The sequence below is a fragment of the Streptomyces sp. SX-6 genome (genome assembly GCF_059089585.1).
Genome location: NZ_JBTHHU010000028.1, coordinates 1 through 56,621 on the forward strand (window position 1 = coordinate 1; position 56,621 = coordinate 56,621).

The following is a 56,621-nucleotide window of genomic DNA, read 5'->3' on the forward strand; positions in this document are numbered from 1 at the left end:
GCCGAACACCTCGCCTGGCTCCGCGAGCGCCGCATCGTCCCGCGCATCGCACGCCCGGGCATCGAATCGAGCGAACGGCTCGGCCGCCACCGCTGGAAGATCGAGCGGTCCATCGCCTGGCTGTTCGACTACCGCCGCCTCACCGTCCGGTACGAACGCAAGGGCTCCCACTTCCTCGCCTTCCTCGGCCTCGCGGCCGCCCTCACCTGCTACAAGAAACTCGCCAAGATCACCACGTGAGACATCCTCTATGCCCCGGGGTGACCTCTTCTTATCGTGTGCAGCAGTGCGCGAAGTGAGCTGCGATTGGTCAGGATCACCTGCGCCGGTGAGTCGCTCTCGCGGAGGGCCGCGACGTCGCTGGCAAAGGCCACTTCGATGCAGTTGTTCCCGCCGCCTCCACAGAACGTCGAGCGCTGCCAGATGCGTTCGGTCAAGGTGCTAGTCCCCTCACAGATCGCGTGCGATGGACCGGATGAGTTTCTTCGACTCGTCGGGGTCGAGTGCTGAGCGTTCCATGAGGTCCAAGAGCGCACGGTAGTTGGCCAATGGCGTGGGAGCATCCACGAAATGGGCGCCGAAGGAGGTGTCCAGGTGGACTGTGTCCAGTTGGGGGACGGGGCCCTCGGCGTACAGGATGGACTGTCCCGCGCCGTGGAAGGATCCCGCGCTGAAGGGGATGACCAGGAACGTGACATTGTCCCGGTCCGCTGCGTCCGCTAGGTGTTCGAGCTGGTTCCTGGCTACGTCCCGTCCGCCGAACTGTAGGCGGAGTGCCGCCTCGTGGATGATGGCGAGGTAGGGCTTCGCGCTGTCGCCGGTGACAACGGCCTGGCGACTCATGCGGTGTGCAACCCGTAGTTCCACCTCCAAGCGAGGAAGCTTCGGCACTACAAGTTCGAAGATGGCCCTCGCGTGGTCTTCCGTCTGGAAGAGGCCGGGCACGTGCACGGTTTGCGCGGTGCGAATGCGGGTCGCGTAGTGCTCGACCTCGGAGACGTCGAGATGCCCGTCTGGAAGCTTTCCCCGGTACTCGTTCCACCAGGTGGCTGTTCGCCGGCTGCCCGCCATAGTGGCGAGCCCGTCGATCAGATCCTGGTCAGGACACTTGTAATAGCAGGCAAGTTGACGAACCCGTTCCTCACTGAGTCCGGTCCGGCCAGCCTCGATGTTGGAGATCATCGTGCGGTCCGCGCCGAGCGTCGCAGCCGCCTCCTGAATGGAGATTCCGGCCTGCTCGCGCAGTCGGCGCATCTCGATTGCCAGGCGTCTCTGGCGACCAGTGGGGGCGTTCCGTGGAGCCATGGATCCTCTCTCGTGGTGCGCGGAACAGTCTGGCAGTGCTGGTGGGCGCGGTCCAGTGAGTCCGTCAACTGCTCACTCATTCGTGGAAGTCGACTCACGTGTGAGTCGATGGTGCTCTAGCGTGTGAGGCACGCCACTCGCTCGGCGAGGCTGTGCCGACAGGCGTGCCCCCACCCCGAACCCGTAGGAGGCGCCCGCATGCCCGCGTATCCGACCCCGAAACCCGCGCTCCCCAACCCCCTCCCGTTCACCGCCCCTTGGGAGTACGAACTCGCCTTCCCCCGCGACCCTCGCGGCCCCAGCATCGCCAGGGCGACGCTGCGTGCGGTCCTCACCGCGCATGAACTGCATGAACTGGCCGCCCGTGCCGAGGCGTTGACCTCGGAGCTGGTCACCAATGCCATCCGCTACTCCGGCGGTCCCGCGACGATCCGGCTCTGCTGGTCGCACCCCGTGCTGCGGATCAGCGTCGCCGACGATGGCGGCATGGACGGCCTGCTGTTGCCGCCCGTACCACCCGCGCCAGACGCGATCCGTGGGCGTGGCCTGCTGATCCTCGATCTCATCGCGAACCGCTGGGGCGGCTTCCCGCTCGGGGGCGGCGGCAAGGTGGTCTGGTTCGAGCTGAGGCTGGACGGGGGGCCGCCACCTCTGGCGGCGGTGTCGGTGCTGGCGGCGTGACCGCCGGTGGGTGGGGGCGGCATCGATGGCCGGTTTACGTGGCGGGTGCTTGGCCGTCCGTCCGTATCGTCGTTGTGCACGTGGAAAGGCGGCTTCCCATGGGGGAGCGGGAGCCGGTCGGGCTCGCCGGTCTCTGTGGGGTATCCAGCACCAGGCGCCGCACCCGTTCCCGTTTCAGAGGGTTGCTGGCGAGTCGGGTACGGGTTTCCTCACGGGAACTGCCCTCAGCCGTAAGGAAACCCGTACCGGACTCGCCTTCCGGCCTCCGCACGCCGCGCGACGCGATGCGCTTCCGAAGGGAGCGACTGCATGGACGACCAGACGACGGTGACCGTCGTACAGAAGACCCACTCGGCCGAACTGGCCTTCCGCGGTCCCCACCCCCTGCTGGCCGACCATGTGCTGGGGTACACGGGGCAGAACTTCATGCTCCCCCAGCCACAGGTGCGACTGGTGACGGCGCTGGCAACGGTGATGCTCGCCATCGACTTCGAACCGCCGGTCCGGCATCTCGTCACCGGCACCCGGGGGCTACCACAGTGTTCCCTGCTCTCTCCGGTGTCCGGGCTGAGCGATGGCCCCTTCACCATCCGGCAGTCCGGACGGGAGTACGGCATGGTGGCGCTCCTCACGCCCCTGGGGGCCCGCGCGCTGTTCGGCTTCCCCTTGCGGGAACTGGCCTGCAGGAGCGTGCACCTCACTGATCTCCTGGGCGCGGACGGCAGGCGGCTCACCGAACAGCTCGCCGAGGCCCCGGACTGGTCCACCCGGTTCCGGATCACCGACGGCTTCCTGCTGGCCCGCATCGGCGCGGGGCCGGAACTGCCACCCCAGGTCGACCGGGTCTGGAGACGGCTGACAGATACCGCGACCGCGCCGATCAGTGCTCTGGCGGACGAAGTGGGCTGGTCCCGGCAGCACTTGCACGCCCGATTCCGCCAGGAGGTCGGGCTGTCCCCCAAGACCGTGGCACGCATCGCCCGATTGCAGCGCGTCATGGCCCTCATGCGCAGCACCCGCCCGCCCTCCTGGGCCGAAGCCGCCGCGACGTGCGGTTACACCGACCAGTCCCACCTCAACCGCGACTTCCGCCTGCTGACCGGCTGCACCCCTGCCGGTTTCCGCGCCCTTGACGACTGGTCCAGTGTCTACTGCGGCGATCCGCGCGTGTACGCGCTCCACTGACGCGTGACCTTCCTGGCCGTTGGGCCGGCCGATAGGTTCGCCCCATGGGATCACCACAGGCGGACGTACATCATTCGGCTTCGTCCTGGCAGCAGCCCTGCCCTCCGGCGGCCTCCGTCGAACGCAGTGTGCTGGTCGACAAGATCGCCAAGCGCATTCTGGCTCTCGGTCAAGGGCGGCTGCTCGTGGGGATCGACGGCTTCACCGCTACCGGGAAGACGAGCTTCGGGCATGAACTGGCCGAACGGATCAGTGCTGTGGGACGGCCGGTGCTGCGGGCGACTCTTGACGACTTCAAGAGGCCGTGGAGGGACCGGCACCTCTATGACCGGGAGTCCGGTGAGGGCTACTACCGCAACGCCTATGACTACGAGGCGGTCAAGCGCCTGCTGCTGGACCCCTGCCGGTCATCGGGAGCGACATCCTGCGTGCTGTGCAGCATCGACCCGCTGACCCAGCAGGATCACTCATCGGATGCGACGCCGCTCGGGGCGGACGCGGTGCTGATCGTGGATGGTGTCTTCGCGTTCCGGCCCGAGATCAATGAGTACTGGGACTTCCGGATCTGGTTGCAGGCGGATGCGGAGCTGTCCGTTCAGCGGGGTGCCGAGCGTGACGAGGACTGGGCAGGAGCCGAAGCGGAGTTGATCCACCGCAACAGGTATCCGGTGGCCGAGCGTATCTATCTTCAGGAAGTCGACCCGTTGCCGATGATGGACGTTGTCATCGACAACTCGGTGTTCGCGCGTCCGCAGGTCGTGACACCGTGACTGTGGCCGTCAGCTGTCAGTAGGTGTACAGAGCCGTGGTGTCGAGGACAGTGTTGATCGGGTCCCCGACCGGCACCGGATCGCCGAATTTGCTTTCCACCCGTGCGCGGTAGCGGTCACCGCTGGGGAGGGAGTAGAGGAGACACTGGCCCTCGACGGGGTTGACGATGAGGTAGTAGGGGATGCCTGCCTGGGCGTACTTGGTCGCTTTCCGGTGGGTGTCGTTCTCCGGGTTCGACTCGGAAGCGACCTCGACCACGAGGATGACTTCGTCCGCGGGGAACTTCTTGAGTTGCGTGCCGCGGTAGGACGGGTCGGCGACGGACAGGTCCGGGCGCACAAGCGTCTTGCCGTGCCAGCCCTCGTAAACGGTGTCCACTTCCTTCATGACGCACCATTTCGCACCGAGCTGGAGCGCGATGGCGATCACCATTTGGCCGTGAGCGCTGGTAACCACGGTGTCGAAACGCACCTCTCCGTCGATCATCTCGGCGTGGTAGTCCGGGTGCATCTCGTCGAATTCCTCGAACTTCCGCATTTCCTCAGTCGTCACCGGGCACTCCAACTGTGTTGTCATAGCGTGCCCTCCCCTCTGGTACTGGTCCTCGCCAGGGTAGCGACGTGCGAGCGATCCTCCCTCGGCATCGGGCCGTCCGCACACGTTTCGTACTCAACGCCCCCGAACGGGCGAACGCCTCACGCCCCCACACGCACCCGTTCCCCCGTCGTCGCCGCGCGCTCGATGCCGGCGAGGAGGCGCTGGTGGCGGGCCGCGTGGGCGAAGTCCGGTACCAGGGACGTGCCTTGGGTCAGGTCGGCGTGGATGCGGGCGTACTGCGCGCCGACGTTGTACACCGGCTGGTCGTGCAGGTCGGCGAGGGCGGGGACGTCGTAGTAGCGGGCCGGGACCGGGAGTTCGGAGAGGTCGGTGGCCGTGCCGTGCGCGCCGCGTATCGTGAGCGCGGCCTGTTGCAGGTGGCCCGAGTCGCCCGTGATGACCAGGTCGCCGTCCGTTCCGTTGATCTCCCAGTGGAAGTTCGTGCCCCGCGACAGTCCGCCGCGGAAGTGCACCGACGCCACCGCACCCGAACCCAGCGTGCCGGTCACCGCGATCTGGTCCTCGACCGTCATGGTCGCCGCACGACCGGTGCCCTCCTCGTGCACCACGGGCCGCCGCGTCGCCATCGTCGCGGAGACCTCGGTGAACTCGCCCAGCACCATGGACACCGCGTCCAGGGTGTGCCCGAAGGGGATGGTGAGCATGGTGCCGCCGTTGGTGCGGTCGAGGAGGTAGGCGCCGCTCGGCTCGAAGGCCGGGCCCCAGCGTCGGCCCGAGGCGACCAGGCTGGTCGAGAGGACCTCGCCCACGTAGCCGTCGGCGATCAGGTCGCGTACGTAGCGGATCGCGGGGGCGTTGCGGGCCTGCAGGCCCGCGAAGGTGCGGACGTTCGACGCCGCGCCCGCCTTGGCCAACTCATCCGCCTCCGCTGTCCCGTTGCCGAGGGGCCACTCGGAGAGCACCGACTTGCCCGCGTCCAGGGCGGCCAGCACCACCTCGCGGTGCAGCGGTACCCGCACGCTCACCACAACGAGGTCGACGTCGTCGCTGCGGACCAGCTCCTCGGTGCTGCCGAAGGCCGCCGGGATGCCGTACTTCGCACCCGCCTCCCGGGCGGAAGCGTCGCTTCCGGCGGACAGGGCGCGTACGTCGAAGCCGTCCAGCCGTGTCAGTACGGGCAGATGGGCCTGGGCGGCCCAGCCGCCGCGCGCGGAGAGACCGACGATGCCGACGCGGACCGGTGCGGTGGTGGTGTCGTGTGTGTCGTGGAAGTTCATGGCTCGGACAGTAGGAGAACCAGGGTGATTACCCGCAAGGGGTGTTGGTATCTTCTGGAAACCATGGCCCATGACATCTATGCATTGATGTGCCCCGGCAGAGCCGTCTTCGAGCTGCTCGCCAACAAGTGGACGGGGCTCGCGATCACCGCCCTCGAGGACGGCCCGCGTCGGTTCGGCGAGCTGCGCCGCAAGCTCGAGGGGATCAGCCCGAAGGTGCTGACCCAGACACTGCGGCGGCTCGAGGACAACGGCCTCGTCCAGCGGACCGTGTACCCCGAAGTCCCGCCGCGCGTCGAGTACGAGCTCACCGCGCTGGGGCGCGGCGCGCTCGAGCCGCTGGCGCAGCTGCGTCGCTGGGTGCGTGCGAATACCGGGAATTTCGCGATCGCGGAGGAAGCCCGGGCCTGAAATGTGATCTCCGTTGCGCCGCAGGGGAGTTACGATCACCGCGTTTCCGACCGTATCTGCCCAGGAGCGTGCCATGCCTTGGATTCGCCTGCCCGACGGCCCCGATGCGTATCTCGTCGAACCGGAGCCGAAACGCACTCCCACAGCCACTGTGGTCGTGGGTGCGGAGCTGTTCGGTGTCACGCCGTGGGTGGAGGGCGTGTGCGAGCGGTTGGCCCGGGCCGGGTATGTGGCCGTGGCGCCGGACTACTACTGGCGGGAGGCCCGCCGCGCGGCGCTCGGGTACGACGACGCGGGCCGTGCGGAGGGGTTCCGGCTGCTGGGCACGCTCACCCGGGACGGCGTGGCGGCGGACACCGCAGCCGCGCTGGCGGCCGGGGCCGGGGGAGTGCGGGCGTTCGCCGGGTTCTCGGTCGGCGGGCATCTGGGGGTGCTCGCCGCCACCCGGGTGCAACTCGACGTCGTCGTCAGCTGTTACGGGGGCTGGACCCTGGACGGCGGGATTCCGCTCGCCGAGCCGGAGCCGCCGCTCTCCCCGGCCGGAGCCGCCGCCATCGCGGCGCACGGCACGTTCCTGCTGGGGCTGGTGGGGGAGCGGGACTTCCTCGTGACCGCCGATGAGCGGGAGCGGATGGGGGAGCGGCTCCAAGATGCTGGCGTACGGCATGAGTTGGTGACGTATCCGGACGCGGCGCACGGGTTCCTGTGCGAGGACCGGCCGGATACGTACCACGCACGAGCGGCGGAGGCCGCGTGGGAGAGGATCGTGCACGCCCTGGGTCAGGGTCCTAACCTGACCCCATGAACATCACCGTCTTCTGCTCCGCCGCCGACCTCGACGACCGCTACACCGCCCCCGCCCGTGAATTCGCCGAGCTGATCGGCAAGGGCGGGCACACCATGGTCTGGGGCGGTTCGGAGTCCGGGCTGATGAAGGTGATGGCCGACAACGTGCAGCAGCACGGCGGGCGTCTGGTCGGGATCTCCGTGGAGTTCCTCGCGGAGAAGGCCCGCGCGAACGCGGACGAGATGGTGATCGCCAAGGACCTCGCCGAGCGGAAGGCGGGGCTGATCGGGCGCGGCGATGCCGTCGTCGTCATGGTCGGCGGCACGGGGACGCTCGACGAGGCGACGGAGATCCTGGAGCTGAAGAAGCACGGGTTGCACGACAAGCCCGTGGTGGTGCTGAACACCGCCGGGTTCTACGACGGGCTGAAGGAGCAGTTCCGGCGGATGGAGGCGGAGGGTTTCCTGCCGCTGCCCGTTGCGGAGTTGGTGTTCTTCGCCGAGGACGGGCCGAGCGCGATGACGTACCTCGAGGGGCTCGAGGGGTCTGCCAGGGCGCGGTAGGGCAAACTGGCGCGCATGCCAACACATGTGATCACCGGGGCAGGGTCGGGCATCGGAGAGGCCGTCGCCGAGCGGCTGCTCGCACGCGGGGACGAGCTGTACCTGTTCGCGCGGGACGCGGGGCGGGCCAAGGAGCTGGCCGAGCGGTTCCCGGGTGCCAAGACCCTCGTCGCCGACCTGGCCAACCCCGACCGGCTGTCCTGGGCGCTGAGCCACCAGACGCTGCCCGACCGCATCGACTCGCTGCTGCACGTCGCGGGCGTGGTCGACCTCGGATCGGTCGGTGATCTGACGACGAAGACCTGGAACGGCACGCTCGCGGTCAACCTCATCGCGCCGGCCGAGCTCACCCGGCTGCTGCTGCCGCAACTGCGCGTCTCCAAGGGGCACGTCGTCTTCGTCAACTCGGGGGCCGGGCTCAACGCGGGCCCGGGGTGGAGCGCGTACGCCGCGAGCAAGCACGGGCTCAAGGCGCTCGCCGACTCGCTGCGGGCGGAGGAGCACGGGCACGGGGTGCGGGTCACCAGCGTCTACCCGGGGCGCACGGCCACCGCGATGCAGGAGAAGGTGCATCAGCAGGAGGGCAAGGATTACCAGGCGGGCAAGTGGATCGACCCGCAGTCGGTCGCGACCACGATGCTGCTGGCCCTCGACCTGCCCCGGGACGCCGAGATCAACGACATGACGGTCCGCCCGGGCCGCTGAGCGGCGCACTCCGCGTCTCGTACCCTTCCCGGGTGAGCGAGAAGAGCGTGCTGAAGTGGGGCCCCGGTACCGCCACCGGGGTCGGGTCGATGCCCGGGACGGACGCCCGGGAGGCGGCGAAGACCGTCACCGGGTCCCTGGAGACCCTGCCGTACCTGCCGGAGCTGCCCGCCCGCGGGCCCGGCGCGGACATGATCGGCCGTACGGCGGGGCTGCTCGTCGACGTGTTCGCGCACGTCGAGCCGAGCGGGTGGCGGATCAGCGACCGCCCCGGGCGGGACACCCGGCGCGGCCGGTCCTGGCTGGGCGAGGACCTGGACGCGCTCGAGGAGTTCACCCAGGGGTACGAGGGCGCGCTGAAGGTCTCCGCGGTCGGCCCGTGGACGCTGGCCGCCGCGCTCGAACTGCGCGGCGGCGAGGCCGCGCTGAGCGACGCGGGGGCCTGCCGGGACCTGGCCGCCTCGCTCGCGGAAGGGCTGCGCAACCACCTCGCCGAGGTACGGCGCCGGGTGCCCGGAGCACAGGTCGTGCTGCAACTCGACGAACCCTCGCTGACCGCGGTGCTGAGCGGCCGGATCCGTACGGCCAGCGGCTACCGCACCCACCGGGCGGTCGACCGGAGCGTTGTCGAGGGCGCGCTGCGGGATGTGGGGGAGGTCGCCGAGGGCACGCTGGTCGTCCACTGCTGCGCGCCCGGGGTGCCCTTCGGGCTGCTGCGGCGGGCCGGGGCGGCGGGCATCTCGTTCGATTTCTCGTTGATCACCGAACGTGAGGACGACGCCCTCGGCGAGGCCGTGGAGGCGGGCACCAGGCTCTTCGCGGGCGTGGTGCCCGGCGTGGACGGCCCATTGTCCGACCCTGCCGGTAGCGTCATGGGGGTCAGGACGTTGTGGCGCAAGCTGGGGTTGTCGCCGGGGGCTCTCGCGGAGTCCGTGGCGGTCACCCCGTCGTGCGGGCTCGCGGGCGCTTCGCCCGCATATGCCCGTGCGGCCCTCGCCCACTGCGTCCGGGCGGCCAGATCACTCGCGGACAACCCAGAGTGATGGCGCTGAGAGAACAACGGAGGGACGAGACGGTGGCGGTCGAACAGCGGGGCAACGCGGGCGGCACGCCGGCCGAGGCGCGGGAACGGCACGCGCTGCTGGCCGAGCAGATCGAGGAGCACCGCTTCCGGTATTACGTGAAGGACGCGCCGGTCATCACCGACGCCGAGTTCGACCGGCTGATGCGCGCGCTCGAGGCCCTGGAGGGGGAGCATCCCGAGCTGCGCACGCCCGACTCGCCCACCCAGAAGGTCGCCGGGGCGTACGAGACGGAGTTCACCTCCGTCGAGCACCGCGAGCGGATGCTGTCGCTGGACAACGCCTTCACCGACGAGGAGCTGGCCGCCTGGGCCGACCGCGTCGCCAAGGACATCGGCGAGGGCGCGCTCTACCACTTCCTGTGCGAGCTGAAGGTCGACGGCCTCGCCGTCAACCTCACCTACGAGCACGGGCGGCTCACCCGCGCCGCCACCCGTGGCGACGGCCGCACGGGCGAGGACATCACGCCCAACGTCCGCACCATCGCCGAGGTCCCCGACCGCCTCCAGGGCGATCGCGTCCCGGCCCTCGTCGAGGTGCGCGGCGAGGTCTACTTCCCGATGGCGGAGTTCGAGAAGCTGAACGCCCGTCTGGTGGAGGCGGGCAAGGCCCCGTTCGCCAACCCCCGCAACGCGGCGGCCGGTTCGCTGCGCCAGAAGGACCCGCGGGTCACCGCGACCCGGCCCCTGCACATGGTGGTGCACGGCGTCGGCGCGCGCGAGGGCTTCGACATCGACTGCCAGTCGCACGCCTACGAGCTGCTGCGCGAATGGGGCCTGCCCACCGCCGCGCACGCCAAGGTCGTCAACTCCCTCGACGACGTACGGAAGTTCATCGCCCACTACGGGCAGCCCAAGACCCGGCACTCGATGGAGCACGAGATCGACGGCGTGGTCGTCAAGCTCGACGAGATCCCCCTCCAGGGACGGCTCGGCTCCACGGCCCGCGCCCCGCGCTGGGCCATCGCCTGGAAGTACCCGCCGGAGGAGGTCAACACCAAGCTCATCGACATCCGCGTCGGTGTCGGCCGCACCGGGCGCGTGACCCCGCAGGCGGTCTTCGAGCCGGTCACGGTGGCCGGCTCCGAGGTCGAGTTCGCCACCCTGCACAACCAGGACGTCGTCAAGGCCAAGGGCGTCCTCATCGGCGACACCGTCGTCATCCGCAAGGCCGGCGATGTGATCCCCGAGGTCCTCGGCCCCGTCGTGGAGCTGCGGGACGGCACCGAGCGGGAGTTCGTCATGCCCGCCGAGTGCCCGGAGTGCGGAGCCGGACTGCGCCCGATGAAGGAGGGCGACATCGACCTGAGGTGCCCCAACGCCCAGGCATGTCCCGGCCAGATCCGTGAGCGCGTCTACTACCTGGCGGGCCGTGAGTGCCTCGACATCGAGAACTTCGGCTATGTGGCGGCCTCCGCCCTCACCCAGCCCCTGGAACCGGCCACTCCGCCGATGAAGAACGAGGGTGACCTCTTCGACCTGACGATCGAAGAGCTCCTGCCCATCAAGTCGTACGTGCGCGACCAGGACAGCGGCCTGCCCAAGCACGACCCCAAGACGGGCGAGGAGAAGGTCGTCACCTTCTTCGCCAACCAGAAGGGCGAGCCGAAGAAGAACGCCCTGGCCATGCTGGAGAACATCCAGGCCGCCAAGCAGCGCCCGCTCGCCCGCGTCATCAACGGACTGTCCATCCGTCACGTCGGCCCCGTCGCCGCCGCGGCGCTGGCCCGCGAGTTCCGTTCGATCGACCGGATCGCCGAGGCGACCGAGGAGGAACTCGCCGCTGTCGACGGCGTTTCCGTCATCATCGCCGCCGCCGTGAAGGAGTGGTTCGCCGAGGAATGGCACCGCGAGATCGTGGAGAAGTGGCAGGCCGCCGGCGTCCGCATGGAAGAGGAGGCCGGCGAGGACGAAGGGCCGAGGCCCCTGGCCGGGCTGACCGTCGTCGTCACCGGAACCCTCGCTTCCCACACCCGTGACGGGGCCAAGGAGGCACTCCAGAGCAGGGGAGCGAAGGTGACCGGATCGGTCTCCAAGAAGACCGACTTCGTCGTCGTCGGCGACAATCCCGGTTCCAAGTACGACAAGGCGATGCAGCTGAAGGTGCCCGTGCTCGAAGAGGACGGCTTCGCCGTGCTGCTCGAGGAAGGCCCCGAGGCCGCCCGCGCCGCAGCCGTGCCCCAGGAGGCCACCCCGTCGGAGTAATGCCCGCATAGGCAGTGGGCATTACCCCTACAGCGCATACCAGATGGCTGCTTCAGGCCGGATCCGGTTCGGGCAACCGCTGCCGATCGCTGCCCGTCGTAGCCTTCTGCGGCCTACTGTTGAGATGTGCGCCTGCCGTGGCGCGGCACCGGGCACCGCCGGCTGTGAGAGGGACGGGCATGAAACCCACCACCGACAGCGCCGAACCGGTATCGCGGCTGCGCCGGGATCCACCGAACGCGCTTCCGGTGGTCTGTGTCCCTCTCGCGGCGCTGGTGCTCACTGCCGGCATCCTGCGCGTCCTCGACTCCGGCCGGGCCCTGTTCCCCGGCCACACCGTCGGCTGGTCGCTGGCCACGCTCACGGCGCTCATCGTCGCCCATCTCGTCGCCCTCGGCCGCGACCGCTGGTGGGGCGGCACCGGTTCCGGTGCCGCCCTCACCCTGGCCGTGCTGCTGCTCTTCGGCTGGCTCCCCGCCGCCCTCATCGGCATTGCCGTCGTCACCTTCGTCGCGATAGCCCGCCGGCACCGATGGCGGCAGGCCCTGCTGCACTGCGCCGTCGACGTCCTGGGCGTCGCGGCCGGCGGCCTCGTCCTCACCGCCTGGCACACCCGCGTCACCGTCGAGCACCCCTGGCTGCCCGACACCTGGCGGCCCGCGGACGTCCCCGAGATCGCCCTGACCGCCTTCGTCTACCTCGCCGTCACCCGCGCCCTGCTCTGGCGCTATCTCGCCCCGAGGACGGGGTTGACCACAGGCATCGCCCGCGCCGCCCTCATCCGGCAGGCGCTCGTCGGCGGAGCCCTGCTCGGCATCGCCCCGCTCATCGCCGTGGTCGCCGACCACGCGCCCCTGCTCCTCCCGCTCTTCGCGGTCCCGCTCATCGCCCTCGACTCCACCCTGTGGATCGCCCACGCCCGCGCCGAGGAGCAATTGCGCGACCCCCTCACCGGGCTGCCCAACCGCCAGTGGCTGCTCGACCGCACCTGGGCCGCCCTCGACGAGGCCGAACAGGCCGCGGACCGCACCGCGCTCGTCCTCATCGACCTCGACCGCTTCCGGTCCGTCAACGACACGCTCGGCCACACCGCCGGCGACCGGCTGCTGCTCCAGATCGCCGCACGGCTGCGCCTGGCCCTGCCGCGCGACGCGGAGGCCGCCCGGCTGGGCGGAGACGAGTTCGCGGTGCTGCTGCCCGTCACCGACTCCCTCACCAGCGCCCAGCGCGTCGCCCGCTCGCTGGTCGCCGCCCTCGGCTCGCCGCTCGACCTCGACGGGCTCACGCTCGTCCTCGAGGCCAGCGCCGGCGTCGCCGTCTACCCCGACCACGCGCTCGACGCCGAGGGCCTGCTGCGCCGTGCCGACGTGGCGATGTACCAGGCCAAGCGGGACCGCAGCGGCGTCGAGGTGTACGAGGCCCGCCGCGACGGCAACACCCCCGACCGGCTCGGGCTGTTGGGCGATCTGCGCCGTGCCCTGGACGCGGGCGAGGTGGAGCTCCACTACCAGCCGAAGGTCGGCTTCGACGGGCACGTCGAGGGGCTCGAGGCCCTGGTCCGCTGGGTCCACCCCGAGCGCGGGCGGGTCTCCCCGGACGAGTTCATCGCCATCGCCGAGTCCTCCGGACTGATGCCGCGGCTGACCGAGTACGTCCTGGAGACCGCGCTGGCCCAGGTGGCCCAGTGGCGGGCGATGGGCATCGAGGTGCCGGTCGCCGTCAACGTCTCGCCGCGCGACGTCCACACCCCCGGCTTCGCGGGCTCGGTCGCCGCCCGGCTCGCCCGGCACGGGGTCCCTCCGGGGGCGCTCCAGCTGGAAATAACCGAGCATGTCCTGCTCGAGGACCCGCAGCGCGCCGCGGACACACTGGCCGGGCTCACCGGCCACGGCGTGAAGATGTCCCTCGACGACTTCGGCACCGGCTACTCCTCCCTGGTGCACCTGCGGCGGCTTCCGGTGAGCGAGCTCAAGATCGACCGCTCGTTCGTCGCCCGGCTCGCGATCGACAACGAGGACGCGGAGATCGTGCGGTGCACGCTGGATCTGGCGCATTCCCTGGGGCTGCTCGTCGTCGCCGAGGGCGTCGAGGACGACGAGACGTGGGAGCGTCTGCGGGATCTGGGATGCGACGCGGTGCAGGGGTGGCTGGTGGCGGCCGCCATGCCGCCGGACGAGACGACGGCCTGGCTGCGCCTGCGCAGTGAGGGCGGTGCGCACAGGGAAGGCACGCCGGTGCCGCGGGTGGTTTCGGCTGCCGCCGAGGAGGATGCGGTCACGTAGCCGGGGGCGGTTCAGAACCGGCGCGGCGAATCCATTTCGCGGCTGAGGTGTGCCCGGCCATAGGATTGGGCCGAAACCAACACACTCACCCTGAGGATCGCTGCATGCCTGGCATCACGCGCGAGGAGGTCGCCCACCTCGCCCGGCTGGCGCGCCTGGAGCTGAAGGACGAAGAGCTCGATCACTTCGCCACTCAGCTCGACGACATCATCGGCGCGGTCGCCCGCGTCGCCGAGGTCGCCGAACAGGACGTCCCGCCGACCTCCCACCCGCTGCCGCTGACCAACGTCATGCGCCCGGACGTCGTCCGTGCGTCGCTGACCCCGCAGGAGGCGCTGTCCGGCGCTCCCGCGCAGGAGCAGCAGCGTTTCAAGGTGCCGCAGATCCTGGGGGAGGAGTAATCGCATGACGGAGATCGTCAAGCTCACAGCTGCCGAGATCGCCGGGAAGATCGCCTCCGGCGAGCTCACGGCCGTCGAGGTCACCGAGGCCCATCTGGCCCGTATCGAGGCCGTCGACGAGAAGGTGCACGCCTTCCTGCACGTCGACCGCGAGGGTGCCCTCGCGCAGGCCCGCGCCGTGGACGCCAAGCGCGCCCGCGGCGAGAAGCTCGGCCCGCTGGCCGGCGTACCGCTCGCGCTCAAGGACATCTTCACTACCAAGGGGATCCCGACCACGGTCGGTTCCAAGATCCTCGAGGGCTGGATCCCGCCGTACGACGCGACGCTCACCCAGCGCCTGAAGGACGCCGACGTCGTCATCCTCGGCAAGACCAACATGGACGAGTTCGCCATGGGGTCCTCCACCGAGAACAGCGCGTACGGCCCGACCGGCAACCCCTGGGACCTGACCAAGATCCCCGGCGGTTCCGGCGGCGGCTCCTCCGCGGCGCTCGCCGCGTACGAGGCGCCCCTCGCGATCGGCACGGACACCGGCGGTTCCATCCGTCAGCCCGCTTCCGTCACCGGCACCGTCGGCGTCAAGCCGACCTACGGCGCCGTCTCCCGCTACGGCATGGTCGCCTTCTCGTCCTCGCTGGACCAGGGCGGTCCCTGTGCCCGTACGGTCCTGGACGCGGCGCTGCTGCACGAGGTCATCGCCGGCCACGACCCGCTCGACTCCACCTCCATCGACGCCCCGGTCCCGCCGGTCGTCGAGGCGGCGCGGAACGGCTCGGTCGAGGGGATGCGCGTCGGCGTCGTCAAGCAGTTCCGCGGCGAGGGCTACCAGGCCGGTGTCCTGCAGCGCTTCGACGAGTCCGTCGAGCTGCTGAAGGAGCTGGGCGCCGAGATCGTCGAGCTGGACTGCCCGTCCTTCGACCTCGCGCTGGCCGCGTACTACCTGATCGCGCCCTCCGAGTGCTCCTCGAACCTGGCCCGCTTCGACGGCCTGCGCTACGGCCTGCGGGCCGGCGACGACGGCACCCGCTCCGCCGAGGACGTCACCGCGCTGACCCGCGAGACCGGCTTCGGCCCCGAGGTCAAGCGCCGTGTGATGCTCGGTACGTACGCGCTCAGCTCCGGCTACTACGACGCGTACTACGGCTCCGCGCAGAAGGTGCGCACGCTCATCACCCGTGATTTCGAGCGGGCCTTCGAGCAGGTCGACGTGATCGTTTCGCCGACCACGCCGACCACCGCCTTCGCGATCGGCGAGCGTGCCGACGACCCGATGGCGATGTACCTCGCGGACCTGTGCACCATCCCGACCAACCTGGCGGGCAACGCGGCCATGTCGCTGCCGTGCGGCCTCGCCCCGGAGGACGGGCTCCCCGTGGGGCTCCAGATCATCGCCCCGGCCATGAAGGACGAGCGGCTCTACAAGGTCGGTGCCGCGGTCGAGGCCGCGTTCACCGGGCGCTGGGGCCATCCGCTGCTGGAGGAGGCACCTTCACTGTGAGTGCGATCAAGAAGGCCAAGGGCTTCAAGAAGTCCAGGGCAGGCACGTATCTGTCCATCGGCACCACGCTGTTCGGCGCGGTGAGCGTGGCCAAGCAGGCGAAGAAGGCGCGCACCGAGCAGGATGCGCTCCAGCTGGTCGACGCGGTCGTCTCCGCGGCCGCCATCGTCACCGGCGTCGCCCTGCTCGTCCGCGAGCTGCGCCGTATGACCAGCGACGACGTCCTCGCGGACTGAGCCGGGACTGAGAGGTTAGTTTCACGTGACCGTCACCGAACTGGTGTCGTACGAGGACGCGCTGGCGTCCTACGACCCCGTCATGGGCCTGGAGGTCCATGTCGAGCTCGGCACCAAGACCAAGATGTTCTGCGGGTGCTCCACCGAGCTGGGCGCCGAGCCCAACTCGCAGACCTGCCCCACCTGCCTCGGCCTGCCCGGCTCGCTCCCGGTCGTCAACGCCGGCGGCGTCGAGTCCGCGATCAAGATCGGTCTCGCGCTGAACTGCGAGATCGCCGAGTGGTGCCGCTTTGCCCGGAAGAACTACTTCTATCCGGACATGCCGAAGAACTTCCAGACCTCCCAGTACGACGAGCCCATCGCCTTCAACGGCTACCTCGACGTGCAGCTGGAGGACGGCGAGGTCTTCCGCGTGGAGATCGAGCGCGCCCACATGGAGGAGGACACCGGCAAGTCCACGCACGTGGGCGGTGCCACCGGCCGGATCCACGGCGCCCGTCACTCGCTGCTCGACTACAACCGGGCCGGCATCCCGCTGATCGAGATCGTCACCAAGCCGATCGAGGGCGCGGGCGAGCGGGCTCCCGAGGTCGCCAAGGCGTACGTGGCCGAACTCCGCGAGCTCATCAAGGCGCTGGGCGTCTCCGAGGCCCGCATGGAGATGGGCCAGATGCGCTGCGACGTCAACCTGTCGCTGCGCCCCCACGGCACCGAGAAGTTCGGCACCCGCAGCGAGACGAAGAACGTCAACTCGCTGCGTTCCGTCGAGCGGTCCGTCCGCTTCGAGGTCCAGCGGCACGCGGCCGTGCTGTCCTCCGGCGGCACGATCGTGCAGGAGACCCGTCACTTCCACGAGGAGGACGGCTCCACCACCTCCGGCCGGATCAAGGAAGAGGCCGAGGACTACCGCTACTTCCCCGAGCCGGACCTGGTGCCGGTGGCCCCCTCCCGCGAGTGGGTCGAGGAACTGCGGGCCACCCTGCCCGAGTTGCCGCGCGTGCGCCGCAACCGGCTGCGCGAGGAGTGGGGCATCTCGGAGCACGAGATGCAGTCGCTGCTCAACGCGGGCGCCATCGACCTCATCCTCACCACGATCGACGCGGGCGCGGACGCCGCCTCCGCCCGCAAGTGGTGGATGGGCGAGCTGGCCCGCCGTTCCAACGAGGACGGCGTCGAGCTGAGCGCCCTGCCGATCACCCCGGAGCAGGTGGCCCGGGTCGCCGCGCTCGTCGCCGAGGGTTCCCTCAACGACAAGCTGGCCCGCCAGGTCATCGAGGGCGTGCTCGCGGGCGAGGGCGGCCCGGACGAGGTCGTCGAGAAGCGCGGCCTGAAGGTCGTCTCGGACGACAGCGCCCTGGGCGCGGCCGTGGACGAGGCGATCGAGGCCAACGCGGGCATCGCCGACAAGATCCGCAGCGGCAAGGTCGCGGCGGCCGGTGCGCTCGTCGGCGCGGTCATGAAGGCCACGCGCGGCCAGGCGGACGCGGCGCGTGTGCGCGAGCTGATCCTGGAGAAGCTCGGCGTCGAGGGCTGACGCTCCTGGCTGGATCACGGCCCCTTCCCCCGTTGCGGGGGAAGGGGCCGTAGCCATAGCCGTAGTCATATAGGCGATCAGTCGCAATTGGCGGGAATTGTTCGCTACATACCCCATGGGCGGAAACGGTCCGGCATGATCCGGTGCGTGGAGCGGGCCGGTCCGCGTGCCCGCACTCGAGGCTGGGGGTAGCAATGCGACGGTTGACCACAGCAGTGGCCGCGTTCCTGCTGGCGGGTGCCGGACTGGCGGTCTCCGCGGGGGCGGTCGCGGCCGAGGCGCCCGCCGAAGCCGCGCAGTCCTGCCAGATCGGCTGGGGGAGCCGGACCAAGGCCAGGACGGACGGCGAGACCAAACCGCTGACGGACATCAGAGCCGGGCGGCACCGCTGCTTCGACCGCATGGTCTTCGACGTCCACACCCCGCACGACCGTCCGATCGGCTACCGCGTGGGGTACGTCGACAAGCTGTATCAGGACGGTTCCGGGGACGACATCCCGGTGGAGGGGGGAGCGATCCTGGAGGTCCGGGTGGCCGCCCCGAGCTATGACATGGAGGCGGAGGGCCCCCGCTACCCCGGCCACGTCGGCAAGCCGCTGCCGGGCGTGGACCTCACCGGGTACCGGACGTTCCGCGACGCCCGGTTCGCCGGTAGCTTCGAGGGCGAGACCCAGGTCGGCATGGGCGTCCGCGCCCGGCTGCCGTTCCGTGTGTTCCAGATGGGCAACCACCTCGTCGTGGACGTCGCCCACAGCTGGCGGTCCCTGCGCTGAGCCCGGCCCTGTGGTGTCCTGTGGGGCCCCGTGGGGCTCTGTGGGGAAAACCACAAAAAGGGCAAACGATCTCTTTCGGCTGTCATGGTGGGTGACCAACCAGCTCATGCGGTCGGAGGGCGCACCACGGGGCCCGCTCCCGGCGACCACGACGCGATCCCGGGAACCAGCGAATGACCTCACTCGCCCGGTGGTGCCTGCGCCACCGCCTCGCCACCGTCCTGATATGGCTGGTCGCGCTCGCGGGCACCACGGCGGCGGCCACGCTGAGCGGCTCCGCCTACTCCGACGACTACCGCGTCCCCGGCACCGAGTCCGCCCGGGCGACCGCCCTGCTGGAGCGGGAGTTCCCCGGCCTCGGCGGCGACGACACCATCGTCTGGCACACCGACCACGGCACCGTGCGCTCCGCCGACGTCAAGAAGCGCATGACCACGGTGCTGCACGAGGTCGCCGGCCTGCCGGGCGTCGTCTCCGTCGACGGCCCGTACGGCCGGGACGGCAAGGCCCGCGTCAGCCCCGACGGGCACACGGCGTACGCATCCCTGACCTTCGCGGCCCCCGGCGGCGGCGACCCGGACAAGGCCCAGGTCCAGCGCGTCGTCGACACCGCCCGCGAGGCGGCCGGCCCGGGCCTTGCGGTCGCGCTCGGCGGCAGCTCCATCGGGACGACCGAGAGCTCGAGCGGCCACCTGAGCGAGGTCGTCGGCGTGGTCGTCGCGGCCGTCGTGCTGTTCGTCGTCTTCGGCTCGCTCGCCGCCAGCCTGCTGCCCATCGCCACGGCCCTCGTCGGCGTGGGCACCGCCGCCATGGGCACCGTCCTGCTCGGCCACCTCATGCCAGTCGCCGGTTTCGCCCCCATGCTGGGCACCCTCATCGGGCTCGGGGTGGGCATCGACTACGCCCTGTTCATCGTGACCCGGCATCGGAAGGGCCTGCGCCAGGGGCTGCCGGTCGCGGTGGCCGCGGAGCGGGCCATCGCCACCACCGGGCGTGCCGTGGTCTTCGCCGGGGGCACCGTGTGCGTCGCCCTGCTCGGCATGCTCATCCTGCGGCTCGGCTTCCTCACCGGCGTCGCCCTGGCCGCCTCGCTCACGGTCGTCCTCACCGTCGCCGCGTCCGTCACCCTGCTGCCCGCCCTGCTCGGCGTCATCGGGGAGCGGGCCCTCAGCCGCCGCGAACGGCGCCGCCTCGCGCACTCGGGCCCCTGGCCGGAGAGCCCCACCGGGCTCGCCGCCCGCTGGTCGGCGTTCGTCGAACGCAGGCCCAAGCTCCTCGGCGCGGTCGCCGTCGTCGTCATGCTGGTTCTCGCCCTGCCGGTGGGAGCCCTCCGGCTGGGCACCTCCGACCAGGGCAACAACCCGGCGTCCAGCACCACCCGCCAGGCGTACGACATGCTCGCGAAGGGCTTCGGCCCCGGCGTCAACGGCCCGCTGACGCTCGTCGCCGAGATCGACGGCGCCGCCGACCGGCTCGCCTTCGACAAGCTCCCCGACCGGCTCCGGCACACCGAGGGCGTCGCCGCCGTCGGCCCCGCCGACCTGAGCGGCAGCCGGTCCACGGGCGTCATCACGGTGGTCCCCGCCACGTCGCCCCAGTCCCATGCCACCAGCGAACTCGTCGACCGGCTGCGCTCCGAGGTCCTGCCCAAGGCCACCGACGGCACCACCCTCGAGGTGCGGGTCGGCGGGGTGACCGCGAGCTACGACGACTTCGCCGGCGTCATCCTCGGCAAGCTGCCGCTCTTCGTCGGCACGGTCGTCGGACTGGGCTGTCTGCTGCTGCTCCTCGCCTTCCGCAGCATCGGTGTGCCCCTGAAGGCCGCGGTGATGAACATCGCCGCCGTGACCTCGTCGTTCGGACTGATCGTCGCGATCTTCCAGTGGGGCTGGGGCAGCGAGCGCCTCGGCCTCGGCAGCGCCGGGCCCATCGAACCGTTCCTTCCGGTGGTCATGGTCTCGGTGCTCTTCGGGCTCTCCATGGACTACCAGGTGTTCCTGGTCAGCAGGATGTACGAGGAGTGGCTCGCCACCCGCGACAACCGCCGCGCGGTACGGGTGGGGCTGACGGAGACCAGCCGGGTCATCAACTCGGCGGCCGTCATCATGATTTCGGTCTTCCTCGCGTTCGTCCTCAGCGGCGACCGGGTCATCGCCATGTTCGGCATCGGCCTCGCCGCCGCCGTCGCGCTGGACGCGTTCGTGCTGCGCACGCTGCTGGTGCCGGCGCTCATGCACATGCTGGGCGGTGCGAACTGGTGGCTGCCGGCCTGGCTGGAACGGTGGCTGCCGCGCCTCAGCATCGAGCCGCCGGACGACCCCGAAGCGCCGTCGCCCACGGCCCCCGAGCCGGTGCGGGCCGGCGCCTAAGGACCCTCAGGTGCCGTCTAAGGACCGTGAATCGGGCAGTCACCCGATGTGAGCGGCCCCCCTCAGGGACGAGTCTGTGTGCAGACCGCTTCACCGTCCCAGCACAAGGGGAACTGCCATGATCGACTACCTGGTTCACGTGTTCCGCGCCCTGGACCTCTCCCGCGAAGCCGCCGAGCACCGGCTCGCCGAGGAGGCCCGCGCCGCCGCCCGTGGGGAGCGGGAGGAATCGTCGAAGCGTGCCGCCGGCAAGCGAGTTCGCGACGCCTACCACCGCGCCGCCTGAGCAGGCGGCTGTGACCGATTCGGCCGTGATCGATTCGGCGGCGGCGATGTCAGAGGGCTGTGCGATGCTCGGCGATGTGCAGAAGAACTCCGCCAGCCCGGTATTCGTCGGACGTGCCGAAGAACTCGACACGCTCACCGGCGCGCTCGCCCTCGCCGCCGAGGGCGAGCCGCAGGCCCTGCTGATAGGCGGGGAGGCGGGCGTCGGCAAGACCCGGCTCGTCGAGGAGTTCCTGGCCGCGGCCTCGGCCTCCGGCGCCGTCACCGCGCTCGGCGGCTGCGTGGAGATCGGCTGGGAGGGCCTGCCCTTCGCGCCCGTCTCCACCGCCCTGCGCGCCCTGCACCGGCAGTTGGGGGAGGAGCTCACCCTGGCCGCCGCCGGACAGGAGGGCGAACTCGCCCGGCTCCTGCCCGAACTGGGCGAAACCGCCCGGGAGTCCCACGACGAGGACGGCCGCGCCCGCCTCTTCGAGCTCACCGCCCGCATGCTCGAGCGGCTCACCGCCGACCGCACGCTCGTCCTCGCCATCGAGGACCTGCACTGGGCCGACCGCTCGACCCGCGAGCTGCTCGCCTACCTCTTCCGCTCCCTGCACACCGCACGCGTCGTCATCGTCGCCACCTACCGGTCCGACGACATCCACCGCCGCCACCCCCTGCGCTCCTTCCTCGCCGAGCGCCGGATGCGCACCCTGCACCGCATCGAGCTGCCCCGCTTCACCCGCGCCGAAGTCCGGGCCCAGCTCGCCGGGATCAGCGGCACCCAGCCCGACCTGGACACCCTCAACGACATCTTCGAACGCTCCGACGGCAACGCCTTCTTCGTCGAGGAACTCGCCGCCGCCCGCACCGCGGGCTGCCGCACCGCCCTCAGCGACTCCCTGCGCGACCTCCTGCTCGTCCGCGTCGAGGCGCTGGACGAGAGCGCCCAGCGCGTGGTGCGCATCGCCGCCGAGGGCGGCTCCGCCGTGGGGTACGAACTGCTTTGTGCCGTCACCGGCCTCGGCGAGGACGACCTCATCGACGCCCTCCGGGGCGCCGTCGGCGCCGGCATCCTCCGCCCCACCGCCGACGGCGACGGCTACTGCTTCCGGCACGCGCTCGTCCGCGAAGCCGTCACCGACGACCTCCTGCCCGGCGAGCGCTCCCGCCTCAACCGGCGTTACGCCCAGGCCCTGGAGACCGACCCCGCCCTCCTGCGGGCCGACGAACTCCCCGCCCGCCTGGCCACCTACTGGTACCACGCGCACGACCCCGCCAAGGCGCTGCCCGCCGTGCTCGCCGCCTCCGTCCACGCCCGGCGGCGCTATGCGCACGCCGAGCAACTGAGCCTGCTCGAGCGGGCGCTGGAGCTGTGGGAGGACGTCCCGAAGGACGTCCTCGAGCAGCAGCGCCCCTTCGACGCCGCCGACGTGTATCCCGCGTGCGGCTGTGCCGACGAAGCACTGCACCTGGTCGACCTGCTGGCCGAGACCGTGGTCGCCGCGTCCATGGCGGGCGACCGCGAGCGCGCCCTGGCCGTCTGCAAACAGGCGCTGCGCACCCTCGACGAGACCCGCGACCCCCTGCGCGCCGCCTGGTTCTGGACCCAGCGCAGCAAGCTCATGGAGGCCCTGGTGCGCACCGACGGCTCGGCCGAGCTCGCCCGCGCCCAGGAGCTGGTGCGCGGCCTGCCGCCGTCCCCCGTGCACGCCGAGGTCGTGGCACAAGCCGCCGCCTGGAGCGCGATCCACACCCCCGGCCCGGAGAGCTATGCCATCGCCGAGCGCGCGGTCGAACTGGCGCGTCTGGTCGGCGCCGAGGGCACGGAGCTCAACGCCCGGCTGACGCTCGCCGGCCTCAAGATCGAGTCCGGTGAGGTGGAGACCGGCCTCGCGGAGCTGCGGGACATCGGCGCGCAGGTCACCGAGCTGGGCCACGTCCAGGTCATCGGGCGCAGCATCATCAACCTCTCCTCCGCCCTGGAGGGCGTGGGTCGGCCCGAGCAGGCCGTCGAGGTGGTGGACCGGGGCGCCGCCCTGCTGGACCGCCTCCACCTGCGCGACGTCAAGGCGTGGACCCTGGCCAACAAGTCGAAGTCGCTGTACGCGCTTGGGTGTTGGGAGGAGGCGGAGCGGACGGTCGAGGAGGTCCTGCGCCTGGCCCAGGGGGCCAAGCCGGGCGCCTACGCCACCCACTGCCTGGCCCTGCTGGCGCTCGCGCGCGGCGACTGGGGCGCGGCGGAGCGGCACCTGGCGGCCACCCTCGCCCGCTACGGCATCCACGACCCGCAGCCGCAGCACACCGTCTCCTGTGCTCACACGACCCTGGAACTCGCCGCCGTCCGCGGCCGGCTGGCCGATGCCCGCGCCGCACTCCACGGCGTCCTGGACGCCGGCCTGCCCGTCGCCACCCAGCGCTACGCCTGGCCCCTGCTCGTCACCGCCGCCGCCGTGGAGGCCGATGCCCGCGGGCTGCCGGCCGCCGAGGCCGGCCGTGCCGAGGTCCTCGCCCGGATCCGGGCGGCGGCCCGGCACCTGCCCCGGATCGTGCCCGCCTGGCAGGCGTACGGGCTCTTCCTGGACGCCGAACTCCTGCGCGCCGAGGGCCGGGAGGACGCGGACATCTGGGCCGAGGCCGTGGCCGCCTTCGAGCGTGTCGACCGGCCGTACGACCTGGCGCGCGTGCGCCGCCGCTGGGCCGAGGCCCTGCTGGCGGCGGGCGGCGCCGGCACGGAGCGTGCCGCCGAACTGCTGCCCCTCGTGCACACCACCGCCGTCCGCCTCGGCGCCCACCCCCTGCGCGAGGCCGTCGAACTGCTCGCCCGCCGGGCCCGGTTGCCGCTCGTCGTGGAGGAGGCCCCGAAGGCCGACGGCTCCGGTGCCGCCTCGCTCGGCCTCACCCCGCGCGAGCGCGACGTCCTGCGGCTGGTGGCGCAGGGCCGCAGCAACCGCCAGATAGCCGAGGAGCTGTTCATCTCACCGAAGACGGCGAGCGTCCATGTCTCCAACATCCTGGCCAAGCTGGGCGCTTCGGGCCGGGGCGAGGCCGCCGCGACGGCCCACCGACTGCGGCTGTTCAGCCCTTCCGGGGGCGTATGAGGACGCTTCCCGAGTCGAGGTCCACCGGCCCCTTGCCGGGGTCGCCGTCGCCGATGTCGTCGATGCACATCTCGCGGCGGTCGCGCTCTTCCTGGGTGTGCTTCCGGCCCGGCTGGAACAGCTCCTCCAGTGCGGTGAACATGGCAATCCCCCTTCTTCCGACGGAGATTCCCAGTCTAGGGGACACCTGTCTGGTTTCTGTACCTACTGGTATGTACACTGCTCCTCGTGAGCACATCGGAGCGCTTGATCGAAAGCACCCGGGCTCTCCTGTGGGAGCGCGGCTATGTCGGCACCAGCCCCAAGGCCATCCAGCAGCACGCGGGGGCCGGGCAGGGCAGCATGTACCACCACTTCAACGGCAAACCGGACCTCGCGCTCGCCGCGATCCGCCGCACGGCGGAGGAGATGCGGGCGAAGGCGGAGGCGCAGTTCGCCGTGCCCGGCACGGCAGTTGAGCGCATCTCCGCGTATCTGCTGCGCGAGCGCGACGTCCTGAAGGGCTGCCCTGTCGGGCGCCTGACCCAGGACCCGGACATCGTCGCCGATCCCGTGCTGCGGCAGCCCGTGGACGAGACGTTCGACTGGATGCGCGGCCGTCTCGCGGACGTCCTCGCGGAGGGCCGCGACCGCGGCGAACTGACCGCGTCGCTCGACCCGGTCGCGACGGCCTCGACGATCGTCGCCGTGCTGCAGGGCGGGTACGTCCTCGCGCGGGCGGCGGATTCGGACGAGCCGTACCGGCAGGCGATCCGGGGCGTACTGGATCTACTGAAGACGCAGGCCCGGTAGGGGGTTGCGCCCCGGTCCCGCCCTCTCCCCGTCTCCTGGGGCTCCGCCCCAGACCCCGCTTATCGCGGCTTCGCCCCCGGAGGAAACGGTGAAAGGGCGGGGCAGGGGCAACTTCCACCCCACCCCCAACAGGCAGCCGAACAGACGGAGTCACCCATGTACGCAATGCAGTACGAAATCACCCTCCCCGCCGACTACGACATGGACACCATCCGCACCCGCGTGGCCGCCAGCGGACACATGCTCGACGACCGCCCCGGCCTCGGGCTCAAGGCGTATGTCATCCGCGAGCACGGCGTCGACGGCTCGCCGGTGAACCAGTACGCCCCCTTCTACCTCTGGGACGACATCGGCGGCATGGGCAACTTCCTCGTCGGCGGCGGCGGTTTCCAGCGCATCATCGGCTCCTTCGGCCGCCCGGCCGTCCAGCACTGGACCGGCGTGGCCCGCGAGACGGGCCCCGCCCGCAGCGCTGCGCCGCGCGCCGCTGCCCGTCGGGTCACCCCGATCCCGGCCGACGGCGAACCCGGCGACCTGGCTGCCCTGTTCGAGCAGGAGACAGCCGAACTCGGCGCCCTGGCACGGCGCGAGGGCGTGCACACCGCCGCTCTCGCCTTCGACCCCCGCCACTGGCAGCTGATGCGCTTCACGCTCTGGGAGAGCACGGTCCCGGAGGACCACGACGCGACCGAGCGCTACGAGGTGCTTCACCTCTCCTCCCCGCACCTGGACGAGCTTCCCGAGGGCCGCCACTGGTAAGCATGCGGGAGTCAAGTGCCACAGAAGAAGCGGGAGATCACATGCGCATCGGGGAGATGGTCCGGCGCACGGGGGTGAGCGAGCGGCTGCTGCGCTACTACGAGGACCAGGGCCTGCTGCACCCGGACCGGCTGCCCAGCGGCTACCGGGTCTACCGCGAGGAGGACGTGGTCACGGTCCGCCGCATCCGCTCACTGCTCGCCGCGGGGCTGACGACCTGCGTGATCGCCCGCGTCCTGCCGTGCGTGCGCGACGAGGGCCCCCGCCTGGTGCCGGTCTGCTCCGACCTCGTCGCCCAACTGCGCGACGAGCGCGGCCGGATCACCTCGGCGATCGACGAACTCCAGGCGTCGCGCGGCATGCTGGACGCGGTCATCGCCGCGGGCGTGGCAGACGAGGCGGGCGACCCGCAAGCCCTCAGTACCACGACCCCCGCGCCTTCGGCAGCGCCGCTATCTCCGCCAAGTCCCCTTCGGTGAGCCGGAGCCGGGCGGCGGCCGCGTTCTGCACCGCCCACTCGGCCTTCTTCGTGCCCGGCACCGGAATCACATGCCGCCCCTGGGCCAGCACCCAGGCCAGGGCGACCTGCGCGACGGGCACGTCGTGACGGGCGGCGACACGGCGCAGCCCGGCCACGATCGGCTGGTTCGCGGCCATCATCTCGGCCGTGAAGCGCGGGTGCCGGGCCCGGATGTCCTCCGGCTCGAAGCCCTGGCCCGGGGTGAGCGTGCCACTGAGGAAACCGTTCCCCAGGGGCATCGCCGCCAGCAGGCCCACACCGCGCGAGGCGCACCACGGCACCAGCGCGTCGAGCGCCTCCCGTGACCAGACGGACAGTTCGGCCTGGACGGAGCTGACGGGGAAGACCTGCTGCACCCGTTCCAGCTGCCGGATCGTCGCGTCGTACATCCCCGCCCCGCTCCGGCGGCGGGCCCGCGCACCGATCGCACACCACCCCAGCGCCCGTACCTTGCCGGCGGCCACCAGCTCCGCCATGGCGCCCCAGGTCTCCTCGACGGGCACCTCGGGGTCGGGCCGGTGCAGCTGGTAGAGGTCGATCACGTCGGTCTGGAGCCGCCGCAGCGAGGCGTCGCAGGCACGTTTCACATAGCCGGGCCGCCCGTTGGCGACGACGTGCTGTTCGCCCACGAGCAGGCCGCACTTGGTCGATATGAAGGCGTCCGCACGCCGCTCCCGCAGCACGCGCCCCACCAGCAGCTCATTGGTGAACGGCCCGTACATGTCGGCGGTGTCCAGCAGATTCGTTCCGGCGTCCAGCGCCGCGTGGACGGTGCGCAGCGCGCCCTCGCCGCTCTGCTGGGAGGCGGTGTACGCCCAGTGCATGGGCATGCACCCGAGGCCGATCGCACCCACTTCGAGCGCCGTCGCACCGATTGTCCTGCGCTCCACGCGGTGTATCCCTCCCGTTCCTCGCCACCAAATTAGCCGTTGGAAGTGACGTTGCTTCACATAGCCTCCAGGTATGACCGCAGATCACAGCCGTACCGCCCGCCCCCTGGTCTGGCTGCCCTTCCGGCCGGAGGAGATCGGAGGGCTCCCGGAGAACCTCGAATACGCCTGCTGGAGCGGCGAAGAGGACTTCCCGACCGACCCCGCCCGGTGCGCCTTCTACTGCGTCCCCTACGAGAGGAACGGCGCACTGGCCCGCCCCGAACTGTGTGCGCGCCCGGTGCCGCGGATGCGCAACCTGAGGGTGATGCAGGCGCTCACCGCCGGGATCAACCACCTCGAGCAGGCCATCGCGCAACTGCCGCCCGGCGCGCAGGTGTGCAACGCCCGCGGTCTGCACGACACGAGCACCGCCGAGCTGGCCCTCGCCCTCACCCTGGCCTCCCTCCGGGGCATCCCCGGTTTCGTCCGGGCGCAGGACGCGCAGGAATGGCGCCAGGACTTCCGGCCGGCGCTCGCCGACAAGTCCGTCCTCATCGTGGGGTACGGCTCGATCGGCAGTGCCATTGAGGACCGGCTCGTTCCGTTTGAGTGCGCGCGGGTGGTGCGCGTCGCGCGCTCGGCCCGTGAGTCGGCACGCGGTGCCGTGCATCCGGTCGCCGCCCTGCCCCGTCTGCTGCCCGACGCGGACGTGGTGATCCTGGTGACCCCGCTCACCGGGGAGACCCGAGGGCTGATGGGTGCGGACAACCTCGCCCGTATGAAGGACGGCGCCCTGCTGGTGAACGTCGCGCGCGGCGGGATCGTCGACACCGACGCCCTCCTCGCTGAGCTGAAGAGCGGCCGCCTGCGTGCGGCACTGGACGTCACCGACCCCGAGCCGCTGCCCGCCGGTCACCCGCTGTGGAGTGCCCCCGGAGTCCTCGTCACCCCCCATGTGGGTGGGCCGTCTTCGGCCTTTTTCCCGCGGGCGAAGGCGCTGCTGCGCGGCCAACTGGCCAGATTCGCACTGGACGAGCCTCTGCAGAACGTCGTAGCCACTGCCGCTTGAAGCCACGTAGAGATACCGTTCGGCTGCACTGCGTATCCATAATCCCGTAGCTAGTTACGCTATGTATATGAGCTATGTCCCTGAGTGACCAGTCTGGTGTATCGTCCGGACCGGGGGCTGCGCCGCGCACCGTACGGCCGCAGCGAAGTACCGGCACTCAAGGGGGGCGACGGGCGATGCACGGCCAATGGACGATCAACCCGACGCGGCTCAGGCACCGGCCACTCGTGCACCGGCGGCGAATGCACTGCACGGCAACCCTGCTCCTGTGGCTCCCATGGGTCGCCTGGCTCAGGACGGCGGCGCGGTGAGCGCCCCCGGAGCGGCCCTGCCCCGGCGGCGCACGGCGGCCGGGGGTCCGGTCGGCGCCTCGGGTGTGCTCTCCCAGCTCCTTCTCGCCCTCGTCTGCGGGGGCTACGCGACGGGTGCCGTCTTCGGCTGGGGCTCGTCCGATCTCGCGCTCACCATGGGCGACTTCGGCCTCAGCGGCGCCGCGGGCCTCGCCGCCGCCTCCTGTTTCTGGTACGCGCGCACCCGCACCACCCGGTTTCGGCCCGCCTGGATGCTGTTCGCCGCCTCCTCAGGGATGGCCGGCTGCGGCAATGCCGTCTGGGGGTGGTACGAGGTCGTCATGGGCCGGCACGTACCCAGCCCGTCGCCGGCCGACTTCTGCTTCCTGCTCTTCGCGCCGCCCGCCATCATCGGCCTGCTGGTCCTCGCCCGGCGCCCGGTCACCCGGGCCGGCTGGGTCTGCCTCGGGCTCGACTCCTGGCTGATCGGCGGCTCGCTGCTGACGCTCTCCTGGAGCCTCGCCCTCGCGCACACCGCGCACTTCGAGGGCGAGACCGTGGCGCACGCCGCGCTCAACCTCGCCTATCCGCTGCTGGACATCGTGCTCGTGTCCATGGTGCTGGCGCTGCACTTCCGCCGCTCGTCCGCCAACCGCTCCGCGATCAACACCGCCATCGCCGCGCTCGCCCTCACCGTGCTGTGCGACGCGCTGTTCACCTCGCCCCTGCTGCGCGAGAACTACCGCTCCGGGCAGATCCTCGACGCCGGCTGGTTCGCCGGTTACATGCTGATGGCGTACGCGCCCTGGGTGGCCCGCGAGGAGGGCGAGTCCCCGCGCGGCAGCGGCCGTTCCGTCCCGCAGCCCAGCCGGCCCATCGCCGGCTCGCTCGCCGCCCTCACCCCGTACCTCGCCGCCGCCGTCTGCACCCTGGGCATCCTCTACAACGTCCTCGACGGCCACCGCGTCGACCGGGTCGTGCTCTTCACCGGCTGTACGGTCGTCCTGGCGCTCGTCGTCCGCCAGGGCATCATGCTCCTCGACAACATCTCCCTCACCCAGGAACTGGCGCAGAAGGAGAACCACTTCCGCTCCCTGGTGCAGGGCTCCAGCGATGTCATCATGATCGCCGCCCCCACCGGCATCCTGCGCTACGTCAGCCCCGCCGCGGCCGGCGTCTACGGTCGCGAGGCCGAGGAACTCGTCGGCTCCGAACTCGCCTCGCTCATCCACCCCGAGGACCTCGGCCGGGTCGTCCACGAGGTGCGCCGCTTCCTCGCGGCACCGCCCGCCGAGGAGCCCACCACCCGCATCGAGTGCCGCTTCCGCTCCGGCGACGGCGAGTGGCTCAACGTCGAATCCACCGTCAACCGCCATCACGGCGGCCTCATCTTCAACAGCCGTGATGTGACCGAACGGGTGCGCCTCCAGGCCCAGTTGCAGCACACGGCCGAGCACGACACGCTCACCGACCTGCCCAACCGCGCCCTGTTCACCCGGCGCGTCCAGCAGGCCCTCACCGGCCGGAGAGTGACCGACGCGGGCACGGCCGTGCTCTTCATCGACCTCGACGGGTTCAAGGCGGTCAACGACACCGTGGGTCACCAGGCAGGCGACGAACTGCTCGTCCAGGCGGCCCGCCGCCTCCAGGACTCCGTGCGCGCGGGCGACAGCACGGCCCGGTTCGGGGGCGACGAGTTCGCCGCGCTCATCCTCGGCGACGGCACCCGCGACCCCGCCGCGCGCGAGTACCGCATCCTCGAGATCGCCGACCGGCTGCGGGTCACCCTCTCCCAGCCGTACGCGGTCGAGAGCGGAACCGAGGTCCGGGTCGCCGCCAGCATCGGCGTCGCCTTCGCCGAGCCCGGCATCACCCCCGGCACCCTCATGCGCAACGCGGACCTCGCGATGTACCGCGCGAAGCAGGCCGGCAAGGGGCGCGTCGAGCTGTACGCGCCGCAGATGCAGGCCGAGGTCGTCCGCCGCGCCGAGCTGGCCACCCGGCTCCGCACGGCGCTGCACGACGGCGAGTTCGCGGTGCTGCACCAGCCCGTCGTCGAGCTGGCCACCGGCCGGATCACGGCCGCCGCCGCACAGGCCCGGTGGCGTTCGCCCCAGGGCATCCTCTTCACCCCGGCCGAATTCCTGCGCGTGGCCGACATCGAGCGCGGCGAGGAGAGCGCCCGCACCGCCGAACTCGGCCGGTGGACCATGGAAAAGGCCATCGAGCTGGCGGCCCTGCGCCGCCGCGCGGGCCTGGGCGTCCCGGTGTACGTACGGATGCCGGCCGCCCGGCTGCTCGACAAGTCCCTGCCGCCCAAGCACCTCGAGGCGCTGCTCCTGCGCCACGGCATGCCCTCCGGCGGGCTCGTCCTCGAACTGTCCGGCAGCGACCCCCGCGTCCCCCTCGACGACCTCGAGCGCCGGCTCGTCTCCCTGCGCCGGTTCGGCGCACGCGTCGCCCTGGACGGCTTCGGCGGCGGATACGCCGCGATGAGCGCGCTGCGGCGGCTCCCCGTCGACGTACTCAAGCTCGACCGCACCCTCGTCGACGGGGTCGTCGAGTCCGCCCGGCTGCACAAGATCACCGCCGGGCTGCTGAGGATCGCCACGGACCTCGGCCTGCCGTCCGTGGCCGACGGGGTGGACGAGCCCGAGCAGGCGCGCGTCCTGCGCGCCATGGGCTGCACCCACGGCCAGGGCCTGGCCTTCTCCGGCGCGCTCGACGAGCACCGGCTGCGCCACGCCCTCGGCCGGGGCTGCTACCCGGTGCCGGGGGAGGCCGGGGGCGGTGCGGAACGCGTGCTCGTCGGGGGTGCGCTGCCCGTGCGCTCGGCCGCGGTCGGCGGGGCCGGGGCGCTGGCACATGCTCCATTGCGCTCAAATAATGAGACGCCCGTCCCACCCACTTGACACCCCGCATGCACCGGGGGGAGGGTCAGTCCCATGCGCACCCGAATTCTCGTACTTGGAAAGCGCGTCGGCTGAAGCAGGCCACCGTCCCCGCCTGCTGATCGCACCGGCGCGCTCCCCTCGCTTGCCTCATGGCACGAGGGGTTTTTTGTTGCACTGACAGCTCGCAGACCACCGCAAACCCACTTCCCCCGAGAAGAGAATGCCGATGACCGAGCAGGCCACCGGGGCCCATCATCCGCAGCCGCGCGCACGCGGCGGCGCGGCGCAGCAGCCCTCCATCGTCGAACACGTCACGGGCGCGCAGTCACTCATCCGCTCGCTGGAAGAGGTCGGGGCCGACACCGTGTTCGGCATCCCCGGCGGTGCGATCCTCCCCGCCTACGACCCGATGATGGACTCCTCGAAGGTCCGCCACATCCTGGTGCGGCACGAGCAGGGCGCGGGCCACGCGGCCACTGGATACGCCCAGGCCACCGGCAAGGTGGGCGTGTGCATGGCCACTTCGGGCCCGGGTGCCACCAACCTCGTCACGCCCATCGCCGACGCCCACATGGACTCCGTCCCGCTGGTGGCCATCACCGGCCAGGTGTCGTCCAAGTCGATCGGCACGGACGCCTTCCAAGAAGCGGACATCTGCGGCATCACCATGCCGATCACCAAGCACAACTGGCTGGTCACCGACCCGGCGGAGATCCCCAGGACCATCGCCGAGGCGTTCCACGTCGCCTCCACCGGGCGCCCGGGCCCGGTGCTCGTCGACATCGCCAAGGACGCGCTCCAGGCGCAGACCACCTTCGTCTGGCCGCCCCACACCGACCTGCCCGGCTACCGGCCCGTCACCAAGCCGCACGCCAAGCAGATCCGCGAGGCCGCCAAGCTGATCACCCAGGCCGCGCGCCCGGTGCTCTACGTCGGCGGCGGTGTCCTCAAGGCCCGGGCCACCGCCGAGCTCAAGGTCTTCGCCGAGCTGGCCGGCGCCCCGGTGACCACCACGCTGATGGCGCTCGGCGCCTTCCCCGACACCCACCCGCAGCACCTCGGCATGCCCGGCATGCACGGTTCGGTCGCCGCCGTCACCTCCCTGCAGCAGGCCGACCTGATCGTGGCCCTCGGCGCCCGCTTCGACGACCGCGTCACCGGGAAACTCGACTCGTTCGCCCCCCACGCCAAGATCGTCCACGCGGACATCGACCCCGCCGAGATCGGCAAGAACCGTGTGGCGGACGTGCCGATCGTCGGCGACGCCCGTGAGGTCCTGGCCGACCTGATCGTCGCCGTCCAGGCCGAGCACGCGGAGGGCCACGTCGGCGACCACACCCTGTGGTGGGACGAACTCAACCGCTGGCGCAAGGCCTATCCGCTCGGCTACGACCTGCCCGACGACGGCAGCCTCTCCCCGCAGCAGGTCATCCAGCGCATCGGACAACTCGCGCCCAAGGACACGATCTACACCGCGGGTGTCGGCCAGCACCAGATGTGGGCCGCCCACTTCATCGACTACGAACAGCCCGCCACCTGGCTCAACTCCGGCGGCGCGGGCACGATGGGCTATGCCGTGCCGGCCGCGATGGGGGCGAAGGCCGGTATGCCGGACCACACGGTGTGGGCCATCGACGGCGACGGATGCTTCCAGATGACCAATCAGGAACTGGTCACCTGCGCGCTGAACAACATCCCCGTCAAGGTCGCCATCATCAACAACGGTGCGCTGGGCATGGTCCGCCAGTGGCAGACGCTCTTCTACAACGAGCGCTACTCCAACACCGTGCTGCACTCGGGTCCCGAAGCGAACGGCAAGGAGCCCTGCACCGGCACCCGCATCCCGGACTTCGTCAAGCTCGCCGAGGCCATGGGCTGTGTCGGCATCCGCTGCGAGGACCCGGCGGAGCTCGATGCGGTGATCGAGCGGGCGAACGCCATCAACGACCGCCCCGTCGTGGTGGACTTCATCGTGCACCAGGACGCCATGGTCTGGCCGATGGTCGCCGCGGGCACCTCCAACGACGAGATCCTGGCCACCCGCGGCGTCCGCCCGGACTTCACCGACGTCGACGACGACTGAGACGGAGAGAGACGACACCATGACCAAGCACACGCTCTCCGTCCTGGTGGAGAACACCCCGGGCATCCTCGCCCGGATCGCCGCCCTGTTCTCCCGCCGCGGCTTCAACATCGACTCGCTCGCCGTCGGCGTCACCGAACACCCCGACATCTCCCGCATCACGATCGTCGTCAACGTCGAGTCGCTGCCGCTGGAACAGGTCACCAAGCAGCTCAACAAGCTCGTCAACGTGCTGAAGATCGTCGAACTCGAGGACGCCACGGCCGTCCAGCGCGAACTCGTGCTGGTGAAGGTCCGCGCCGACAACGAGACCCGCTCGCAGATCGTCGAGATCGTCCAGCTCTTCCGCGCCAAGACCGTCGACGTCTCCCCGGAGGCGGTCACCATCGAGGCCACCGGAGGCAGCGACAAGCTCGGTGCCATGCTCAAGATGCTGGAGCCGTTCGGCATCAAGGAGCTGGTGCAGTCCGGCACCATCGCGATCGGCCGCGGCGCCCGGTCCATCACGGACCGCAGCCTGCGGGCGCTGGAGCGATCCGCCTAGGCCCGATCGATAGACCTGATCACTTCCCCCCGCCCACCCGTCATACGGTGGGACGCACATCCGCACACAAGGAGACACCACACGTGGCTGCCGAGCTCTTCTACGACAACGACGCCGACCTGTCCATCATCCAGCGCCGCAAGGTGGCGGTTCTCGGCTACGGCAGCCAGGGCCACGCCCACGCGCTGTCCCTGCGCGACTCGGGCGTCGACGTCCGGGTCGGTCTGCTCGAGGGCTCGTCGTCCCGGCAGAAGGCCGAGGAGCAGGGGCTGCGCGTCGTCACTCCCGCCGAGGCGGCGGCCGAGGCCGACGTCATCATGATCCTGGTCCCGGACCCGATCCAGGCCAAGGTCTACGAGGAGTCCGTCAAGGAGCACCTCAAGGACGGCGACGCGCTGTTCTTCGGCCACGGCTTCAACATCCGCTTCGGGTTCATCAAGCCCCCGGCCGGCGTGGACGTCTGCATGGTCGCCCCCAAGGGCCCGGGCCACCTGGTGCGCCGCCAGTACGAGGAGGGCCGCGGCGTTCCGTGCATCGCGGCCGTCGAACAGGACGCCTCCGGCGGCGCGTTCGCGCTGGCGTTGTCGTACGCCAAGGCGATCGGCGGCACCCGGGCCGGTGTCATCAAGACCACCTTCACCGAGGAGACCGAGACCGACCTGTTCGGTGAGCAGGCCGTGCTGTGCGGCGGCGCGTCGGCCCTGGTGAAGGCGGGCTTCGAGACGCTGGTGGAGGCCGGCTACCAGCCGGAGATCGCCTACTTCGAGTGCCTGCACGAGCTCAAGCTCATCGTGGACCTGATGTACGAGGGTGGCCTCGAGAAGATGCGCTGGTCGGTCTCCGAGACCGCCGAGTGGGGCGACTACGTCACCGGCCCGCGGATCGTCACCGAGCAGACCAAGGCCGAGATGAAGAAGGTCCTCGGCGAGATCCAGGACGGCACCTTCGCCAAGAACTGGATGAAGGAGTACCAGGACGGCCTGCCCAAGTACAACGAGTACAAGAAGGCCGACCAGGACCACCTGCTCGAGACCACCGGCAAGAAGCTCCGCAAGCTGATGAGCTGGGTCGACAACAACGAGTGAGGCACCGGGAGCGGGCCACGGCACTGCCGTGGCCCGCTCTTTTGGATTCGCCGGGAGACAGACGGCCGTCCGCCGATACACTTCTCCGCAACACAGCGCGTCAGGCTCACAGTGTCGTGCGTCTCCACGCGGCAGCCACCCTTCACCGCCTGCGGCCGTCGGGACGGCCGTTGACATGGACCAGTGAGGACTGAGAGACCACGTGAGTACTGCTTCGACCCGTAAACCCGTCGTACTCATCGCCGAGGAGCTTTCCCCCGCCACGGTCGACGCGCTCGGCCCGGACTTCGAGATCCGGCAGTGCAACGGAGCGGACCGTGCCGAGCTGCTGCCCGCCGTCGCCGACGTCGACGCGATCCTGGTGCGCTCCGCCACCAAGATCGACGCAGAGGCCATCGCCGCCGCCAAGCGCCTGCGCGTCGTGGCCCGTGCGGGCGTCGGACTCGACAACGTCGACGTCTCCGCCGCCACCAAGGCCGGTGTCATGGTGGTGAACGCGCCGACCTCCAACATCGTCACCGCCGCCGAACTCGCCTGCGGCCTGCTCATCGCCACCGCCCGCAACATCCCACAGGCCAACTCCGCGCTGAAGAACGGCGAGTGGAAGCGCTCGAAGTACACCGGCGTGGAGCTGTCCGAGAAGACGCTCGGCGTCGTCGGCCTCGGCCGCATCGGTGTGCTCGTCGCCCAGCGCATGTCGGCCTTCGGTATGAAGGTCGTGGCCTACGACCCGTATGTGCAGCCCGCGCGCGCCGCACAGATGGGCGTACGGCTCCTCACGCTCGACGAGCTGCTGGAGACCTCCGACTTCATCACCGTCCACCTGCCCAAGACCCCCGAGACCCTCGGCCTGATCGGCGACGAGGCGCTGCACAAGGTCAAGCCGACCGTCCGCATCGTCAACGCCGCGCGCGGCGGCATCGTCGACGAGGAGGCCCTCGCCTCGGCGCTGAAGGAGGGCCGGGTCGCGGGTGCGGGACTGGACGTCTACGCCTCCGAGCCCTGCACCGACTCCCCTCTCTTCGAGTTCGACAGCGTCGTCGCCACCCCGCACCTCGGGGCCTCCACGGGCGAGGCCCAGGAGAAGGCGGGCATCGCCGTCGCCCGGTCCGTGCGCCTCGCCCTCGCGGGCGAGCTGGTGCCGGACGCGGTCAACGTCCAGGGCGGCGTGATCGCCGAGGACGTCAAGCCCGCGCTGCCGCTGGCAGAGAAGCTCGGCCGGATCTTCACCGCGCTGGCCGGCGAGGTCGCGGTCCGGCTCGACGTCGAGGTCTACGGCGACCTCACCCAGCACGACGTCAAGGTGCTCGAACTCTCCGCGCTCAAGGGCGTGTTCGAGGACATCGTCGACGAGACCGTCTCCTATGTGAACGCCCCCCTCTTCGCCCAGGAGCGCGGCGTCGAGGTCCGTCTCACCACGGGGTCGGAGTCCCCGGAGCACCGCAACGTGGTCACCGTGCGCGGCACGCTGGCGGACGGTTCCGAGGTGTCCATCTCCGGCACCATGGCCGGACCCAAGCACCTCCAGAAGATCGTCGCCGTCGGCGACAAGGACGTCGACCTCGCACTGGCCGATCACATGGCCTTCTTCCGCTACGTCGACCGCCCGGGCGTCGTCGGCACGCTCGGCCGCATCCTCGGCGAGGCGGGCATCAACATCGCCGGGATGCAGGTCTCGCGCGCGACCGAGGGCGGGGAGGCGCTCGTCGCCCTCACGATCGACGAGTCGATCCCGCTGCCGGTGCTCACCGAGATCGCCGAGGAGATCGGTGCGGTGTCGGCCCGCGCGGTGAACCTCACGGACTGACAGCCGCTACGGGCCGGGGCCCGGTCCACCACGGGGTGGGCCGGGCCCTTCGCCGTGGTCACCTTGGTGTGCTCACCGCCGCACGGTCACGGTGACCTGCCAGGCGACGACCGCACGCGAACATGCCTCGCCGTCCGTGCGGGAGATGCACCGGAACTGCGAGTCGAGAGTCGTCGTCCCGTCGGCGCGGGCATGGAAGACGCCGGTGGCGTCGCCGTTCGGAGCCGTACGGGCAGTGTCGCGGTGGAGCACGGTGCCGTTGGCGGCGGTGGGTGCGCTCCACCCCCATGTCGAGGTGTTGCTCTTCTCCCCGGGGAGCCGGACGGTGATCTCGTCGCCCTTGTGCACGGTGAGGGAGCTTCTGTTGTCCTTGTTCGAGAGCTCGCGGTGTTTCGGCGGTTTCGGCGCTGCGGACGCCGGTGCTGCGGATGCCGGCGGCGCGGCGGTCAGGGCCAGCACGGCGGCCAGGGCCGCCGTCATCAACCGGACAGTCTTCATCTCTCCACCCCAGTCGGCCTGTTGTGTCAGATCGGATGAATCGTCCCGTCTGCCTGCCCTGTGCTGGGGCCGGACACGCGCACATCGCCGGTGTGGGTGACCCGGGCCGGGCCCGGCCCGGGAGCGATGACTACCGCCCCCGGTGCCGGGCCTTCGCCTTCTCCCGTGCCTGCGCGCGGCGTTGCTCCGCCTCGGCGGCGAGACGGCGCTTGGCGGCGGCCCGGTTCTCGGTCTTCGTCTGCTCGAAGGCCTCACGCAGGGCCTCCTGCGCCGCGGTCGTCACCGGCCGGGCCGCCTGCTCCCGCGCTGCCGCCCTGGCGGCCCGCTTGGCGTTGACCCGCCGGGGCCGCGTGGAACCGCCGGCCGCCACGGCCGGTGCGGTGAGCGCCGCGTCCAGCAGGCGTGCGAAGTCCTGCCGGGCGAACTCCTCGAGTTCCGCGCCGGTCGGCTCGCCGCCGAAGACATGGCGTGCCGCCCGGACGCTGACCGGGGCTGTGTTTTCGCTCGTCCTGACGGTCAGGCTAGCCGTGCGGTGCTCAACCGACCACCTCATTTGCCGGCCGCACCGGGGGCCGGCTGCCCGCTGCCAGGCCCGCCAGGAGGCGGAGCGAGGTCTCCGAGTCGGAACCGGCGGCCACGGTGTAGGTCACGAGTATCTGCTCGGGCTCGTCCGGCAGCGGCAGTGTCTCGTAGTCGACCGTGAAGCTCCCGACGGCGGGATGGCGTATGACCTTGGAACCGTAGGACTTCTCCCGCACCGTGTGGTTCGCCCACAGCTTGGCGAAGTGCGTACTTCCCAGGGAGAGTTCGCCGACGAGCGCGGCCATCGCGGGGTCGTCGGGATGCCGGCCGCTGTAGGCGCGCAGATTGCCGACCACTTCCTTGGCCACCTCGTCGAAATCCTGATAGCGGTCGGGACCATCGGCGAGGAACACGAGCTTGGCGACGTTGCGGTCCGCGGGCGGGAGTTGGTCGAAATCCGCCACGACGACCGCGGCGAGCGCGTTCCACGCCAGGACGTCCATCCGGCGGCCGATGACGAAGGCCGGGATGTCGTACGCGCACTCCAGCAGCCTGCGCACGCCGGGCCGCACCCGCTGGGGCCGCGGTGTGCGGGGCCGACGGGCCGCCGGGCGGGCGAGGTTGCGCAGATGGACGCGCTCGTCGGGGGTCAGGCGCAGGGCGTCGGCCACTGAATCCAGCACGGCATCCGAGACGTTGCGCGTGCGCCCCTGCTCCAGCCGCACGTAGTAGTCGATGCTGATCCCCGACAGCAGCGCCAGCTCTTCCCTGCGCAGGCCGGGCACCCGGCGCCGGACCGCCGGGCCGGTCGGCATCCCGAAATCCTCCGGGCGCACGGCGGCGCGACGGCTGCGAAGGAACTCACCGAGGTCGGACATGACACTCAGTATCCGCCTCGCGGGCCGGTCTTGCCTGGTTCCAGCAGTACCAGGAACGCCAGTCCCTCTGAGAAGCCGTGCCTGGCAAGGGTGGTGGACGGGGCGGAGAGTGGAGGTGTGGCAAGCGGCCACGCGAGAACCATGCGGGAAGCGGACAGGACGGAGCAGTTCCATGCGTACGACCACTCTGGGCCGGACCGGCATCACGGTCAGCCGGATCGCGCTCGGCACGATGATGCTGGGGAAGTGGGGGAACCAGGATCACGCCGATGCCGTGCGCCTGGTCCACACCGCGCTGGACGCGGGCGTGAACTTCGTGGACACGGCCGACATGTACTCGATGGGCGAGTCCGAGGAGATCGTGGGCAAGGCCCTCAAGGGCCGGCGGGACGAGGTGGTCCTGGCGACCAAGGTGCACTTCCCGATGGGTGACGACCCCAACCGCCGTGGCAATTCGCGGCGTTGGATCAAGAAGGCGGTGGAGGACAGCCTGCGCCGGCTGGACACCGACTGGATCGACCTCTACCAGATCCACCGGCCCGACCCGTCCACCGACATCGACGAGACCCTGTCCGCCCTCTCCGACCTGGTGCGCGAGGGCAAGGTGATGGCCATCGGGTCGTCCGACTTCGCCGCCGAGCAGCTGGTGGAGGCCCGTTGGACGGCCGAGCGCCGTGGCCATGTGCCCTTCCACACCGAGCAGCCGCCCTACTCGATCTTCATGCGGGGCGTCGAGCGGTCGGTGCTGCCCACCGCGGAGCGGCACGGCATGGGCGTCCTCACCTGGAGCCCGCTGGCCAGTGGTTGGCTGGCCGGGAAATACCGCAAGGCGGACGCGCTGGAGCTGAACGACTTCCGCCGCACCTGGATCTCGCACAAGTTCGACCAGAACCTGCCCGGCAACGTGCGCAAGTACGAGGTCGTGGAGGAGCTGGTCAAGCTCGCGGACGAGGTCGGTGTTCCGCTGGCACATCTGGCGCTGGCCTTTGTGCTGACGCACCCGGCGGTGGACAGCGCGATCATCGGGCCCCGCACCGTCGAGCAGCTCACCGACCTGCTCGCCGCCGCTGATCTCACTCTGGACGACGCCGTGCTGGACCGCATAGACGAGCTGGTGCCGCCGGGCACGGACCTCAACCCGGCCGACGCGGACTACACCCCGCCGCACCTGGCGGATGCCACCTTGCGCCGCCGCCCGCGTCCCTGAGCCCGTGCCCCTGAAGCCATTTAGTTGTACGCTTTAAATCATTGGAGTTGTTAAACGACTGGGGGTCCCGCATGCCCGAGCTCTCCTCACGGCGCCGATACCTGGTGCTGGCGATCTGCTGCACCGCACTGCTGCTGGTCAGCCTCGACAACACCATCCTCAATGTCGCGCTGCCGTCCCTGGGGAAGGATCTGCACACCTCGGTCTCGGGCCTGCAATGGACCATGGACGCCTATGTGGTGGTACTCGCCGCCCTGCTGATGCTCGCCGGTTCCACGGCCGACCGGATAGGCCGCCGCCGGACGTTCCAGACAGGGCTGGTGCTCTTCACCGCCGGTTCCATGCTGTGCAGCCTGGCGCCAGACCTGAACTGGCTGATCGTCTTCCGCATGCTGCAGGCGGTCGGCGGGTCGATGCTCAACCCCGTGGCCATGTCGATCGTCACCAACGTCTTCACCGAGCCCAGGGAACGGGCCCGCGCCATAGGCATCTGGGGCGGAGTCGTCGGCATCAGCATGGCCGCGGGCCCCATCATCGGCGGTGCGCTGGTCCAGTCGGTCGGCTGGCGCTCGATCTTCTGGATCAACGTGCCCCTCGGGCTGATCGCCCTGGTCCTGACCGCACGGTTCGTGCCCGAGTCCCGGGCGGACAAGCCGCGCCGCGTCGACCCGGTCGGCCAGGCGCTGGTGATCGTGCTGCTGGGCTCGATGATTTACGCGATCATCGAGGGCCGAGCCGAGGGCTGGACCTCACCGCTGATCCTCGGCCTCTTCGCGCTCGCGCTCTGCGCGGTCACCGGGCTGGTGATCTACGAGCGCAGGCGCGATGAACCCCTCATCGATCCGGGGCTGTTCCGCAGCGTTCCGTTCAGCGGTGCCACCGTCATAGCGGTGTGCGCCTTCGCCGCCCTCTCCGGGTTCCTCTTCCTCACCATGCTCCACCTCCAGAACGAACGAGGGCTGTCCGCCCTGGACGCGGGGCTGCACCTGCTGCCCATGGCGGTCATGTGCCTGGTCTGCGCACCGCTGTCAGGGCGCCTGGTCGGGTCCCGGGGGCCGAGGGTGCCGCTCGTCCTGGCCGGTGTGGCGATGACGGCCAGCGGTGTGCTGCTCGCGACCATGGACGCCCGCTCGTCGGATGCGCTGCTCTACACCGCGTACGTCCTGTTCGGCATCGGCTTCGGCCTGGTGAACGCGCCGATCACCAACACCGCCGTCTCCGGCATGCCCCGTGCGCGGGCCGGGGTCGCCGCCGCGATCGCCTCCACCAGCCGCCAGATAGGCACCTCGCTCGGCGTCGCCGTCATCGGCGCGGCCGTCGCCGCCGGGATGCGGACCACCGGCTGGTGGATCATCACCGGGTGCGGGGTGGCCGTGCTGCTGCTGGGTACGATCACGACCGGCCGGTGGGCCGGCCGGTCGGCCGAGCGCGTCGCGGCCCGTCTCGACCCCGCAGAGCAGACCAGGACCCCGGTGAGGACATGACCACGCACCACGAGGAAGCCGCACGACGGGCCTGGGTCAATCTGTGCGACCTCGTCCTCGGCAGCAACGAGCGCCGAAAGGAGGTGGTCGACGCACTCGGCATGAGTTTCTTCCGCATCAAGGCGCTGCGCAGGATCGCCCGCAAGCCCATTACCCTGCGGGAGTTGGCGGACGAGCTGATGACCGACCGCCCGTACACCACGCTGCTCGTCGATGACCTCGCCAGGCGCGGTCTCGTCGAGCGGACCGAGAATCCGGCCGACCGCCGCTCCAAGATCGTCTCGGTGACGAAGGAAGGGCGGGCGGCCGCCGAGCAGGCCAAGGGCATCCTCGGCACACCGCCCGCGGCGCTGCTGGACCTCCCCGAGGAGGACTTGGCGGCGCTGGACCGGATTGCGGCACTCATTGCCGCCAACCGCTAGGACGCCACCGGCACCTTCGGCTGCTCCTGCTGCTGGGCCGTCTGCTCGGCCGTCTGCTGGAGGCCGCGCAGGCGGCGCACCGCGAAGCCGGAGGCGAGCAGCATCACGGCCGCCGACCCGATCGCAGCGGCGTGCATGCCGCTGACGAAGGCCTCGCGTGCGGTGGTTGCGAGCGCGCTGCCCGCCCGGGAGGGAAGCCGGTCGGCGACGACCAGGGCGCTGCCCAGCGTTTCCCGTACGGAGTCCAGCGCACCGCGCCCGAGCCCGCCGGTCGCCGTATCCGTCACGCCCCGGCGGTAGACGGCGGTGCCAATGGAGCCCAGGAGCGCCGTGCCCAGCGCGCCGCCGAACTCCTGGCCCGTCTCCAGTAGCGCGGCCGCCGAGGCGGACTTCTCCGTGGGGACCGTGCCCAAGGCGAGATCGGTGATGAGCGTCATCACCGTGACGATGCCGACGGCGACAACTCCGGCCGAGACGAGGATGACCCAGATACCCGAGCTCGGCGCCGTCGCCAGGGTCAGCGCATAGCCCACGGCCGCGATGCCGAACGCCCCGGCGATGATGTAGGCGCGGTCGACACCCCGCTTCACGAGCGCGGTGGCGGTCGGTGCGGCACCGCCCACCGCGACCGAGGGGAGCACGCTCCACAGTGCCGCCTCCAACGCGCTCTTCCCGAGCACCAGTTGCATGTACTGCGTGGTGAAGACGGTGAACCCGCTCATCGCGAACATGGCCACCGTGTTGACACCGATCGAGGCCCGGAATGCGCGGGTCCGGAAGAGTACGGGGCTGATCATCGGCTCCGCCGCGGTCCGCTGCCGCTGGACAAAAGTCGCGCCGACCACGAGCCCCGCGCAGATCGCCAGTGCCGGCGTCAGGCCGAAACCGTCGGCGGCGATGCGCTTCAGGCCGTAGACGACCGGCAGGATCGCGGCGATGGAGAGCAGTGAGCCGAGCAGGTCGAAGCGGCGGCCGGGGGAGGGGTTCTTGGACTCCGGTACGAGCAGCGGCGCGAGCACCAGCAGCAGCACCATGGCGGGCAGGTTGACGAGGAAGACCGAGCCCCACCAGAAGTGACTCAGCAGGAAGCCGCTGAGCACCGGACCGAGCGAGATGCCGCCCGCCATCGCCGCGGACCAGATGGCGACGGCCGTGCTGCGCTGCTTCTCGTCACGGAACATATTCCGGACGAGCGCCAGCGTCGACGGCATCAGCGTGGAACCGCCGACACCCAGCAACGCCCGCACAGCGATGAGCATTTCGGCGCTGTCCGCATACGCGGCGGCCACCGAAGCGGCACCGAAGGCGGTGGCTCCGATCAGCAGCAGCTTCCGCCGGCCGATCCGGTCACCGAGCGCTCCCATGGTGAGCAGCAGCCCGGACAGGACGAAGCCGTAGATGTCGAAGATCCACAGCTGTTGTGTGGCCGTCGGCTCGAGATCGCGGCTGATGAACGGCACCGCGAAGTAGAGCACCGAGACATCCATCGACACCAGGAGCAGCGGCAGCAGCAGCACTGCCAACGCCACCCATTCCCTGCGGCCTGCCCGTTGCGCGGTCATGCGGAGTTCCCCCTTGATGTTTACGCCGTACATTCCGGCCTTGGTGTGCAGGGTACGCACAGGCTCGCCAAGAGCGCAATTAGCAAGGGAGTTGAGAGGTAGGGCGCACTAGTGCACTAGGTGGCGGTGCTATGCTCCCCGCATGGGTGCACTAGAGCAGCAGTCCGCGAATCCGCCCTACCTTCGGATCGCCGCCGAACTCCGCGAGCGCATCGCCTCCGGCGAGCTGCGCGTGGGCGACAAGGTCCCCTCCACGCGCGGGATCACCCAGGAGTGGGGCGTGGCGATGGCCACCGCCACCAAGGTCCTGGCGGTGCTGCGGCAGGAGGGGTTGGTGCGAGCCGTGCCTGGCGTGGGCACGGTGGTCGCGGCGCGCGCGGAACCCTCCGCTGCGCGGCGGAATCCTGTGCGAACGGCCAAGCCGGCCAAGGCGGGCGAGTCCGCGCTGACGCGGGAGCGCATCGTGCGCGCGGCGATCGCCATCGCCGACGTCCACGGCTCGACCGCGCTGTCCATGCGGTCGATCGCCGCCGAACTCGGCGTCTCCACCATGGCGTTGTACCGGCATGTGCCCGGCAAGGACGAGCTGGTGGAGCTGATGGTCGACGCGATCTTCGGCGAGCAGGAGCTCCCGCGGCGGGGGCCGGCCCACTGGCGGGAGCGGTTGGAGGCCATGGCCCGGCTGCAATGGGCGCTCTACCGGCGGCATCGCTGGCTGGCCAAGGCGATGTCCTTCACCCGGCCGGTGCTGTCGGCGAACGCGTTGGCCCACTCGGAGTGGGCGATGGCGCCGGTCCGTGAACTCGGGCTCGACATGCCCACGTTGCTGCACATCAATGTCACGCTGTCCGGCTATGTGCGCGGGGTCGCGGTGAGCCTCGAGGAGGAGGCGCTGGCCCAGCGGGACACGGGCGTGACGAACGACGAGTGGCTGGACGCGCGGGCCGCGGAGTTCGGGGAGATCATCGCCCATGGCGACTACCCGATGTGGAGCAGGATGCTCGAGGAACATCCGGGGGAGGATCTCCTCACCCTCGACTCGATGTTCGAGTTCGGTCTGGCCCGGCTGCTCGACGGTCTGGAATCGGTCATCGCCGCGCACAACAAGCCCAGCTGACCGAACGGTTGGCCGGAACTTACCGCCGGTACTGGACGTTTCCCCGGGGGATGACCTGTACTGGTTGCCTGAGGACACCAGTCCGTTTGCTCGGGAGGTCTTCGCATGACCGAAACCGCCACCCACCCCACCACCCGTCCGGCACCCCCCTGGCCGGAGAACCGGGCCTGCCCGTACCACCCGCCCGTCGGCCACGCCGGGCTCGCGGAGCACGGCCCGCTCTCCCGCGTCACACTCTTCGACGGCAGCACGATCTGGTTCGTCACCGGGCATGCCGAGGCCCGCGCGCTGCTCACCGACCCCCGCCTCTCCTCCGACCGGAAGCGCCCGGAGTTCCCCGTCGTCCTGGCGCGCCTGGCGGACCAGCGGACCCTGACCATCCCACTGATCGGTGTCGACGACCCGCTGCACAACCGCCAACGCCGCATGCTGATACCGAGCTTCGGCCTCAAGCGGATTGAGTCCCTGCGCCCCCGCATCCAGGAGATCGTCGACGGGCTCATCGACCGGATGCTGGCCGCAGGGCCGCAGGCGGACCTGGTCCCCTCGTTCGCCCTGCCCGTGCCGTCGATGGTCATCTGCGCCCTGCTCGGAGTCCCTTATGAGGACCACGAGTTCTTCGAGGCGTGCAGCCGCACGATGATCTCCGCGGAGACGATAGAGGAGGTCCGGGAGGCGCGTGACAAGCTCCGCGACTACTTCCACCGGCTCGTGGACGCCAAGAGCGCCGCACCGGGCGACGGGCTCCTCGACGACCTCGTCACCGGGCAGTTCGCCGACGGCGAGATCGACCGCGAGGACCTGGTCATGCTGGCCATGCTCCTGCTCGTGGCCGGGCACGAGACCACCGCCAACATGATCTCCCTCGGTACGTACACGCTGCTCGAACACCCCGAGCAGCTCGCCGCGTTGCGGTCCGATCCGGAGCTGATGCGCGGCGCGGTCGAGGAGCTGCTGCGCTATCTGTCCATCGCGGACGGGCTGGCCCGCGTCGCCACCGAGGACGTCGAGGTCGGAGGGGAGACCGTCCGGGCCGGCGAGGGCGTGCTGTTCGCCGCCTCGGTGATCAACCGTGATCCGGCCGCGTACGAGGAGCCCGACGCGCTCGACGTCCAGCGGTCCGCCCGCCACCATGTGGCGTTCGGCTACGGCGTCCACCAGTGCCTGGGCCAGAACCTCGCCCGGATCGAGCTGGAAATCGCCTTCTCGTCGCTTTTCGCCCGTATCCCCGCACTGCGCCTGGCCGTTGCCCCCGATGAGGTGCCGGCCAAGCCCGGCGGCACCATCCAAGGACTCTTCGCCCTCCCGGTCACCTGGTGACCGCAGAACGGAGCACCACCATGAGCGACAGCCGTGTCAGCATCGACTCCGATCTCTGCATCGGCTCCGGCCAGTGCGCCCTCACCGCACCCGGCATCTTCGGCTCGGACGACGACGGCTACGGCGTCGTCCTGCCCGGCAAGGAAGACGGCGCGGGCGACCCGATGGTCAAGGAGGCGGTGCGAGCCTGTCCGGCACAGGCCGTCGCGTTCCACGAAGGCTGAGTCACGACGGTGACAGCCGTGCGGCCTTGAGCGTCATGTGGAGCAGCAGGCGGTCCTCGCCGTTGTCGAGGTCGAGGCCGGTGAGCTGCTCCACCCGGGACAGGCGGTAGTAGAGCGTCTGCCGGTGGATGCCGAGGGCCGCCGCGGCCCGGCCGGCCTGGCCCGCGCAGTCGAGGTACACCTCGGCCGTGCGGGCCAGTTCGGTGTGTGTGCCCGTCAGCAGCGGCCGTACCACCGGGTCCGCCGCGTGCCGGGCGGGAAGCCCCGTCAGCACCCGGTACGGGCCTATGGCCGCCCACTCCGCCACCGGGCCCAGCCGGCGCTCCGCGCCCGCCGCGCGCGCGGCGGCGACGGCCTCGGCCCAGGCGTCGGGCAGCTCCGCCAGGCCGCGCCGGGGGGAGCCGATCCCGGCCGCGGCGATGCCCGGGCGGGTGCCCGCGCGGGGCGCGTGCAGCAGCCGGTCGGCCGCCGCGTGGGCCGGGGCGGGGGAGCTGAGGGCCCGCAGCCGGACCAGGGCGGCGAGCGCCGCCGAGCCGTCGGGCAGGCAGCCGGGGACCGCGCACAGCGCCGCCACCCCGGACTGCGCGGCGAACGCGGACCCCGGGCCGTCGGCGCCGGGCCGCTCGTCCCCGTCGGAGCCGTCCAGCTGCCACGGCACCACGGCCACCATGGCCAGCGGCCCCTCCGCCGACGTGCCCAGCGCGTCCCGCAGCGCACCGCGCGCCGCCTCCCGCGTGGCGGGCCGGGCGGTCAGCAGCTCCCGCAGCAGTTCGCCCAGTTCCGCCCCTGTACGGGCCTCGGCCGCCAGCAGCGCGCCGATGCGCGCGGCGGTCTCCATCGCCTGCGCCACCCGGGCGTCGGGGGACGCCGGGCCCAGGTCCAGGCCGGTCAGGTGCTCGTCGTCCAGCAGCCACACATAGCCGTGCACCACGCCCCGGTGCCGTACGGGCAGACAGATGCGGCCCTTGAACACCCCCGCCGCCGGGTCCGGCGGTATGCGCAGGGGCGCCTGGGCCCGGGCTATGCCGAACGCCTCGAACCACGCCCGTACCGCCGCCGTCGACCGGCGCTGGAGGATCGACCGGGTCCGCACCGGGTCCATCGTCAGTTCCAGGTCGTCGTCGCCCCCGTGGGCACCGAAGGCAATCAGGCCGAAGTCCCGGTCCTCCAGTGTCGCGGGAGCACCGAACGTCGCCGAAATCTCGTCCACGAGCTGCTGATATTCGCCTCGCATAGCGCCCCCGCGCTCCCTTCCGCCCGGTATCTCCCTGTACCGAGGACCATTGTCATACATGTGTCTGAGATCCCGGCCACGGATGCGTGACAGCTGTCGATGGCTGCCGAAGTGGCGCGAACCCTACGTTTCACGTCGAGTTGTTTACGCCGACGTCCCGGGATGGGAGCGGCCGTCATCAGGAGGTGCCCCGTGCTGGGTCCCGTCATCCTCGCCGCCTCGCGCAGCGACAGCATGCGCCGGTTCGTCTCGGCGGCTCCGGGCACCAAGCAGGTCGTCGACCGCTTCATCGCGGGCGAGACCGTCGACCAGGTCGTCCCGATCGTCCAGGACGCGGCGGCCAAGGGCCTCGAGGTGACGCTGGACGTCGTGGGCGAGGACATCACCACGGTCGAGCAGTCGTACGCCGCCCGCGACGCCTACCTGGCGCTGATCGGCCGTCTGAAGGAGCTCGGCCTGGGGGAGCGGGCCGAGATGTCGGTCAAGCTCTCGATGTTCGGCCAGTCGCTTGAGGGCGGCCACGAGCTGGCCCTCGCCAATGTGCGCCCGGTCGTGGAGGCCGCCGCCGGCATCGGCACCACGGTCACCCTGGACGCCGAGGACCACACCACCCTCGACTCGATGTTCGCCATCCACGAGGACCTGCGGAAGGACTTCCCGCAGACCGGCTGCGTGATCCAGGCCTACCTGTTCCGCACCGAGGAGGACGCGCAGCGCCTGGCCAAGGCCGGCAGCCGGGTGCGTATCGTTAAAGGTGCGTACAAGGAGCCCGCTTCCGTCGCCTACCAGGACAAGGCCGAGATCGACCGGGCGTTCGTCCGCATCGTCAAGATCCTGATGGCGGGCGAGAGCTACCCGATGATCGGGTCCCACGACCCGCGCCTGATCGCCATCAGCCAGGAACTGGCCCGGCGGGCGGGCCGCAAGCTCGACGAGTACGAGTTCCAGATGCTCTACGGAATCCGCAGCGAGGAGCACCTCCGGCTGGCCGCCGAGGGTCACCGGATGCGGGTCTACACGGCCTACGGAACCGACTGGTACGGCTACTTCATGCGCCGCCTCGCGGAGAAGCCGGCCAACCTGCTGTTCTTCCTCCGCTCGATGATCACCAAGGGCTGAGACCCTCCGACCCCTCAAGGAGAATCAAGACCATGGACGCCGTGACCCAGGTCCCCGCCCCGGTCAACGAGCCGGTGCACGGCTACGCCCCGGGCTCCCCGGAGCGTGCCCGACTGGAGGCCAAGCTCAAGGAGCTGGCGGGCAACCCCATCGACCTGCCGATGACCATCAACGGTGAGAAGCGGATGGGCGGCGGTGAGCGCTTCGACGTCGTGCAGCCGCACCACCACAAGTCCCGCCTCGGCACGTACGCCAACGCCACGCAGCAGGACGCCAAGGACGCGATCGACGCCGCGCTCGCCGCCGCCCCGGCCTGGCGCGCGATGGCCTTCGACGACCGCGCCGCGATCATCCTGCGGGCCGCCGAGCTGCTGGCCGGCCCCTGGCGCGAGACGCTGGCCGCCTCCACGATGCTCGGCCAGTCCAAGACCGCCCAGCAGGCCGAGATCGACACCCCCTGCGAGCTGGTCGACTTCTGGCGCTTCAACGTGCACTTCGCGCGCCAGATCCTCGCCGAGCAGCCGGTCGCCAACTCCGCCGGTGTGTGGAACCGCAGCGACCACCGCCCGCTCGAGGGCTTCGTCTACGCGATCACGCCCTTCAACTTCACCGCGATCGCCGGCAACCTGCCGACCGCTCCCGCCCTCATGGGCAACGTCGTGGTCTGGAAGCCGTCCCCGACCCAGACCCACTCCGCGGTGCTGCTGATGCAGCTGCTGGAGGAGGCGGGCCTGCCCAAGGGCGTCATCAACCTGGTGACCGGTGACGGCATCGCCGTCTCCGAGGTGGCCCTGAACCACCCCGACCTGGCCGGCATCCACTTCACCGGCTCGACCAAGACCTTCCAGTACCTGTGGAAGACGGTCGGCAACAACATCGAGACGTACAAGTCCTACCCGCGCCTGGTCGGCGAGACCGGCGGCAAGGACTTCGTCGTCGCCCACCCGAGCGCCGACCCGGCGATCCTCAAGACCGCGCTGACCCGTGGCTCCTTCGAGTTCCAGGGCCAGAAGTGCTCCGCCTCCTCCCGCGCCTACGTCCCGCGCTCCATCTGGGAGAACGGCTTCAAGGAGGAGTTCGCCGCCGAGGTCGACGGGCTCACCATGGGTGACGTCTCCGACCTGTCGAACTTCATCGGTGCCGTCATCGACGAGCGCGCCTTCGCGAAGAACAAGGCCGCGATCGACCGGGCCAAGGCCGACCCGTCGTGCGAGATCGTCGCCGGTGGCACGTACGACGACTCCGAGGGCTACTTCGTGCGCCCGACGGTCATCGAGTGCACCGACCCGGCCAACGAGGTCTTCACCACCGAGTACTTCGGCCCGGTCCTCGCCGTCCACGTCTACGAGGACGCCGACTTCGAGGCGATGCTCGCCCAGATGGAGTCCGTCTCGGCGTACGGCCTGACCGGCTCGATCATCGCCAAGGACCGGGCGGCCGCCGCCGACGCGATGGAGAAGCTGCGCTTCGCCGCGGGCAACTTCTACATCAACGACAAGTCGACCGGTGCCGTCGTCGGCCAGCAGCCCTTCGGTGGCGGCCGGGCCTCGGGCACCAACGACAAGGCCGGTGCCGCCAGCAACCTGACGCGCTGGATCTCGACCCGCTCCATCAAGGAGACCCTGGTCCCGCCGACCGACTACCGCTACCCGCACATGGGCTGACGCCCGCCCACAGGTTCCGCCCCCGACCGGCCCCCCAGCCGGCCGGGGGCGGTGTCGTTTGTCGTCTCGGATGGTAGGACGTCCGAGTAAATGAGCAGACAGCCGGGCGGCCCTGGCTTAGCGTGGAAGAAGCCGAACGCCCCGCTCGATCGAGCGCAGGCGGTTGCGGCCCGGTGCGTACGCGCAGGTGACCCCTGCCGCACCCGGGCCCCCGCCCTTTCTCCCGGCTTCTCGATTCCTTTTCGTCCGACGTTTCTCGGGGACCTACGCAAGAGGAGACGACTCATGGCCGACACCGCTGTTCGCATCCGCAGGACCCGCCGTGCCGCGCGCACCGCGGAGCGTGACTCCGACCGGGCGAATGCCGCCGCCGCGCTGCAGCGCGCGCTCGACCGCCGCGACAACGGCGGTGCCACCGGGCACTGACGTGCTCAATGCCCCGGGCGCGTCACTTCGAAGTGATCGATCCGCTCCCCGCTCTCCGCCAGCGCCGTGACCCGCAGCCGCGGGTGCCGGCCGGGCTCGGCCTCCACCGCGAGGAAGGAGTAGCCGGTGTAGCGGACGCGCGACCACTCCACGTGTTCCGTGTGCTTGTGCCCGCTCTTGTCCCAGTGGTACGTGGCGACGTGGTCGACGTCCTTGACGTGGTGCTCGTAGCTGTCCGGCGCCGGGAAGTCGTAGAGCGACTTGCCGGCGCCGCCGGCGGTCACGTAGACGATGCCGTCCCGCGAGGAGTCGGTGCTCGCACCGATCGGCACCTTGCGGCCGACCCGCTTGCCCTTGATCGCGTCCGTGCGCTCGTAGACGTGGTTGTGGCCGTTGATGACCAGATCCACCTTGTACTTCTCGAAGAGCGGCACCCAGGCGTCCTGGACACCGCCGTCCGAGGCGTGCCCGTTCGTCGTCGAGAACGCGCAGTGGTGGAAGAAGACCACGATGAAGTCGATGCCCCGCTGCGCCCGTAGCTGCCGAAGCCGCCGGTCCAGCCAGGCGGTCTGCCCGCCGTGGCTGTAGCCGGTGTTGGCGGTGATCTCGTACGAGACGTCGTTGGCGTCCAGCGAGACGACGGCGACGTTCCCGTACGTGAAGGAGTAGACGCCCGGCGAGTGCTTCGGGTCGAAGCCGTTGTCCGGCAGGGCCCAGCGGGCGAGCTGGCCGCCGTAGCCGTTCGGGGAGTACCAGGCCTCCATGTCGTGGTTGCCGGTGGCGACCATCCACGGCACGGTCTTCGCGACCGACTCGGTCTGGGCGAGGAACTGGTCCCACTGGCGGGCGTCGTAGACGTCGTCGGGCTTGCCCGCGCCGTCGTCGTCGGCGTAGCAGATGTCACCCGCGTGCAGGTGGAAGGCGGGGTTCTGGCCGAGGATCAACTGGTCGTTGGCGAGCGCGTGATAGCTCACACCCTGGTCGCCGAAGGCGGTGAACGTGAACTTCTCCGCCGCGGCCGGGGCCGTGCGGAACGTTCCTATGGTGCCGAAGTGCCGCGGCTCCGCGGGGTCGAAGCCGGTGTGGCCGACACCGTAGTAATAGGTCTGTCCGGGGCGGAGGCCGTCCAGGTGGGCGTGGAGGTAGAACTGCTCCACCGCCGGGAGCTTCTTGGACAGGGCGGGGGTGTGGAGGCGGCGCACCTCGGCGTCGATCCTGCGGCCGAGGTCCCACGGCTTCAGGCCCACGCGGAGGAACGGGCGCCGAACCGCGAAGGGCACCTGCCAGGAGACGCGCATCTGCGTCTTCGGGTCGGCGCCGAAGGCCAGATGACGGCCGAACGGCGCGACGAGCGAGCCGTCGACTCTCGAGGCGGCGGCAGAGGTGACGAGGGTGGGGGAGAGCGGTTGGGCGTACGCGCCGGTGCCGCCCGACAGCAGCCCCGTGCCCGCGACCGCGCCGGCCGTGGCGGCGGTGGCGCGGAGCATGCCGCGGCGGGTGAACTTGCTGCGCAGGTACTCGTGCTGCTCGGCCATCGTCATGCGAGCGGCGAGGGGCTCGGGAATGCCTACCCGTGGTGTGTCCATGTCGCGCAACGTGCCAGGAACCGGCGGCCGGAGTGTGTACTTCAGGTGAACCTGGCCTGATTGGACGGCAACGTGTCCGAATGGTGGACGTCGTGTTCATCCAGCGGGACGGAGGAGTACGGTCCCGCTATGTCTCGCAGCACTCGCAGCATTCGTCTCGCAGTGATCCCCGGTGACGGCATCGGCCCCGAGGTCGTGGCCCAGGGGCTCAAGGTCCTTACCGCAGTCGTCCCTTCGGACACCAAGCTCGAGACCCGGGAGTACGACCTGGGTGCCCGGCGCTGGCACACGACGGGCGAGACCCTGCCGGACGCCGAGCTGGAGTCGCTCCGTGAGCACGACGCGATCCTCCTCGGCGCCGTCGGCGACCCCGGTGTGCCGTCGGGCGTGCTGGAGCGGGGCCTGCTGCTCAAGCTGCGGTTCGCCTTCGACCACTATGTGAACCTGCGTCCCTCGAAGCTGTACCCCGGCACGACCGGCCCGCTCGCCGGGAACCCCGCCATCGACTTCGTCGTGGTGCGCGAGGGCACCGAGGGTCCGTACACGGGCAACGGCGGTTCGCTGCGCACCGGCACGCCCGCCGAGGTGGCCACCGAGGTGAGTGTCAATACGGCCTACGGCGTGGAGCGCGTGGTGCGCGACGCGTACGAGCGGGCGCAGGCCCGTCCGCGCAGGAAGCTGACGCTCGTCCACAAGAACAACGTCCTCGTCCACGCGGGCCGTCTGTGGACCGACATCTTCGAGCGTGTCGGCCGCGAGTACCCCGAGGTCACCACCGACTATCTGCACGTCGACGCGGCCACAATCTTCCTGGTCACCCAGCCGGAGCGGTTCGACGTCATCGTCACGGACAACCTCTTCGGCGACATCCTCACCGACCTCGCCGCCGCCGTCACCGGCGGCATCGGGATCGCCGCCTCCGGCAACATCAACCCCGAGGGTGCCTTCCCGTCCATGTTCGAGCCCGTGCACGGCTCCGCCCCCGACATCGCGGGCACCGGCAAGGCCGACCCGACGGCCACGGTCCTGTCGGTGGCCCTGCTGCTGCGCCACCTCGGGCTCGAGGCGGAGGCGGTACGCGTCGAGGCCGCCGTAGCCGAGGACCTCGTGCGGCGCGACGGCACCAGCCGGACCACGGACGAGATCGGCGACGCTCTCGTATCCCGCCTGACCGTCTGACCGGGCCCCGCACCGCACAGCGCCGGCCCGGCGTGAATGGTTTTCCCGGGCCGCACAGACGTTTTCTCCACGGCCTCCCACGAGCGATAATCGGACGTGGGGCCGCGGCATGAGGCGTAGCTCGGACGTTCCGAGCCGTATCGGGACGGAGTGAGCGCGGTCCGCCACCCAACAGAGTGAGGACACGCATCCATGACGACGCTCACGATCGAGCTGAAGCCCTCTTCCCAGCCGCTGTCCGACGCGGAGCGCGAGCAGATCCTGGCGAACCCCGGCTTCGGCCGTCACTTCACCGACCACATGGTCACCATCAAGTGGACCGAGGGCCGGGGTTGGCACGATGCCGAGCTGGTGCCGTACGCGCCGCTCGCCATAGATCCCGCGAACATGACGCTGCACTACGCGCAGACGATCTTCGAGGGGCTCAAGGCCTACCGCCAGCCCGACGGTTCGGTGGCCACGTTCCGTCCCGAGGAGAACGCCAAGCGCCTGCAGGCCTCCGCCCGTCGGCTGGCGATGCCCGAGCTGCCGGTGGAGACCTTCATCGCGGCGTGCGACGCGCTGGTCAAGCAGGACAAGGCATGGGTGCCGGACTCCGGTGAGTCCTCGCTCTACCTGCGCCCCTTCATGATCGCGACCGAGGTCGGGCTGGGCGTGCGCCCGGCGAACGAGTACCTCTTCGTCGTCATCGCCTCGCCCGCCGGTGCCTACTTCGCCGGTGGCGTGAAGCCCGTCTCCGTCTGGCTGTCCGAGGAGTACGTGCGCGCGTGCCCCGGCGGCACGGGTGCGGCCAAGGCGGGCGGCAACTACGCGGCCTCCCTGGTCGCCCAGGCCCAGGCGGCCGAGAAGGGCTGCGACCAGGTGGTCTGGCTGGACGCCATCGAGCGCCGCTGGATCGAGGAAATGGGCGGTATGAACCTGTACTTCGTGTACGGCCAGAAGGATGGAACACAGCGGATTGTCACGCCCGAGCTGACCGGTTCGCTGCTGCCCGGCATCACCCGTGCCTCGCTGCTGAAGATCGCCGCGGACCTCGGTTACGAGGTCTCCGAGGGCCGGATCTCGGTCGACGACTGGAAGAACGGCAACGCGGACGGCTCGCTCACCGAGGTGTTCGCCTGTGGCACGGCCGCGGTCATCACCCCGGTCGGCTCGGTCAAGTCCGCGCGCGCCGACTGGACGGTGGGCGACGGGCAGCCGGGCGAGGTCACGATGAAGCTCCGCAAGGCGCTGCTGGACATCCAGACGGGCGCCGCCCCGGACGCGCACGGCTGGATGCACCGCCTGGGCTGATTGATGCCTTATGGGGGCGTCCCGGGTCGTCCGGGGCGCCCCCATGTCCGTAACGCACGCAAGTACGCGTGATCGTTGCCACCCGGACCTTGTCCGAAAGCCCGCTGTTCCGCCACCGTTTGCGAACATGGGACAGCACTGGAAGAAGATCTGGATCGGCTCGGCCGGAAACATGGTCGAGTGGTTCGACTGGTTCGTCTACGCGAGTTTCGCGACCTATTTCGCCAACTCCTTCTTCCCCAAGGGCAATGACACCGCCAACCTCATGAACACCGCCGGCATCTTCGCCGTCGGTTTCTTCATGCGTCCTGTCGGCGGCTGGCTGCTCGGCCGGGTCGGGGACCGGCGCGGACGCAAGGCGGCACTCACGCTGACCGTCACCATGATGTCCGCGTCCGCCGTCATGATCGCCGTGGCGCCCACCTACGGGGTGGCGGGCTACGGCGGTGTCGCCGTGCTGCTGGCGGCCCGGATGCTCCAAGGGCTGTCGGTCGGCGGCGAGTACGCGGCCAGCGCCACCTATCTCACCGAGGCGTCCGCGCCGGGCCGCCGCGGCTTCGCCTCCAGCTTCCAGTACGTCTCGATGACAGCCGGGCAGATCCTGGGCCTCGGCCTGCTGATCGTGCTCCAGCACACGCTCTCCGGCGGCCAGTTGCACAGCTGGGGCTGGCGGATCCCGTTCATCGTGGGCGCGTTGGGCGCGGCCGTCATCTTCTATCTGCGGCGCAGCATGCTGGAGACGGAGGCGTACGAGGCGAGCGCCACCGGAGCCGACGAACGGGGCACGATCAAGGCGCTGTTGCGGCACAAGCGCGAGGCGTTCCTGGTGATCGCGCTGACTATGGGCGGCACGGTCTCGTACTACACGTACACCACCTACCTCACCAAGTACCTCTCCAACAGCGCCGGAATGCCCAAGCAGACCGCGACGCTCGTCAGCTTCGTCGCCCTGCTGATCTTCGCGGCGCTGCAGCCGCTGGCCGGTGCGCTCTCCGACCGGATCGGCCGCCGCCCGCTGCTGATCACCTTCGCCGTCGGCTCGACGTTCCTGACCGTGCCGATCATGACGATGCTCAAGCACGCGGGCACCTTCTGGCCCGCGCTCGGGCTGTCCCTGCTGGCGCTGGTCATCGTCACCGGCTACACGTCGATCAACGCCTGTGTGAAGGCCGAGCTGTTCCCCACGGGCATCCGGTCGCTGGGCGTCGCGCTGCCGTACGCGATCGCCAACGCGCTCTTCGGCGGGACGGCCGAATACGTGGCGCTGTGGTTCAAGAAGGGCGGCATCGAGTCCGGCTTCTACTGGTATGTCGCGGGCTGCGCGGCCGTCTCGCTCGTCGTCTACCTCTCGATGCGCGAGACCCGCGACATCGACCTCAAGAAGGTGGGGCCCACCACGCTGCCCGAGCAGCGGAACCAGGACACGGTGCCCGCATCGTGAGACGGTGCCCCGCCGGGGAGCGGGGCCGTGGCAGCATGCCGCACATGCTCCCGTTCGCCACGATTATTGGCAGCAGGCGCGCCGGTCCCCTTTGTCCGTGACCCGCGCGCAGACCTCTCGCATCCGCGAGAGGTCTTTTCGTTTTCACAGGAGTCAGAGCTCACAGGAGTCAGAGCAGTCATGACCGACGACAGCTTCCACGTCTTCGACACCACCCTGCGTGACGGCGCCCAGCGCGAGGGCATCCATCTGACCGTCGCGGACAAGCTGACCATCGCCCGGCACCTGGACGACTTCGGCGTGGGCTTCATCGAGGGCGGCTGGCCCGGCGCCAATCCCAGGGACACGGAGTTCTTCCAACGGGCGCAGAAGGAGATCTACTTCCGGCACGCCCGGCTCGTCGCCTTCGGCGCCACGCGCCGCGCGGGCGTACGGGCCGAGGACGACCCCCAGGTCGCGGCGCTCCTGGACTCCGGGGCCCCGGTCGTCACCCTGGTGGCCAAGTCCCACGACCGGCACGTCGAACTCGCCCTGCGCACCTCGCTGGACGAGAACCTCGCGATGGTGCGCGACACCGTCGCCCACCTCCGCTCGCACGGGCGGCGCGTGTTCGTCGACTGCGAGCACTTCTTCGACGGCTACCGCGCCAACCCGGCGTATGCCACCGAGGTCGTGCGCACCGCGCACGAGGCGGGTGCCGACGTGGTCGTGCTCTGCGACACCAACGGCGGCATGCTCCCCGC

53 protein-coding genes (1 of these 53 running past the window's edge) are annotated in these 56,621 nt (G+C 70.5%); 41 read left to right on the forward strand and 12 right to left on the reverse strand.

Going from position 1 to position 56,621, the window contains the following annotated elements; all coding sequences use genetic code 11:
- A partial coding sequence (locus ACV530_RS27190; RefSeq protein ID WP_494335263.1) for a transposase occupies positions 1–240 on the forward strand: 240 nt, incomplete at its 5' end.
- An 8-nt stretch (positions 241–248) separates the two neighbouring features.
- Here the strand turns inward: ACV530_RS27190 and ACV530_RS27195 are convergent.
- Together ACV530_RS27195 and ACV530_RS27200 are read right to left on the reverse strand one after the other, a co-directional pair.
- Positions 249–437, reverse strand: a complete 189-nt coding sequence (locus ACV530_RS27195) for a DUF397 domain-containing protein (protein ID WP_494335264.1) — start codon at positions 435–437, stop codon at positions 249–251.
- 13 nt (positions 438–450) lie between these two features.
- On the reverse strand, positions 451–1,254 hold the full coding sequence (locus tag ACV530_RS27200) for a helix-turn-helix domain-containing protein (RefSeq protein WP_494335265.1): 804 nt from the start codon (positions 1,252–1,254) through the stop codon (positions 451–453).
- A 249-nt stretch (positions 1,255–1,503) separates the two neighbouring features.
- On the opposite strand from ACV530_RS27200, the gene ACV530_RS27205 reads away from it, so the two are divergent.
- From ACV530_RS27205 to ACV530_RS27215, 3 genes are all read left to right on the forward strand, one after another.
- Positions 1,504–1,986, forward strand: coding sequence for an ATP-binding protein (locus ACV530_RS27205; protein WP_494335266.1), 483 nt, complete (start codon positions 1,504–1,506; stop codon positions 1,984–1,986).
- Between the two features lie 309 nt (positions 1,987–2,295).
- On the forward strand, positions 2,296–3,171 hold the full coding sequence (locus tag ACV530_RS27210) for a helix-turn-helix domain-containing protein (protein WP_494335267.1): 876 nt from the start codon (positions 2,296–2,298) through the stop codon (positions 3,169–3,171).
- Positions 3,172–3,299: 128 nt separating this feature from the next.
- A complete protein-coding gene (locus ACV530_RS27215) occupies positions 3,300–3,941 on the forward strand; it encodes a nucleoside/nucleotide kinase family protein (protein ID WP_494335268.1) in 642 nt (213 codons plus the stop codon).
- A 16-nt stretch (positions 3,942–3,957) separates the two neighbouring features.
- On the opposite strand, the gene ACV530_RS27220 is transcribed toward ACV530_RS27215, so the two are convergent.
- Together ACV530_RS27220 and ACV530_RS27225 are read right to left on the reverse strand one after the other, a co-directional pair.
- The gene (locus ACV530_RS27220; RefSeq protein WP_494335269.1) at positions 3,958–4,494 is read right to left on the reverse strand and encodes a Uma2 family endonuclease; all 537 of its coding nucleotides are present in this window, start codon (positions 4,492–4,494) and stop codon (positions 3,958–3,960) included.
- 143 nt (positions 4,495–4,637) lie between these two features.
- A complete protein-coding gene (locus ACV530_RS27225) occupies positions 4,638–5,777 on the reverse strand; it encodes a Gfo/Idh/MocA family protein (protein WP_494335270.1) in 1,140 nt (379 codons plus the stop codon).
- 63 nt (positions 5,778–5,840) lie between these two features.
- On the opposite strand from ACV530_RS27225, the gene ACV530_RS27230 reads away from it, so the two are divergent.
- The 15 genes from ACV530_RS27230 (at position 5,841) to ACV530_RS27300 (ending at position 23,987) form a co-directional block, all read left to right on the forward strand.
- Positions 5,841–6,188: a winged helix-turn-helix transcriptional regulator gene (locus ACV530_RS27230; protein WP_494335271.1), complete on the forward strand. Its 348-nt coding sequence runs from the start codon at positions 5,841–5,843 to the stop codon at positions 6,186–6,188.
- Between the two features lie 73 nt (positions 6,189–6,261).
- Positions 6,262–6,993, forward strand: a complete 732-nt coding sequence (locus ACV530_RS27235) for a dienelactone hydrolase family protein (protein ID WP_494335272.1) — start codon at positions 6,262–6,264, stop codon at positions 6,991–6,993.
- A complete protein-coding gene (locus ACV530_RS27240; RefSeq protein ID WP_494335273.1) occupies positions 6,990–7,538 on the forward strand; it encodes an LOG family protein in 549 nt (182 codons plus the stop codon). Before ACV530_RS27235 ends, ACV530_RS27240 begins: the two co-directional genes overlap by 4 nt.
- Before the next feature lie 15 nt (positions 7,539–7,553).
- Positions 7,554–8,243: an SDR family oxidoreductase gene (locus tag ACV530_RS27245; RefSeq protein WP_494335274.1), complete on the forward strand. Its 690-nt coding sequence runs from the start codon at positions 7,554–7,556 to the stop codon at positions 8,241–8,243.
- Positions 8,244–8,275: 32 nt separating this feature from the next.
- The gene (locus ACV530_RS27250) at positions 8,276–9,286 is read left to right on the forward strand and encodes a methionine synthase (RefSeq protein ID WP_494335275.1); all 1,011 of its coding nucleotides are present in this window, start codon (positions 8,276–8,278) and stop codon (positions 9,284–9,286) included.
- A gap of 32 nt (positions 9,287–9,318) precedes the next feature.
- The gene (gene ligA, locus ACV530_RS27255; RefSeq protein ID WP_494335276.1) at positions 9,319–11,529 is read left to right on the forward strand and encodes an NAD-dependent DNA ligase LigA; all 2,211 of its coding nucleotides are present in this window, start codon (positions 9,319–9,321) and stop codon (positions 11,527–11,529) included.
- A 179-nt stretch (positions 11,530–11,708) separates the two neighbouring features.
- Positions 11,709–13,811 carry a putative bifunctional diguanylate cyclase/phosphodiesterase gene (locus tag ACV530_RS27260; RefSeq protein WP_494335277.1) on the forward strand — a complete coding sequence of 701 codons (2,103 nt, stop codon included), beginning with the start codon at positions 11,709–11,711 and terminating at the stop codon, positions 13,809–13,811.
- Between the two features lie 104 nt (positions 13,812–13,915).
- Positions 13,916–14,212, forward strand: a complete 297-nt coding sequence (gatC, locus tag ACV530_RS27265) for an Asp-tRNA(Asn)/Glu-tRNA(Gln) amidotransferase subunit GatC (RefSeq protein ID WP_494335278.1) — start codon at positions 13,916–13,918, stop codon at positions 14,210–14,212.
- Positions 14,213–14,216: 4 nt separating this feature from the next.
- Complete coding sequence (gene gatA, locus ACV530_RS27270; protein WP_494335279.1) at positions 14,217–15,710, forward strand: Asp-tRNA(Asn)/Glu-tRNA(Gln) amidotransferase subunit GatA; 1,494 nt, start codon at positions 14,217–14,219, stop codon at positions 15,708–15,710.
- A complete protein-coding gene (locus ACV530_RS27275) occupies positions 15,707–15,946 on the forward strand; it encodes a hypothetical protein (RefSeq protein WP_494335280.1) in 240 nt (79 codons plus the stop codon). The genes gatA and ACV530_RS27275 overlap by 4 nt, the downstream gene beginning before the upstream one ends.
- Positions 15,947–15,971: 25 nt before the next feature.
- Positions 15,972–17,480, forward strand: a complete 1,509-nt coding sequence (gene gatB / locus ACV530_RS27280) for an Asp-tRNA(Asn)/Glu-tRNA(Gln) amidotransferase subunit GatB (RefSeq protein WP_494335281.1) — start codon at positions 15,972–15,974, stop codon at positions 17,478–17,480.
- 194 nt (positions 17,481–17,674) lie between these two features.
- On the forward strand, positions 17,675–18,253 hold the full coding sequence (locus tag ACV530_RS27285; RefSeq protein WP_494335282.1) for an AMIN-like domain-containing (lipo)protein: 579 nt from the start codon (positions 17,675–17,677) through the stop codon (positions 18,251–18,253).
- 173 nt (positions 18,254–18,426) lie between these two features.
- Positions 18,427–20,622 (forward strand): MMPL family transporter, encoded by a 2,196-nt coding sequence (locus tag ACV530_RS27290; RefSeq protein ID WP_494335283.1) that lies wholly within the window; start codon positions 18,427–18,429, stop codon positions 20,620–20,622.
- Positions 20,623–20,740: 118 nt separating this feature from the next.
- Positions 20,741–20,908: a hypothetical protein gene (locus tag ACV530_RS27295; protein ID WP_494335284.1), complete on the forward strand. Its 168-nt coding sequence runs from the start codon at positions 20,741–20,743 to the stop codon at positions 20,906–20,908.
- Positions 20,909–20,972: 64 nt separating this feature from the next.
- Positions 20,973–23,987: a helix-turn-helix transcriptional regulator gene (locus ACV530_RS27300; RefSeq protein WP_494335357.1), complete on the forward strand. Its 3,015-nt coding sequence runs from the start codon at positions 20,973–20,975 to the stop codon at positions 23,985–23,987.
- On the opposite strand, the gene ACV530_RS27305 is transcribed toward ACV530_RS27300, so the two are convergent.
- Positions 23,965–24,129 carry a DUF6191 domain-containing protein gene (locus tag ACV530_RS27305; protein ID WP_494335285.1) on the reverse strand — a complete coding sequence of 55 codons (165 nt, stop codon included), beginning with the start codon at positions 24,127–24,129 and terminating at the stop codon, positions 23,965–23,967. The two genes, ACV530_RS27300 and ACV530_RS27305, sit on opposite strands and share 23 nt — an antisense overlap.
- 86 nt (positions 24,130–24,215) lie before the next feature.
- Between ACV530_RS27305 and ACV530_RS27310 the strand changes: the two genes are divergently transcribed.
- From ACV530_RS27310 to ACV530_RS27320, 3 genes are all read left to right on the forward strand, one after another.
- Positions 24,216–24,779: a TetR/AcrR family transcriptional regulator gene (locus ACV530_RS27310; RefSeq protein ID WP_494335286.1), complete on the forward strand. Its 564-nt coding sequence runs from the start codon at positions 24,216–24,218 to the stop codon at positions 24,777–24,779.
- Between the two features lie 156 nt (positions 24,780–24,935).
- A complete protein-coding gene (locus ACV530_RS27315; RefSeq protein ID WP_494335287.1) occupies positions 24,936–25,538 on the forward strand; it encodes a DUF4865 family protein in 603 nt (200 codons plus the stop codon).
- A 41-nt stretch (positions 25,539–25,579) separates the two neighbouring features.
- Complete coding sequence (locus tag ACV530_RS27320) at positions 25,580–26,017, forward strand: MerR family transcriptional regulator (protein WP_494335288.1); 438 nt, start codon at positions 25,580–25,582, stop codon at positions 26,015–26,017.
- On the opposite strand, the gene ACV530_RS27325 is transcribed toward ACV530_RS27320, so the two are convergent.
- Entirely contained in the window at positions 25,956–26,948 is a 993-nt protein-coding gene (locus ACV530_RS27325; RefSeq protein ID WP_494335289.1) for an aldo/keto reductase, read from the reverse strand. The genes ACV530_RS27320 and ACV530_RS27325 overlap by 62 nt on opposite strands.
- Positions 26,949–27,021: 73 nt before the next feature.
- Between ACV530_RS27325 and ACV530_RS27330 the strand changes: the two genes are divergently transcribed.
- From ACV530_RS27330 to serA, 6 genes are all read left to right on the forward strand, one after another.
- Positions 27,022–27,999, forward strand: a complete 978-nt coding sequence (locus tag ACV530_RS27330) for a 2-hydroxyacid dehydrogenase (protein WP_494335290.1) — start codon at positions 27,022–27,024, stop codon at positions 27,997–27,999.
- A 277-nt stretch (positions 28,000–28,276) separates the two neighbouring features.
- Positions 28,277–31,201 carry a putative bifunctional diguanylate cyclase/phosphodiesterase gene (locus ACV530_RS27335; protein ID WP_494335291.1) on the forward strand — a complete coding sequence of 975 codons (2,925 nt, stop codon included), beginning with the start codon at positions 28,277–28,279 and terminating at the stop codon, positions 31,199–31,201.
- 202 nt (positions 31,202–31,403) lie between these two features.
- Positions 31,404–33,266, forward strand: coding sequence for an acetolactate synthase large subunit (locus tag ACV530_RS27340; RefSeq protein ID WP_494335292.1), 1,863 nt, complete (start codon positions 31,404–31,406; stop codon positions 33,264–33,266).
- Between the two features lie 19 nt (positions 33,267–33,285).
- Positions 33,286–33,810 carry an acetolactate synthase small subunit gene (ilvN, locus tag ACV530_RS27345; RefSeq protein WP_494335293.1) on the forward strand — a complete coding sequence of 175 codons (525 nt, stop codon included), beginning with the start codon at positions 33,286–33,288 and terminating at the stop codon, positions 33,808–33,810.
- Between the two features lie 83 nt (positions 33,811–33,893).
- Positions 33,894–34,895 (forward strand): ketol-acid reductoisomerase, encoded by a 1,002-nt coding sequence (ilvC, locus tag ACV530_RS27350; protein ID WP_494335294.1) that lies wholly within the window; start codon positions 33,894–33,896, stop codon positions 34,893–34,895.
- 202 nt (positions 34,896–35,097) lie between these two features.
- Positions 35,098–36,702: a phosphoglycerate dehydrogenase gene (gene serA, locus ACV530_RS27355; protein ID WP_494335295.1), complete on the forward strand. Its 1,605-nt coding sequence runs from the start codon at positions 35,098–35,100 to the stop codon at positions 36,700–36,702.
- Positions 36,703–36,774: 72 nt separating this feature from the next.
- On the opposite strand, the gene ACV530_RS27360 is transcribed toward serA, so the two are convergent.
- From ACV530_RS27360 to ACV530_RS27370, 3 genes are all read right to left on the reverse strand, one after another.
- A complete protein-coding gene (locus ACV530_RS27360; protein ID WP_494335296.1) occupies positions 36,775–37,200 on the reverse strand; it encodes a hypothetical protein in 426 nt (141 codons plus the stop codon).
- A gap of 130 nt (positions 37,201–37,330) precedes the next feature.
- Positions 37,331–37,753, reverse strand: coding sequence for a DUF2992 family protein (locus ACV530_RS27365; protein WP_494335297.1), 423 nt, complete (start codon positions 37,751–37,753; stop codon positions 37,331–37,333).
- On the reverse strand, positions 37,737–38,600 hold the full coding sequence (locus ACV530_RS27370; protein ID WP_494335298.1) for a helix-turn-helix domain-containing protein: 864 nt from the start codon (positions 38,598–38,600) through the stop codon (positions 37,737–37,739). Before ACV530_RS27370 ends, ACV530_RS27365 begins: the two co-directional genes overlap by 17 nt.
- A gap of 172 nt (positions 38,601–38,772) precedes the next feature.
- On the opposite strand from ACV530_RS27370, the gene ACV530_RS27375 reads away from it, so the two are divergent.
- From ACV530_RS27375 to ACV530_RS27385, 3 genes are all read left to right on the forward strand, one after another.
- Positions 38,773–39,807 (forward strand): aldo/keto reductase, encoded by a 1,035-nt coding sequence (locus tag ACV530_RS27375; protein WP_494335299.1) that lies wholly within the window; start codon positions 38,773–38,775, stop codon positions 39,805–39,807.
- 71 nt (positions 39,808–39,878) lie between these two features.
- On the forward strand, positions 39,879–41,291 hold the full coding sequence (locus ACV530_RS27380; RefSeq protein ID WP_494335300.1) for an MFS transporter: 1,413 nt from the start codon (positions 39,879–39,881) through the stop codon (positions 41,289–41,291).
- Positions 41,288–41,713, forward strand: coding sequence for a MarR family winged helix-turn-helix transcriptional regulator (locus tag ACV530_RS27385; protein ID WP_494335301.1), 426 nt, complete (start codon positions 41,288–41,290; stop codon positions 41,711–41,713). The genes ACV530_RS27380 and ACV530_RS27385 overlap by 4 nt, the downstream gene beginning before the upstream one ends.
- Here the strand turns inward: ACV530_RS27385 and ACV530_RS27390 are convergent.
- Positions 41,710–43,275: an MFS transporter gene (locus ACV530_RS27390; RefSeq protein ID WP_494335302.1), complete on the reverse strand. Its 1,566-nt coding sequence runs from the start codon at positions 43,273–43,275 to the stop codon at positions 41,710–41,712. The two genes, ACV530_RS27385 and ACV530_RS27390, sit on opposite strands and share 4 nt — an antisense overlap.
- A 142-nt stretch (positions 43,276–43,417) precedes the next feature.
- Here ACV530_RS27390 and ACV530_RS27395 point away from each other — a divergent pair, with 142 nt between their 5' ends.
- From ACV530_RS27395 to ACV530_RS27405, 3 genes are all read left to right on the forward strand, one after another.
- Positions 43,418–44,392 (forward strand): TetR/AcrR family transcriptional regulator C-terminal domain-containing protein, encoded by a 975-nt coding sequence (locus ACV530_RS27395; protein ID WP_494335303.1) that lies wholly within the window; start codon positions 43,418–43,420, stop codon positions 44,390–44,392.
- Positions 44,393–44,497: 105 nt separating this feature from the next.
- Positions 44,498–45,712: a cytochrome P450 gene (locus ACV530_RS27400; RefSeq protein ID WP_494335304.1), complete on the forward strand. Its 1,215-nt coding sequence runs from the start codon at positions 44,498–44,500 to the stop codon at positions 45,710–45,712.
- A 20-nt stretch (positions 45,713–45,732) separates the two neighbouring features.
- Positions 45,733–45,936 (forward strand): ferredoxin, encoded by a 204-nt coding sequence (locus ACV530_RS27405; RefSeq protein WP_494335305.1) that lies wholly within the window; start codon positions 45,733–45,735, stop codon positions 45,934–45,936.
- A gap of 1 nt (position 45,937) precedes the next feature.
- Here ACV530_RS27405 and ACV530_RS27410 read toward each other — a convergent pair whose 3' ends face one another.
- Complete coding sequence (locus ACV530_RS27410) at positions 45,938–47,170, reverse strand: PucR family transcriptional regulator (protein WP_494335306.1); 1,233 nt, start codon at positions 47,168–47,170, stop codon at positions 45,938–45,940.
- A gap of 192 nt (positions 47,171–47,362) precedes the next feature.
- Here ACV530_RS27410 and ACV530_RS27415 point away from each other — a divergent pair, with 192 nt between their 5' ends.
- From ACV530_RS27415 to ACV530_RS27425, 3 genes are all read left to right on the forward strand, one after another.
- Complete coding sequence (locus ACV530_RS27415) at positions 47,363–48,289, forward strand: proline dehydrogenase family protein (protein ID WP_494335307.1); 927 nt, start codon at positions 47,363–47,365, stop codon at positions 48,287–48,289.
- 32 nt (positions 48,290–48,321) lie between these two features.
- Positions 48,322–49,953, forward strand: coding sequence for an L-glutamate gamma-semialdehyde dehydrogenase (gene pruA / locus ACV530_RS27420; RefSeq protein ID WP_494335308.1), 1,632 nt, complete (start codon positions 48,322–48,324; stop codon positions 49,951–49,953).
- 285 nt (positions 49,954–50,238) lie between these two features.
- A complete protein-coding gene (locus ACV530_RS27425) occupies positions 50,239–50,379 on the forward strand; it encodes a hypothetical protein (RefSeq protein ID WP_494335309.1) in 141 nt (46 codons plus the stop codon).
- A 5-nt stretch (positions 50,380–50,384) separates the two neighbouring features.
- Here the strand turns inward: ACV530_RS27425 and ACV530_RS27430 are convergent, their stop codons facing one another.
- The gene (locus ACV530_RS27430) at positions 50,385–51,965 is read right to left on the reverse strand and encodes a purple acid phosphatase family protein (protein WP_494335310.1); all 1,581 of its coding nucleotides are present in this window, start codon (positions 51,963–51,965) and stop codon (positions 50,385–50,387) included.
- A 129-nt stretch (positions 51,966–52,094) separates the two neighbouring features.
- Between ACV530_RS27430 and ACV530_RS27435 the strand changes: the two genes are divergently transcribed.
- From ACV530_RS27435 to cimA, 4 genes are all read left to right on the forward strand, one after another.
- A complete protein-coding gene (locus tag ACV530_RS27435) occupies positions 52,095–53,144 on the forward strand; it encodes a 3-isopropylmalate dehydrogenase (protein ID WP_494335311.1) in 1,050 nt (349 codons plus the stop codon).
- Between the two features lie 192 nt (positions 53,145–53,336).
- A complete protein-coding gene (locus tag ACV530_RS27440) occupies positions 53,337–54,437 on the forward strand; it encodes a branched-chain amino acid aminotransferase (protein ID WP_494335312.1) in 1,101 nt (366 codons plus the stop codon).
- 127 nt (positions 54,438–54,564) lie between these two features.
- Positions 54,565–55,878, forward strand: coding sequence for an MFS transporter (locus ACV530_RS27445; protein WP_494335313.1), 1,314 nt, complete (start codon positions 54,565–54,567; stop codon positions 55,876–55,878).
- 180 nt (positions 55,879–56,058) lie between these two features.
- Positions 56,059–56,621 carry the start of a citramalate synthase gene (gene cimA, locus ACV530_RS27450; protein WP_494335314.1) on the forward strand. 1,027 nt of this gene lie beyond the right edge of the window, so 563 of the gene's 1,590 nt are visible here — the first part of the coding sequence; it begins with the start codon at positions 56,059–56,061; the stop codon falls past the right edge of the window.

Bases quoted from the DNA above. Each gene is read 5' to 3' on its own strand.
- ACV530_RS27200 (WP_494335265.1), bottom strand. From the start codon at position 1,254: ATGCGCCGACTGCGCGAGCAGGCCGGAATCTCCATTCAGGAGGCGGCT.
- ACV530_RS27205 (WP_494335266.1), top strand. From the start codon at position 1,504: ATGCCCGCGTATCCGACCCCGAAACCCGCGCTCCCCAACCCCCTCCCG.
- ACV530_RS27210 (WP_494335267.1), top strand. From the start codon at position 2,296: ATGGACGACCAGACGACGGTGACCGTCGTACAGAAGACCCACTCGGCC.
- ACV530_RS27225 (WP_494335270.1), bottom strand. From the start codon at position 5,777: ATGAACTTCCACGACACACACGACACCACCACCGCACCGGTCCGCGTC.
- ACV530_RS27230 (WP_494335271.1), top strand. From the start codon at position 5,841: ATGGCCCATGACATCTATGCATTGATGTGCCCCGGCAGAGCCGTCTTC.
- ACV530_RS27235 (WP_494335272.1), top strand. From the start codon at position 6,262: ATGCCTTGGATTCGCCTGCCCGACGGCCCCGATGCGTATCTCGTCGAA.
- ACV530_RS27240 (WP_494335273.1), top strand. From the start codon at position 6,990: ATGAACATCACCGTCTTCTGCTCCGCCGCCGACCTCGACGACCGCTAC.
- ACV530_RS27245 (WP_494335274.1), top strand. From the start codon at position 7,554: ATGCCAACACATGTGATCACCGGGGCAGGGTCGGGCATCGGAGAGGCC.
- ACV530_RS27260 (WP_494335277.1), top strand. From the start codon at position 11,709: ATGAAACCCACCACCGACAGCGCCGAACCGGTATCGCGGCTGCGCCGG.
- gatC (WP_494335278.1), top strand. From the start codon at position 13,916: ATGCCTGGCATCACGCGCGAGGAGGTCGCCCACCTCGCCCGGCTGGCG.
- gatA (WP_494335279.1), top strand. From the start codon at position 14,217: ATGACGGAGATCGTCAAGCTCACAGCTGCCGAGATCGCCGGGAAGATC.
- ACV530_RS27285 (WP_494335282.1), top strand. From the start codon at position 17,675: ATGCGACGGTTGACCACAGCAGTGGCCGCGTTCCTGCTGGCGGGTGCC.
- ACV530_RS27290 (WP_494335283.1), top strand. From the start codon at position 18,427: ATGACCTCACTCGCCCGGTGGTGCCTGCGCCACCGCCTCGCCACCGTC.
- ACV530_RS27295 (WP_494335284.1), top strand. From the start codon at position 20,741: ATGATCGACTACCTGGTTCACGTGTTCCGCGCCCTGGACCTCTCCCGC.
- ACV530_RS27300 (WP_494335357.1), top strand. From the start codon at position 20,973: ATGCTCGGCGATGTGCAGAAGAACTCCGCCAGCCCGGTATTCGTCGGA.
- ACV530_RS27305 (WP_494335285.1), bottom strand. From the start codon at position 24,129: ATGTTCACCGCACTGGAGGAGCTGTTCCAGCCGGGCCGGAAGCACACC.
- ACV530_RS27315 (WP_494335287.1), top strand. From the start codon at position 24,936: ATGTACGCAATGCAGTACGAAATCACCCTCCCCGCCGACTACGACATG.
- ACV530_RS27320 (WP_494335288.1), top strand. From the start codon at position 25,580: ATGCGCATCGGGGAGATGGTCCGGCGCACGGGGGTGAGCGAGCGGCTG.
- ACV530_RS27330 (WP_494335290.1), top strand. From the start codon at position 27,022: ATGACCGCAGATCACAGCCGTACCGCCCGCCCCCTGGTCTGGCTGCCC.
- ACV530_RS27335 (WP_494335291.1), top strand. From the start codon at position 28,277: ATGGGTCGCCTGGCTCAGGACGGCGGCGCGGTGAGCGCCCCCGGAGCG.
- ACV530_RS27340 (WP_494335292.1), top strand. From the start codon at position 31,404: ATGCCGATGACCGAGCAGGCCACCGGGGCCCATCATCCGCAGCCGCGC.
- ilvN (WP_494335293.1), top strand. From the start codon at position 33,286: ATGACCAAGCACACGCTCTCCGTCCTGGTGGAGAACACCCCGGGCATC.
- ACV530_RS27360 (WP_494335296.1), bottom strand. From the start codon at position 37,200: ATGAAGACTGTCCGGTTGATGACGGCGGCCCTGGCCGCCGTGCTGGCC.
- ACV530_RS27365 (WP_494335297.1), bottom strand. From the start codon at position 37,753: ATGAGGTGGTCGGTTGAGCACCGCACGGCTAGCCTGACCGTCAGGACG.
- ACV530_RS27370 (WP_494335298.1), bottom strand. From the start codon at position 38,600: ATGTCCGACCTCGGTGAGTTCCTTCGCAGCCGTCGCGCCGCCGTGCGC.
- ACV530_RS27375 (WP_494335299.1), top strand. From the start codon at position 38,773: ATGCGTACGACCACTCTGGGCCGGACCGGCATCACGGTCAGCCGGATC.
- ACV530_RS27380 (WP_494335300.1), top strand. From the start codon at position 39,879: ATGCCCGAGCTCTCCTCACGGCGCCGATACCTGGTGCTGGCGATCTGC.
- ACV530_RS27385 (WP_494335301.1), top strand. From the start codon at position 41,288: ATGACCACGCACCACGAGGAAGCCGCACGACGGGCCTGGGTCAATCTG.
- ACV530_RS27390 (WP_494335302.1), bottom strand. From the start codon at position 43,275: ATGACCGCGCAACGGGCAGGCCGCAGGGAATGGGTGGCGTTGGCAGTG.
- ACV530_RS27395 (WP_494335303.1), top strand. From the start codon at position 43,418: ATGGGTGCACTAGAGCAGCAGTCCGCGAATCCGCCCTACCTTCGGATC.
- ACV530_RS27400 (WP_494335304.1), top strand. From the start codon at position 44,498: ATGACCGAAACCGCCACCCACCCCACCACCCGTCCGGCACCCCCCTGG.
- ACV530_RS27405 (WP_494335305.1), top strand. From the start codon at position 45,733: ATGAGCGACAGCCGTGTCAGCATCGACTCCGATCTCTGCATCGGCTCC.
- ACV530_RS27410 (WP_494335306.1), bottom strand. From the start codon at position 47,170: ATGCGAGGCGAATATCAGCAGCTCGTGGACGAGATTTCGGCGACGTTC.
- pruA (WP_494335308.1), top strand. From the start codon at position 48,322: ATGGACGCCGTGACCCAGGTCCCCGCCCCGGTCAACGAGCCGGTGCAC.
- ACV530_RS27425 (WP_494335309.1), top strand. From the start codon at position 50,239: ATGGCCGACACCGCTGTTCGCATCCGCAGGACCCGCCGTGCCGCGCGC.
- ACV530_RS27430 (WP_494335310.1), bottom strand. From the start codon at position 51,965: ATGGACACACCACGGGTAGGCATTCCCGAGCCCCTCGCCGCTCGCATG.
- ACV530_RS27435 (WP_494335311.1), top strand. From the start codon at position 52,095: ATGTCTCGCAGCACTCGCAGCATTCGTCTCGCAGTGATCCCCGGTGAC.
- ACV530_RS27440 (WP_494335312.1), top strand. From the start codon at position 53,337: ATGACGACGCTCACGATCGAGCTGAAGCCCTCTTCCCAGCCGCTGTCC.
- ACV530_RS27445 (WP_494335313.1), top strand. From the start codon at position 54,565: ATGGGACAGCACTGGAAGAAGATCTGGATCGGCTCGGCCGGAAACATG.